Here is a 57,671-nt window from a genome sequence, read left to right on the forward strand (position 1 = left end):
GATCAGATGGATGCCACCGAGATCCAAGCGGTGGCGTAGACGATGGTCGGCATGGCACATGCTCATCGAAACTGAAATCGTAAAAAGAGCTGCAGCGCCTGAAGTTACGAGTTTTCCAACTCTTCCAGCAGCGTCAGCGAAAATCGCAGGCTGCTTGTGGTGCGAGACGCGGTGCCTCATGGCCATTCCTACGGCATTTTACTGCTTGGGAGCAGCCGCGACCGCATAACCGGCGTCCTGCCATTCCGGAAACCCGCCAGCGAAATGGAAGATGTGCGTGTAGCCCCAAGCAACGGCCTTTGCGGATGCATATGCGGAATAGGGACAATGTTTGCCGTGACAATAGAAGGCAACGTCTGACTGCTTGCCCGCCACCTTGGCAAGGCTCTCCTTCGATAGATCAGTGACAAGGGACAGATTGATGGCCCCAGGAACATGGCCGTTGGCGTAGTCTGGCGGGGCCCGTACGTCGACGAAAGGCACCCCGCTGTCACGCAACACCTTGGCTTTCGCAGCGTCAACTTTCGTTGTGCCGTCCACAGTTACTTCGCCGTGGGTCATCCTCATGAACTGGACGTAGTCGTCCAGAGCGAGATCGGTCCCTGCGCCCTCGGGCACTCCTGCTTTCCGTAGGCCCTCCTGCACCCGTGCAATGTACGGTCTATGATAGTTGAACGCGATGCCGTACCAGTCCCACGCGCTTTCTTGGACCGTGAGCGGATCGTATGCGGCGGACAGGGCGATCTCGTTGTATTTGGCGATTGCGGCCTCAACGCCGTCGGTGCGGCCGAGGTGCCCAAGACTAGATACCAGCGTCGCGTAGTCCGCGTGGACGGCCGACTCTTGTTCCATCACCCGCTTCAGCGTGTTGACCGCATCTTCGTATTTTTCTTGACAGAAGAGTGAGATAGCCAGCATGCGAAGCGTTCCGGGTGCAAAACGGGGGTCGAGGCGCATAGCCAGGCGCGCTTGCTGTTCGGCCTCGTCGGCGTGCCCGGTCGCGTTGAGAATCCGCGCCTTGCTGATGTGGTTGTCCGGATCGTTCGGGGCAAGCTCCATCGCACGATCGATGGCGACGAACGCCTCGTCATAGCTTCCCTGCTGCGCAAGCAATTGGGATGAAATCGCGTAGGCAAGCGACGTCGGCTTCTCCATTGCTTTTGCCAGGTTTCTGTTCAGGCTCTCGTAGGCGTGCTCCCAGCCAGCACCTGCGGAAGAAAACCAGAACGAGAGGCTAATTCTCCAGTTGGCTGCGGCGAGCGATGCGTAGGCGCGGCTATAGTCCGGATCGAGCTCTATCGCCTTCTCGAAGAGAGCAATCGCCTTCAGGGTCTCTTCTTCGTTGTCATGGCGAAGATGATCCCATCCTCGGAGCAATGCATCGTAGGCTTGCGGGTTGCTGGTTTCCGCTTCGCGCGCCGTGACCTGTTCCGCACTCGTCAGCTTCACCGCGAGCGCGGCCACGATCTGGCTGATGACCTTGTCCTGCAGCCCGAAGACCCCCTTTATTTCACCATCGTAGCGATCGGCCCAAAGGTGATGTCCGCCGACGGCATCGATCAGTTGGGCATTGACTCGAACCTGATTTCCGTCGCGACGTACGCTGCCCTCCAAGACGTATCTGACGCCCAGATCTTCGGCTACCTGCTGCACGTTCGCGGGTTTGCCTTTATAGGCGAAGGTGGTGTTCCGCGAGATGACGAAGATGCCGGACAGCTTCGATAGGTCTGTGATCAAGTCTTCCGTCATTCCGTCTGCGAAATAGGCCTGCTCGGGATCGGAGCTGAGATTATCGAACGGAAGGACCGCTATCGACGGCTTGTCGGGGAGGGGAAGCGCCATCCGAGCGACTGACGCAGTTCCGACACTGGTCTTCCAGGGGCTTATCCATAAAACAGGGGTCGCCACTAAAAGAACCAGGGCAACCGCGGCGGTAATGCCCCGATTGCGATGGCGCTGGTTCTTGAACCACCAACTGCGCGTATTTCCATCAAATTTGACGCGATAGACACGCACGGGTCGCGCAATGTTTTTCACATGCTGCTCGCCCATAAATTCCAGTGGCAGCTCGAGCTTGCCTTGCAAGTGATCGAAAGCCGTGCCGGATACAAAAAGCCCTCCTGGCTCACATAGTTGCTCCAGGCGAGCAGCGATGTTTACGCCATCGCCCAGCAGATCATCCGCATCCACCACGACGTCGCCGAGATTAACGCCCATGCGGAAGAGCAGGCGGTGGTCGCCCGGGATATCCGCTTGGCGTGCTGCGACTTGCCTCTGGAAATCCACGGCACAAAGGACAGCATCCACGACCGAACCAAATTCCGCGATCGCCCCATCGCCCATGAGCTTCACGATCCGTCCGTGATATTCCGCCAGCAACGGGTCGAATACTTCGGCGCGCAACGCTTTCATCGCGGCCAGCGTACTGGCCTCGCTAGCTTCGATAAGGCGCGAATAACCAACAATATCGACGGCGAGAATTGCGACCAGCCGCCGCTCGGCATGATCTGCTCCCATGGCCACTCTCTCCAGAAAGACGAAGAAAGCCCCGCTGTTGGGTCTGGTCCCAGACGGAAACTTCTCAGCCTCCCAGTCGAGCGAAGTCTACTCCCGATTCATCGTTCGTGCGATAGCCATTGCCTGCCGCGGGGCCGGGGACATGTCTGCGCGTCCGGCCGATTGTGAAGTCGCGATTCATCAAGATCGGTACCCTCGACAGCTGGCCATGGAGTGCGCGACCCGGGTCGTCATTCTTCGGCCGGACGGGAAGCTGGTCGGCGGGCGCAGAGGCGTGGAGCGACGGCGCGAAGGCCTGAGTTCCAGCGACGAATGGAAACGCAAGCGCCTGCATCCGCTCGTGTCCTACGGCGCGATCGGGGCCCGTCGTGCGCTTTCCGCGATATCTGGAAGTTCAGCTGTCAGTGCGATGATCTGACATTTGGATGTTGGCTTGTGCCATCAACCCGAAGAAATCTCCAAGCCCTTCTTTCAATAGAAGAGTCGGCGCAAAACGAGCTTCGCTTCGAGGCATTGCGAGGCACTATCTGCAAACGCACAGTCGATTTCTCGAATGTGCCTAAGGGCTTCTGCCCTTGCTCGTTCATTCACTTGATTGACGGATAACGTCTCAGATGTCCCATCCCTGTTCTCGACCGTGCACTCCGTTCCATAGCAGAACGTCGTTTGCGCCTGGGCGGCACCAAGTATCAAAACGGTGAGCATTATTCCCATGGCGGATCTTGATATGTTGATCACTGTCATCCCCATTTGATCGTTTCAAGACAGTTTTCTTCGGTCTTGAGAATACATCACCACGCCTTCGGCGGCCAAGGGCCGCCAATGGGAGTAAGCACGGACTCGACGCGAAGCTACCCGCCCATCCGCTTTGCTGATCGATGATCGCCAGGAACAAGTATCGGTGCAGGTCGGCAATATCATCGGGCATTCGTCGTTCGCTCGGATCGAGGTAGCCGAACACGATCGGCCATCAAGTGGGCTGGAGAGCGTAAGACGATATCGTATCTGCAAGGGCTCTCAGTTTGGCACTGATTTCGCGAGCCTGATGCTCAGTCAGTGCAAATTGGAGTGCAGATACGTCTGTGTTATCAGGATTGACGCTGAACTCGAGCCTAAGGAAGATGTCGGCTTCGTTGTTGATCAGCGTTGCGGCCTTCCAGCCGACGACCGGTGATACTCTGACGCTGCCNCTTCGTTGTTGATCAGCGTTGCGGCCTTCCAGCCGACGACCGGTGATACTCTGACGCTGCCGCGCCCGTCCTTGTTCCAACCATTCATCGTGTTGCAAACCTCCGGCTGAGGAAGTCAGATTAAAGCAAAACAATGACAGGTTGTCGACTGCCGCCACGAATTCACGATAAGGCAGGCTGATGCTCTGGCAGCCTGGCCGCACCGCTCGTTGCCACTTGGACGTTTTGTCGCTCACCGCGGCGCCTTCGGATTCTACAGCGCGCAATCAAAAGTTGTTTCCCTCGTCGGCTCCGCTTCTCAGCCCTTAAGAAAGAAATTGATGCGTCACCCAGCGAACGTTGAAACTTACACTGCGCAATCTGGAGCGTAACGGCTTCGTCCATTATTTTCCCGAAGTGCCGCCGCGTGTCGAATATGAGCTGACCGAGATTGGCCGCGGGGCTTTGCGCGCCCTTGAAAGGTTCAACTTTTGGGTTCGTGATAATCTGCACACCATCCAGGATTCCGTCGCGCTTACGACGATACCAAGTAGTTAACCCGCTTGCGGGCAGCTTTCTCGCTGTGGGCGTGTATCTCCACGCCATGAACCATCGGGCACGAGTGCTTGTCGACGCCCAGTGCAGCAATCTGGGAGTAGGCTGTCAGACGTAGCGAACCGCTTCGGCCCTCGTGCTGGCCCGTTTGGACAGCCAGAAGTAAACACGGAGATAGATCGTCACGCCGAGGTGGAAAGGACAGCGGTGGCGAGTACCTCCAGACGTATTCCGTCGGAAAGAAGATCGACGACGACGGTGGCACGGATCGGGTAGGGCGCTGAGAAAAACTGCCGATAGACCCGATTCATGCCGGCTGCGTCGGCCTTGTCTGTGAGATAGGCCTGGATCTGCACGACATCGGCAAGCGTGCCCCCGGCCGCCTCGAGCGCCTGCTGCAGATTGAGGAACACCTGGCGCGCCTGCGTTTCGATGTCGCCGGTGATCAGTTCGCCCGTCGTCGGGTTTTTCGCAATATGGGCGGAGCGCACGATAGGGCCCGACTTGACCGTGGCGCTCAAAGGCGCCTTTGACGCAGCGATGCCGGTTTCGACTTTCTCAAACACAATCCGCTCCCTTATGTCTTGTTGCTGAGAACGGCGTGGGCGAGGATTTCGATGCGAAGGCCTTCAGAAAGTAGCTCCTTCACCACCACGGTCGCACGTACCGGATAGGGCTCCCTGAAGAACTCGGCGTAAACTTTGTTCATGCCGGATGCATCCGATCTTTCAATGAGGAAAACCTGAACCTGCACCACATCGGCCAGTGTGCCGCCTGCGGCACGGATCGCGATGTCGAGATTTCCCAGTGTTCGGCGCGTCTGGGTTTCAATGTCGCCGGTGACGAGGTCGCCGTTCACCGGGTCCTCCGATATGTGGACCGACCAGACGAGATTGCCGGCACGCACGACTTCGCTGATTGGCACGTCGCAAGGGTCTGATCCGGTATCGATGGCTTCAAACATTTTGTTCTCCAAGGAAGTAAGGCTCCTCATTCGGGTCGCGCTTCGAAGTGGGTCACGAACTTCGTGTTGAGATAGCCGTCGAAGGTTTCAACTCCGCCTTCGCTACCATAGCCGCTGTCGTTGATGCCACCGAAAGGCGTTTCGGGTAACGCCAGACCGAAGTGATTGATGCTGACCATCCCGGCGGCAAGCGCTTGCGCTGTGTGCCGGGCTCGACTGCTCGAAGCGGTGAACACGTACGAAGCCAGGCCAAAAGAAAGGCTGTTGGCGCGGCGGATCACGTCTTCAAAACCAGAAAACGGTGTGACGATCGCAATTGGACCGAAGGGCTCCTCGTTCATCAGTTGCAGAGCCTCACAGCCGCCGGCGACGACCGTTGGTGCATAGAAGAAGCCGGTATTGCCGATGCGACTGCCGCCGGTCACGATCTCGGCCCCCCGGTCGCGAGCATCCTGTACGAAGCCTTCCATGGCCGTCACCCGGCGGGCGTGGCAGAGCGGTCCCATCTGCACCCCTTCGTCAAAGCCATTGCCAACCTTCGTTGCGGCCACCTTGTCGGCGAAGCGTGCAAGGAAACGGTCATACGCTGTTGCCTGAACGTAGAAGCGGGTCGGCGAGACGCAGACCTGTCCGGCATTGCGGACCTTTTGGACGGCAAGCGCGTCGGCAGAAGCTTCAATGTCGGCGTCGTCGAAGACGATTACGGGAGCGTGGCCGCCAAGCTCCATCGTCGACCGCTTCATGTGCCGGCCGGCGAGCGAAGCGAGCAGCTTGCCGACCTCGACAGAGCCCGTAAACGAAATCTTCTTCACCTCAGGGGCCGCCAGCAGCGTCTCGGAAATATGCGAAGACGATCCCCAGACAATGTTGAGGCAACCGTCCGGCAGTCCCGCCTCCTGCATGAGCCGGCCGATCGCGACCGTGGAGGAGGGCGATTCCGCCGGGCCTTTCAGGATGATCGTGCAGCCGCTAGCCAGGGCCGCCACGACCTTGCGTAGCGCCTGGCTGAAAGGGAAGTTCCAGGGGGTAAAGGCAATGCAGACGCCGACGGGCTCGCGGGTGACCACCTGTTGCACACGCGGATCGCGCGAAGGGACAAGGCGACCGTAAATGCGTCGCGCCTCCTCCGCGTGCCAATCGGCGTGGTCGGCCGCGAATCGAATCTCTCCGATTGCTTCTGCAAGCGGTTTTCCCTGGTCCATCACCATGCTTCGGCCGATGTCTTCGACATGCTTGCGGGCGAGTTCGGCGAAGCGGCGCAGAACCTGTCCGCGGTCAAGCGGCGAGCGGTCTTTCCAGCTATCGAATGCACGCTGCGCGGAGGCGACGGCCGCCGCGAGATCGACGTCAGTAGCATGGGGCAAATGGCCGATGAGCGTACCGCTGGCAGGTTCGATGACCGCGTCCCGCCGCTCGGTCTCATAGATCCAGCGGCCGTCGATCAGCATGCCGAGCCGTTCATAACAATGTGGCGGACGGTTGGAGATGGCGATCTGCGGCATCACGCGATGTAGCCTTGGCTGCGCGCCCACGAAAGCGTGTCGTCGAGGGCCAGCTGCATGCGGGTCATGAGATCGTCGATCTGCATCTTAGAGATGATCATGGCCGGGCATAGGCTCACCATGTCGCCAAGACCGCGAGTAAGGACGCCGCGCTCGGTTGCGAACTTGCCGGCATGGTTGGCGACCTGCCAGGCGGGCGGAAAGTTCTCCTTCGTTCCCTTGTCCTTGACGAATTCGAGGCCGGCCACAAGACCAACACCGCGGGCCTCACCGATCAGCGGGTGTTCGCCAAGCTTGCGAATGCCCTGCTGGAAGCGCGAGCTGACGGCGCGGACGTGGGAGACTATGTCGGTTTCCTGGTAAATCGTCAGTGCCTCCAGCGCGACGGCGGCCGCGACTGGATGACCGCCATAGGTGAAGCCGTGCGAAAAGGTGCCGATCTTGCGGCTCTGGTCGACGAGGACGTCCGCGATCTTCGCGTTGATCATCAGCGCAGAGATCGGCATGTAGGCGGCCGAAAGCTGTTTTGCGCAACTGATCATGTCCGGGTTCAGTCCGTAGGTTTCTGACCCGAACATGTTGCCGGTACGCCCGAAACCGCAAATGACTTCGTCTGCGACCAGAAGGATATCGTACTTCTTCAGGACCGCCTGGAGCTTTTCGAAATAGGTCTTCGGCGGTGTGATCACTCCCCCAGACACCATGACCGGTTCGGCAAAGAACGCCGCCACCGTTTGCGGGCCCTCTTCAAGTATCATTGCCTCAAGGTTGCCGACTAGCCGGGTCGCAAAGTCCTCCTCGCTCTCGCCGGGTTCGGCAAACCGCCAGTAGTGCGGGCAGTCAGTGTGCAGGATATTGGCGATCGGCAGATCGAAATCGCGATGATTGAACGGCAGGCCCGTGAGGCTGGCGGTGGCGACCGTTACGCCATGGTAAGCCTTGCGGCGCGAAATGATCTTCTTCTTCTCAGGTCGTCCGACCGCATTGTTATAGTACCAGACAAGCTTGATCGCCGTGTCGTTTGCCTCGGAGCCGGAGCCGGCGAAGAAGACCTTCGACATCGCAACTGGGGCCATTTCAAGCAGCTTCTCGGCGAGACGGATGCCCGGTTCCGTCGATTTGTGGGCGAAGGAATGGTAAAATGGCATCGTCTTCAATTGCCGCGTCGCCGCTTCCACCAGTCGCTGCTCACTGAAACCGAGACCGGCGCAGAAGAGGCCCGCGAGACCTTCGATGTAGCGCTTGCCTTCATCATCGATCACGTAGATCCCTTCGCCGCCAGTGATTAGATGCGGCCCCACCTCCTGGTGAACCGCAAGGTTGGTGTAGGGATGGACGAGGTTTTGCCGGTCCAGGGCGTGGAGGGAATTGGGGCGGTCGTTCATGGCAAGCTCCAGGGTATGCTTGAATTGCTTGGCGATTGTCAGGCGATGACGTGCACGTCTTCGCTACGCCAGGTGACGTGGCACTCCGAGGCGCCGTCGAGTCTTCGTGCATCGACGCCGGGCACGCGCATGCGGATCGCTTGGGTGCCGAGCTTGCCGACGACCAGAAGGTTGTCGCCGTAGTTGATGGTGCTGTCGATCTTCATCGCCTGGCGCCCAGCCTCCGCCCGGACAGCGAGACGGATCATTTCCGGACGCAGCAGCAGCTCGGCCTTGGTGTTTCGGTCGCCACCTGCAGCCTTCGTGTCGACGACGCCGACTGGCGTCTCGAAACGGCCACCGCCAAGCGAAGTGGCGGCAATGATGTTGCTGTCGCCGATGAAGGAGGCGACGAAGCGGCTCTTCGGCGCGAAATAGATCTCGTTCGGAGTGCCGACCTGCTCGATGCGTCCCCCTTTGAAAACGGCGATCCGGTCCGACATGGTCATGGCCTCGGACTGATCGTGGGTGACATAGACCATGGTGACGCCGAGATCGCGGTGGATGCGCTTCAACTCCACCTGCATGTGCTCGCGCAGCGCCTTGTCGAGTGCGCCGAGCGGTTCGTCGAGCAGAATGACATCTGGCTGGAAGACGAGCGCCCGTGCAAGGGCTACGCGTTGTTGCTGGCCCCCGGATAGCTCGGAGGGGACACGTTTCTCGAAACCCTGCAGGCCGACCTTCGCCAGCGCCTCGCGCGACCGGCGGTCCTTCTCCGCCCTCTCCACGCCCCGCATGCGCAAGGGGAAGGCGACGTTGTCGGCAATCGTCATGTGCGGGAAGAGCGCGTAGTTCTGGAAGACCATACCGATGTTGCGCTTGTGCGGCGGCAGTTTGTCGATGGCACGCTCGCCGAGCCGGATTTCGCCGCTCGTCGGATGCTGGAAACCGGCAATCATCATCAGTGTGGTTGTTTTGCCGGAGCCTGAGGGTCCAAGGAAGGAGACAAATTCGCCGGCCTTGATGTCGAGCGACACGTCGTCGGCCGCCATATGCTTGCCGTCGTAGCTCTTGTTGACACTGCGGAGTGTGAGGGAACGGGCGTTCATGGCTTTGCTCCTTGATCAGGATGCCGCGGGAGCGGTGTTGGTGGCGCCGTTTTCGAGCGGCTGACGCGTGAAACCGGACCGGCGGCGCAGGAATTGCGGTGCAAGCCAGATTGAGATGCCAGCCAGAACAAGCAGGAAAAGGAATGAAGAGGCTGCCGAGATCGTCGGATCCGCCTCCTGGCGGACGGCATTGAACATCTGGCGCGGCAGGGTTGCCTTGTCGCGGCCGGAGATGAAGAGCGCGATAACGGCTTCATCGAAGGATGCGATAAAGGCAAAGAGGCCGGCAACCGTGAAGGCGGGACGCAAGATCGGAAAGGTGACCAGCCGGAACGTCGTGAAAGGCGATGCACCCAGGCTCATGGCGGCCCGTTCGACGGATTGGTCGAATCCTTTGAGCGCTGCGGTCAGGATCAACGTCGCCATGGGCATGGCGATGCAGCTATGGGCCAGGATGACGCCCAGGTAGCTCTGCACGAGGCGCAATTGACCGAAATACATGTAGTACCCGAGCGCCATGACGATGGTTGGCACGATCATTGGCAGCATGATCAAGAGATTGAACAATCCACGTCCGAGGAAAATGTGCCGCACGAGAGCAAAAGACGCGGGGATCGCAAGGCTGAGCGTCACGAAGACCGTACCGATGCCGATGATGACGCTGTTGACCAGCGGCTCTGTCCAGTTCGGGTCGGAGAAGAAATTGATGTAGTTCGCGAGCGTATAACCCGGCGGCGGGAAAGTCAGCGAGGCTGCCGAGCTGAACGACATAGGAATGACGATGAACATCGGCGCGGCAACGAAGACGGCGATGAGGAGCGCAAGGGCGCGGAGGAACGGGTTCATCGGCCGCCTCCTGCCCAAAGCCGGTCGAGACCGAAGAAACGGTTGTAAAGCGCGTAGACGGCAAGCGTGAGGCCGAGCAAGACGATGGAGATCGCCGAGCCGAGACCGAAATCGAGCGTCTGCTCGATCTGGTCGCCGATGATACCGGCGATCATCTGGTCGCGCGGGCTGCCGAGCAGGACAGGCATCACATAGAAGCCGAGGCAGGTGATAAAGACAAGCGTGCAGCCGTTGACGATGCCAGGTGCCGAGAGCGGTAGGTAGACCGCAACGAAGGCCCGAAGTGGGCTCGCACCGAGGCTTTCGGCAGCGCGGACATGGAGAGGATCGATGCGCTTCATGACCGAGAAAAGCGACATGGTCATAAAAGGGATGAGCGCATGGGTCATGGCAAGCGTTGCACTAAAGGTGGTGAAGAGCAGCTTGGGCGCCGGATCCCAACCGAGCCAGGTAAGGAGTGCTGTGACCGGTCCCTGGTTGCCGAGGATGACCATCCAGGCATAGGTGCGCACGAGATAACTCGTCCAGAATGACAGAGCGACCACGGTCAGCAGGAAGGTTGCGAAGCGTTTCGATCCGTTCGCGGCGGCATAAGCCAGAGGATAGGCGAAGAGAAGCGCAATGGCCGTGACAAGGAAGGCGGTCCTGAAGGTCTGGTAAATGACGGACGCAAACAGGCCCGAATGCAGGAGACGGCCGAAGTTCTGCAGGCCAAGAGCGGGCTGCGAGACGCTCATCCAGCCCACATAGGCAAGCGGTACCAGGAACAACCCCGCAAGGAAAACCGCTGCCGGGGCCATCAGCGGTATCGGCCCCTCCGCAATGGGCGAAAACGATCTCTGTTTCATGTCACTGCTCCCTCAGTACCCTAATCGGGAAAACCCGATCCTCATGCCGTACCTGTTTTCAGATCCTCCCGGTTCCGCTTGTTGCTGAACCGGGAGGTTTGGATCAAAGACCGACCCAGCTCTCGAAGCGGCTGCTCAGCTCGTCGATCTGGGCCGTCAGCTTGGCGCCGTCGAGCATGACAGCGCGGGCGAGGTGATCTGGATAGGTCGGCATGGTCTTGGCCACGTCAGCCGGAATGAAATCGAACGACTTCGGGTTCATCGGGCCATTCTGGTCGGCGATGCAGAACTTCGCGAGGCCCTCGGCATTCTGGCCGATATGGCTGATCAGCTTGAAGCCGTTTTCGGACCTCGGACTGTCCTTGGCGACGATCCAGCACGCCTGGTCGACGATCGCCTGATCCCAAACGATCTCGATCGGATCCTTGGAAGCCTTCTTGGCGCCGGCAGCATCGCTGTCCCAGAGGCCCGCCATGTCGACCTCGCCGTCGGTCAGGATCTGGCGGGCCTGCGGGCCTGCCGTCCACCAGACGCGAACGTTGTCCTTGACCTTGTCAAGCGAGGCGAAGGCGCGGTCGAGATCATAGGGGAAGAGTTGGTCGGGGGAGACACCATCGGCGAGGAGCGCGATGGCGAGAATGCGGGCGGCATGGCGCTGCAAACTGCGGTTTCCCGGGAACTTTTCGACATTGAAGAAATCGGTCCAACTCCTCAGGCCGTCCGGGTACTTCGCCTTGTTGTAAGCCAGCTGCGTGGCGAAGCCGTGGGTCGACAGGCCGTTTTCATAGATCGCGCCCTGCCACAGTTTCGAGGTGTCGACGTGGTCACCGAGCGTTTCCAAGAGGCCGGCGGCATTTGCACGAGCGACGTCTGCAACGCCGAGCGTGGTGACGTCGAACTCAAAGACGCCAGTCGTCTTCTGTGCTGCGAGCTTGGCAAACGAGATCGGCGAGACCGTGCGGATCTCGATACCGGTATCGGCTGTAAAGGGATCGAAGAGGAACTTCTTGACGGAGGCTTCCCAGTCGCCGCCCCAGGTGTTGACATAGAGTACATTTTCTTCAGCGCTTGCACGGCGCACGAAAGGTAATGCGAGCATTGCGGCCCCTAATAGGCCTGCACCGAGTACTGCGCGTCGCGAGACCGGCATTGCCGATGCTTTCTTGAACGTGTCCATTCGTTGTTCTCCTTAGTCGAACGGTCGTTGATTGCTGTTCCTCGTGGCCGCTCGCCTGCCGGCGGCGGCCCTTCTTTTGTTGGAGTCCGTTTCCGGATCGATCAGTCGGCGCGGAAGACCTCGCCATAGAGGCGCAGCCAGTTGTCTCTGAGGATCTTGTTTGCCTCTTGCTGGTTGAACCCGACGCGCTTGAGTGCGGGCGCCACGTCCTGAAGGTTTTCCGGCTTCAAGAGCCATTCCGGCTTCGGCACGGCGCCGGGAGTTGAAGCCGAACCCGCGCCGTACTGGACGGAGCGTGTCCAGCGGCCCTTGCGCATCCAGTCGTAGTCGCGCTGGCTGTGGTTGTGGGAAATGTCGGTACCGATGCCGACATGATCGATGCCGGCAATGTCGACCGTTCGCGCCACCATCTCGCACCAACCATCAACGCTCGCGCAGGCACTTTCGGGCGTAATGTTGCGGTAGGCGACGCAGCCGATGACGCCTCTGCGTTCCGCGAGTGCCTTGATCACCTTGTCGGACTTGTTGCGCTTGTGCGCAAAGAGCGAGTCCGCGTTGGCATGGGTGATGGCGACCGGTTTTTCGGACCATTCGATGGCGTCAAGCGTCGTGCGGTCGCCGACATGAGAAAGATCGACGAGCATGCCGACGCGGTTCATCTCGCGTACAACGTCCCTGCCAAATCGGGCGAGACCGCTGTCATTCTCCTCGTAGCAGGAGCCGCCAAGTTCGTTCTGGTTGTTATAGGTGAGCTGTACGACACGCACGCCGAGCTCGGCGAAGAATTCCACATAGGCGATGCGGTCTTCGAAGAGGTTGGAGTTCTGATAACCGAGCACGATCGCAACCTTGTTCTCGCGCCCGGCGCGCTCGATATCGGCGGCTGTGCGGGCAATCAGGATGATGTCGGCGTTTTCACGTTCCATGTCGCGCCAGCGAGCAAGGGAATCGAGCGACTCCATCGTCCCCTCCCAAAAGCCAAGTGTCGGCGTGACGGCGCTGTAGCCGCCACGTTTCAGGGCTTCGAAGGATTCGCGGTTGAAATGGCCGCATTGCAGAGCATCGATAATCATGGTCATTCCGTTCAATGGTTGGCGGAAACGGCGCTATTGGGCGCGTCAGCGAGAAGCAACGAAAAGTCCGTCTCGTCCTCGTCCTGGCGGCCGATGACCTTGCCGTCGGCCTCAACGATGATCGGTCCGGCATGGCGGCGTGAAAGATAGGAGTCGGGTGCGAGCGCCTCTGCGGAGCGATGGTAGAGTTCCCACCAGAGCGCGGCGTCGACATCGACCCCGTCGCGGCGGATCTTGTCGAGCAGGGCGATTTCATCGGCATCAGTTGCGGGCGTGACGGCGATCGTCGCGCGATCGGCGCCAACAGCGACTATTGCCTTCAAGCCGAAGCGCTGCGCCAGCGCCTCGATGACCCGCAATTCGCCGATGTCCGCAGCGTTGCGCACGGTGACGATGCCACGGCCGCCGGTCTTCAGGATCTCGACCGCCAGCTCAAGGGCGGCATCGGCGGCAAGCCAGGCATGTTGGCCGCCGCAGTGAATGACAGGGTCATCCGATCCCTCGAGTGAAAGTGCGCTGGGGGTGGCCTTGCTGATCGTCTCAAGCGTTGCGGGCAAGCGGGCAAAGCCGCCGAGGGCGGCCGAGTAGACTGCGCAATCGCGAAGGGCCGGAACGAGCCCGCTTTCGATGCGCGTGACCTGGAGCAGGCGCTCAAACACCATGCGCATCTCGCGCAGGCTGACAGTCATGGAGGTCGCAAGATTAGACTGGCACGTGCTCACAGGTTTGGCTCCGCAGGATAAAACCACAACTCGTCGGCGCTCCCAGAAGCAATGTCTTCGGGAATGGGCGCGCCATGGAACAGAACGCCACGCAAGTTGCGATCGAGGAAGTCGCGTGTCTTGTCGATGCCGTGGATACCGACATTGAGAAGGCGGGTGATATGAGCTGGCGTGAAGGAGCCGCTCATGATGTCTGCATGGGGCGAATGCAGGCTGGTGCCGGCAAGGGCCTGGACACGGGTGACGATGGCCCTGTGCTGTGGATGGGCGAACAGGAAGCGGGCTGTGCTGAGGTTCGGGTCGGCCGCCGAGAGGTCGCGGTCAAGGGCTACGACGAGACGTGGCAGGTCGAGGCCGAGATTGACGACATTCTGACCGACCTCCGTTGCAAGGCCGCGGCGCGGTTCTTCGGCGGTCACGGACTTGTACCAGACGTAGCGCTCGGAGGCCGGAACCTCCAGATTAAGCTTGAAGGCCCAGGCGTAATCGTTGCGTATCAGGTCGCGCAGTCGGTGAACCGGCATTTCCGGTCGCCCCGTCAACTCCTCGTCGATGACCAGGCCGTCGACCAGGGCATCGGCCTCGTCGGGCACCAATTCGATCAGGAGCGAATGAAGAGTTTCCATGGCTTCCGCATGGACGCGCCCCTCAAGCGAGGCCGCAAGTTCTGCGAAGGGCTCGGCCTCAAAGCGGTTGCCCGCCTGCCAGCGTTGCAGAAGGTCGGCGACAGCGCGCCGGATGATCTGCAATTCTTCCGCAAGCACGTCGGAACGCGTGAAGTTTTCGTAGGCAGCACGATCCTGCGTGCGGAAGGTGATTGCCTTGTCGACGAGGGTCAGCAGCTTGGTGATCTGTGAGCCCGCGTCGTCGGGGAGTACAGCCTTAGCGCGCGCAATGGCCTCTTCGCGAATGAAAAGCCAGCGTTCGATCAGCCGCGGGTGGTTGTTGACGAATAGCATCAGGCCGAGTGCCGAGCCGTTGCCGACGCCGAGGAAGCGGCGAAGGTCCTTGGCCATGTCCGGCGCCTGCGGCGAACCGAGGCGGACAAGATGCTGCAACAGGTCCTGAGCGAAGACACGCATCATGTAGGCGCACAGCATCTGCGCAGCGAGCGACCAGCGCAGTGGGTGGTCCGCTTCATAGGCAAGGAAACTCTTCGTTCCAAACGTGCCGTTGCCGTCGAGACCGGTGTTGCGCATGAGATAGCAGGTCTGTGCAAGTTCAGCGACGTCTGGCTGCCGTCCCGCTGTCAACGCCTGGCGGGCACTCTCGAAGAAGCGACCGCTGCGATTGGAGCGGCACCATATGAGCGTGCCGGGTGTGGCGCGCCCCTCGTAAAGTTTGGGAAGCTCATTGCGCGTGGTCTCGAAATCGACCTGGCTCAGATCGCCCTCGATCAATGCGCCCATCATGTCCCAGGCCCGGCCGATGATCCGACCGGTGCGACCATGGGGCGAGGGCTCAAAAGAAAAGACGGGGAAGCTGAAGCGCCAGCTGCCAATATCGATGCGGTATTCGGCAACCCCGTTACCCTTCTCATCGATCTCGAAGCGCTTGCAAAGGATCTGCCAGCGACCGCGGATTGCGTGGCTGAGCAGCGCGCGCGATGCGCTGACGCGCGACGGCTGGATGGCGGCCAAGCGCTCAGGCGCCATCATTTCGCCGGCTGAACGCATAAGCCGCGCAATGCGGCACGCGTCCTGCGCCGGAGCAGGTCTTCTAAGGGCAGTCATTTATTGGTCTCCTCGCATGCGCCCCGAGCTCGCCGCCGCTGCCGCAACGACGATCCCAGCGCATTTTTCAGTATCAAAACCTTGGAACGGGCCCGAAAGGGCCAGTGCGCCGATGCACTCGCCCTGCGCGTCTAGGATGGGTGCGGCGACCGCCGAGACAGTGCGCGGGCCTTCGACTTCCGAAATGGCGTATCCCTGCTGGCGAACCAGCGTCATCATGTCATCGTCCGGGAGGCTGACGCCTTGCGCACGCAGTCGCTCAATGATTTCTGGGCGCGCGTGCGAGGCGAGCACGCGGCCGAAGGCTGTCCTATCGAGCCTGAGATGCGCACCAACCTTGAGGTCGGCGCGAAGAACGCCACGAGATTCCACCCGCCGAACGATAACGGCATCCCTGCCATCGAGGACTGCGAGCGAGGCCGTTTCACCGCTTTGCGTCACCATTTCCTCGAGAACGCCCGCAAAACGTGCGCCGAGATTGGACTGCTCCAACGCCATGGCCGCGTGGCTGACGACCCGCAGTGTCAGCCGGTAGCGGCCATCCTGTGTCTGTTCGATCCAGCCGGCCTCGACCAGCGTGACGAGGCGCTGATGGGCAGCGCCTCGGGCTTCTCCGAGCTGCTTGGCGATGTCGACCAGGCGCATCGGCTCTGCGGCGGCCGCGACACAGTCGAATGCAGTAAGTGTCTTCAGCACGGATGAAAGGGGGCGAACTGCCATTCGAAATTTCTTTCTTTTTCCTATTGTCCAACAATAGAAGACGGTGTATGTTTATGTTGGACGATAGATTGATATCTGTCAACTTGGGATTCCTGTGGCCGATGAAAAAATCTGCGCCCGGCCGCGCGCACTGAAATGACCAGGCCCTATTGGTTTGAATTCATGCCTGGCTTAGAAACCTGAGCATCAGGATCTCTCAAACGAACCACGATGCCGGTGAAGATCGACAAGAAGGACGCGCGGGGCATCGCGCAGGTGATGCGGCTTGGCTGGTTCAGAACAGTCCACTGCAATTCTCTTCCCAGCGCGATGGCCATGCATAGGGCCGCGTGTGTCCGCCAAAGGTCGGACATTCCAAGCTGCAGCTCGCGGACTGTGATTGCGACGCGAGCGGGGCCGCGTATCCCAGGTGCCCGGCCCAGACGGGTGACCATAAGTTTGTTATGGTTGAAGCATAGGTTCTGACCCATCACGGCCATGGGGACGACTAAGGTGAACGAAACGGAACTCAAGCTTGAGCTGTCGCCCGACGCGCTCGGGCGGATTAAGGCGTCGCCACTTTTGACAGGCAAGCCTAAAACCATGTCCCAGCGCTCGGTCTACTTCGACACCCCGGACCACAAATTGCGCGCGGCGGGATTTTCCTTGCGGATCCGCACGGTAGACGGAGTGCGGACGCAGACCGTCAAGGCAGACAACGCCAAGTTAGCCGGGCTTTTCGTGCGCCCTGAATGGGAGTTCACAATCTCCAGTGACCTGCCTGTTATCGATCACTCGACGCCAATCAGATCGCTTCTGGAAGACGATGTCGACGCTCTGCAAGCCCGGTTCGATGTTCACGTCGAACGTCGAATGTGGTTGCTCTCGCGCGACGACGCCAAGATTGAAGCAGCGTTGGACATCGGGCGTGTTACTGTGGGCGATCGGGAAACCCGATTCTGCGAGCTGGAACTCGAGCTGAAGAACGGTTCCAGTTCCGCTCTGTTTGATCTTGCCCAGGAGCTGGACGGCTTCGCACCGGTTCGGATCGGCGTGCTGAGCAAGGCAGCGCGTGGCTACAAACTCCTTGGACCTGCCGTCAGTGTGTTCAAGGCGGAGCTCGTCCAACTGGATAAGCAGATCACAACGGCCGCCGCTTTTCAGCAGATCGCTCAGGCCTGCATCAAGCAATACAGGTTGAACGAAGCGGTCCTTCTTGCCGCCAGGGATGCCGAGGCACTGCACCAGGCTCGCGTGTCGCTGAGAAGACTGCGATCGGCGTTCTCCATATTCAAGGACGTCATCGCCGATGATCGATCCGAGCACCTTGGGAGTGAAGCGCGCTGGCTTGCCGGGGTTCTCGGACAGGCGCGAGACATCGATGTCCTCTTGGGCAAGACGGAGTTAGCGGTATTGCGCATTCGCCTGACCGAGGCGCGAGATTCCGCATATGACGAGGTGGAAGCAACGCTGGGCTCACAAAGGGTTAGGGCATTTATGCTGGGTCTTGCCGAATGGATTTCCAACGGTCCCTGGCTGGATGCCGCGGAAACGACGGATCTCAGGCAGGTGCCGGCCGTGGATTTTGCTTCCTCCGCGCTCGAGCGCCTGCGAAAGAAGATAAAGCGAGACGGACGGGCAATAGTCGTCATCGACGACGAAGAGCGCCACAAGGTGCGAAAGGATGCAAAGAAGTTGCGCTACGCGTCCGAGTTTTTCATGCTTCTTTTCCCAGGCAAACGGGGGCGACGACGTCATAAGCGGTTCATAACCATCCTCGGAGAGCTGCAGGACCAACTCGGCGCGTTGAACGACATGGCGGCTGGTTCACAACTTCTTGAAAGGATCGGGCTGGCCGGCGAACCGGCAACGGCATCCCTAATCGCGAAAGGCAACAAGAGGGGCCTGCTTGAGGCGGCCGAAGATGCGTACGTCGATCTTGTGGATGCGAAACGTTTCTGGCGATAGCCCCAACAACGCTCCAGGCCGCTTCCTTAAGGGCGACCTCGACCGGGCTGCCGACCGCGAGGTCAAGCTCGCGATCCGCGCGTCCCCGGTTGACCGAGATCTCGGCAAGTTTCCGCCGTCAGCGTCATGCGGACTTTCAGTTTCTTGCCGCCGATCTGCCCTTCGCACACTGTCTCCTCGATCTTGCTCTGCGAGGTCATGCCGACTTCCTTCAGGAAGGTGCGGATCGCCTGTTGAAGGCGTCTTCGCTCATGGCAGAACTCCTCTGTGTCCGGAAATCATTCCCCGTCATCAAATAGTGCCCTCGGTAAAATCACCGCCTTGTGCAGAGCGCGAGGCACAAGCGGGCGGATGGCTGGCGCGGCTGCGCGTCGCACGAAGGAGATCGCCGGGCCCTTGGTTCGATTCCGTTCACCCCAGGATTTTGGGAAGGGTTATCTAGGCGTTTAGTACCCAGTCATCTCCAGATACCCCCTCCCACCGACGTTGCCGCCGAAGCTAATCGGGCCTTCCCAATACGGTGTGGAAGTAGACATCCATGCTTGGTCGTTCAACGGCCTGGTCGTGACGTCAAAGCCGCGACTGGGAATTCGTATGTTCCAGGCCACTGGAATCTGACGCCCCGCGACCTTGGCAGTCCGGACGGGAGCGATCTGGAGAGCCCCCGCGGGTAAGGGGTCCGGTCGCCCGTCGGCGGTGATCCAGGTGGCGGAGGTATATCCCTCTCCTTCATCTCTGAGACGGAAGCCCATGAGCTTCTCTCCCGTATCGAGATGCAGCGAGAACCAGTCCCAACCGGTCTGGTCTTCCGCGAGCGGCTGTGACGACCACTCGCGGTCAAGCCAAGCCTTCCCCGCGACCTCTACACTCCCGGTGGGTAGCGAAAGCGAGCCGGTCACCGCGTAGAACGGTTGCGAATAGTAGTAGCTGGCCTGTCCCTTCGCTGATTTCACCGAATAGCCGTTATCGCCATGCGGCACGAGCGGGCCGGTGGCCGACAGGCGGAGTTCGTAGCCGAAGTCCTTTGCGGCTGCAGTCACGTTGAGATCGGCCAGCTGATCCGATCCCGGGGTTGCAAGTCCCGTCATCTGCCAGTCATCGATCCAGGCCGCGAACGGCTCCGCGACAACACCAGCCTGCCCCACTCCCCCGCGTGAAATACGTTCTGCCACGAAGTGGTCCTCTGAAGTGGTGACGGCTGCGTGACCCATCCAGATCTGTGGGCTCGACCACTCGCCGGCCTCACCCGGAGCAAGCGCTGACCGGAAAAGGGTCCACTGCGCTCCGTATTGAGTTCCGTCGGGTGCTTCAAGATTGGCCGTTAGATACCACCACTCTATCCGAAAGTCCGGATGTGGGCCGTGGTCGGCGGAAAAACGCAACAGCTGGCCGGGTTGCGGCACCGAAAACCCTTCGGCCGCTGAGCCAAGGCCACCAAAACCCTCGGAGACCGCTTGGCTCCCGGATATGCTGGCCATGGTCGTCGCCGCAAAAGCGATCGCAATCGATCTAACGCTCATTGGCGAATACCTTCAGAAGTTCCGATGGCGTGACTCCGGCCAGCCGGCGAAGCGGGATAAATACGGAAACGACAGCAGCGGCGAGCACGACGAGACCGAGGCGAACCCACTCGTAAGGAAAGATATACATAGGCAGACGCCAACCGAAGGCTTCGACGTTTACCACCGCGAGAAGCACCCACGCCAGCGCTAGGCCGAGGGGCAAGGCGGCAATAAATGTCGCCAGCCAGAGCACCAGCGTTCTCAGAAGCTCAAGAAGAGCGAGATCGCGTCTTGTGACCCCCATGGCCCACACAGGCGCAAGCTGCGGGAGGCGCATTTCCGAAAGCGTGAGGAGGCTCGAGAACATAGCGAATGCTGCAACCCCCAGTGTGAACATGTTCAACGCGCCAGTGACCAAAAAAGTGCGATCGAAGATCCGCCGTGACCGTTCCTTCAGTGCCGCTTGATCGACGACGTTATCGGATGGTAGTCCGAATTCGTCCGAGAGCCTCGATCGTAGGTCCGCAATCTGATCAGGCTGGATCCGCAGACCGTAGCGCAGACGCGAGACCTGCGGGTAGCGAGAGGTCAGCGCATTTATTCCGACGATGACCTCGCCCTTTGGGTTTCCGTAATCCGAATAGACCCCGACAACCGCCGCCTTCCAGTCCCCCGCCAGATCCAGCTCATCGCCGATACGGAGCCGGTCCCGCCTCCAGAACTGTTCGTTGACCAGCACCCCTTGACCGGACGCCACCCGATCCCAGACGTCCGGCATGCCAACGATCAGGGGCCAGTGCTTCCTGTAGGTCGGATCGTCAACGACACCGAAAATCTGCATCGGCTGCCCCCGGATCTCGGCATCTACGCTGGAGATCGGCAACACCGATTCCACCTTCGTTGCGAGCCATGTCCTGAGCCTGTCTGCCTCGCCCTCGTTCCGGGCAGCGACGTAAAGTTCGGCGGCGAGACGTTGGTCGAGCCAGCCGACGAACGTGAGACGGAAGCTCGACACCATGGTTCCAACGCCGACGTTTGCCGCCAGCGCAAGAAGCAATGCCATGAGCGCAAGGGAAAGTCCGGGGAGCTGCTGCCGAGCGTCGGCCCAGAACCACGTGACGAGCGCACGTGAAGACGTCCGCTGCATTACGGTGAGGAATCCGGAGAGCACGGTGGGGAGAAGTAGCGACGCCCCGAGCAGAAGACAGCCAAGGATGCCAAAGCCCGCCTCAAGTCCATCAGCCCATAGAAGAAGAGCTCCCGAGAGGGCTAGCAAAGCCGCCGCGGCCAGCACTTGAATCCGCCGCCCCGCTTGCCACGACCGCCCCCACACCTGGGGTTGGGCCGCCGCGAGCAAAGGCACCCGCATCAAGCGCAACAGGCTCTGTGCCGACGAAACCATTGTTCCGGCCACTGCGATGGCAAAGCCCGAAAGCCACCACTCCGGACGCAGGGAAAGCGTGCCGGGCACGCTGGCTCCGTAAAGTCCTTCAAGGGTCGCGGCCACTCCGGGCAGCAGCAGTGACGCGATCAGATAGCCGATCGCGACGCCGACTGCCCCGGCGGCGAGGGCGAAAAGGGCAAGTTCGGCGAGCAGCAGAACCGCAAGCGCACTCAACGAAACTCCAAGGCAGCGAAGCGTTCTGAAGGTCGGCCGCCGTTGCTCGAAAGCGAGACCGATCGTCGAGTACACGATGAACAGCCCCACCGCGAAGGCGAGAAAACCGAAGGCCGTCAGATTGAGATGGAAGCTCTCGGTAAGATGCTCGACATCGGTTTCTGCATTCGGCTGACGAACTGAGAGCGTTGGAACAAGCTTTTCAAGCGGATCCAGACCGGAACGTTGGCTTTTGGCGATCACAATCCGACTGAGTACGCCCTCTCTTCTTAATAACTTCTGGGCCAAGCCGATATCGGTGAAGGCGGTGCCGTTCAGCATCCGATCCGAAACACGCAGTGCGAGGTCCGTCTGTCCTCGCATTTTTTCCGCTGTTTCGGGAGAGACAACCAGCATGCCCGGAGGCGTGATGAAGGAAAGCAAGTCCCCGGCATTTCCAAGATCGACGGTGTTGGTTTCCGCGGGCATCGTCAGTGGCTCGATGCCGATCACCCTTAACCGGGTGGTTCCGAACCGAAAGTCTCCCTCTAAAACTGGTGACACGATCCAGCCCGCCCGTCTGAGCCGCACGAAGGCGGACTGAGGAATCGGGCGGCCGTTTGGAGAAACCAGGCTGGCCAACCCGTTCTGGTCGAGCACAACCGCGGCGCGGGTGTAGCTTGCGCGGGCCTCTGCGTTGATCGCCTGCACTCCGGACCACAAGGCCGTCGCCAGCGCCAGGCCGGACAAGAGAGCGACGAGCTGCAGCGGTCGTCGTCGCCAGTGGGACAGAAGTGCCGTGGCTGCGGTCCACATCTTCATTCCATCTTCCCGGACCGCAAATGCACCTGCCGGTCGAGCCTATCCGCCAGCCTTTGCGAGTGTGTCACCAGAAGCAGTGTCGATCCGGTTGCCTTCGACAGCGAGAGCATCAGTTCCAGAACAGCGTCTCCGTTGGCCTCGTCCAGGTTTCCTGTGGGTTCATCCGCCAGGAGTAAGCCGGGACGCGCGGCAAGGGTCCGTCCGATCGCTACCCGCTGCTGCTGTCCGATGGAAAGCTGCTCGGGATATCTGGTGAGCAATGTCCCGATTCCTAGGCGGGCCACGAGTTCATTTTCCCACAGGGGATCGTGGCGTCCCGCGAGCTTGGCGTGGAAAGCGATGTTCGCTGCCACATCCAGTGACGGGACAAGGTTGAACTGCTGAAATACAAGGCCGACTTCTGTCCGCCTGTAGGCGGCGCGTTCCCGATCGTTCAGCTTGGAGATGTCTCGGTCCCCGATCACGATCTCGCCTGAGTCTGGACGGTCGAGGCCGGCTACGAGATGCAGGAGCGTGCTCTTTCCGCTACCAGACTCCCCTGTCAGGGCAACGCTGTCTCCCTGGCCGAGATCGAGATTGACCCCTCTCAACACTTCAAGGCGCCCTTCGGCAGTCTCATAGGATTTCCTAAGATTGCTAAGAGCGATCACCATGGTGGCCAAGATCAGGACAATTTCACATATGTAACGCTCCATGGCCGCTTGGAAAGGCCACCTCGAGTTTTGCGAATCGGGCAAACCCCAGCCGAGCTTCGCCACTTCGGCTGCATCGCGGATGGCAGATAGCGCATCGAGGTTCGTCACGGGATAGGCCGAGACGAAGCGTTCGACCGAATACTCCGGAAACTCAGCTTTTAAGCGGACTGCGGTCCTGGCCGCCTCGCCGATTTCGCCCAGGGCCGCATGCGCACGCGCCAGGAACATCAGCACGTCTGGTGACTCCGGGACGCTTCTGTGGAGCGCCGCAATGGCCTCCGAATGCCTGCCGGCGGCGAACAGGAGGCGGCCCTGCATGGCGAAATGTCGGGGCCTCTTCCGGATCATCAGGTCCCGGCTCCTCGATGGGTCGCTCTGGGTTGGGCAGGGTATCGGGGGACATCTGGTGGAACCTCCTCGGGCCTTTTCGGGAATAGGTTCAGTAGGTTTTGTGCTCATGATGGACTCCTTTTCAGGAGGGCAACCGTTACCGCGAACAGGGAGGCGAGGCATGAGCATCGAAACGCGCTCGATTGCGTCTTCGCGACTATGGTGTTGAAGGCAAGATCGGCCTGGAGCCGACGCTCGGCGATTATGTCGCTGTCATGGTTGAAGCCGCAGGGCTCGCTCTGGCTCAACTATGGTAACTGCTACGCCACGACTCCGAACGGGCGGTCGGCCGCGGATGTCATGGGCGACGATCGCACTTTTCGCGACAAGCCGTTCGCGACGGTCGGACCGATTCAGCGCCGGGATAATGGCGGCGAGGGCCACCACCACGATCGCAGAGCGGGTATCTGAAACCCATAGACCTCTGATAGACCTTTGCATGATCCCGAACCGCTCGGCGATCGCCTTGCAGGAGGCCGGTTGGTGGGTTCGCTCAGAAATCATCTGGCACAAACCGGATCCAGGGCGGGCCGACGACGGTGCACGCGAAGGTCTTCCGGCTCACCAAGGGACGAGGAACACAAACTTCCCGAGCAGGATGATTCTGTGTAGCTGGTGCTGCTGCTTCCCGATCGGTACGGATCGCATTGGACTTTTGGGAATCTTCCTGTACGGTAAGTCACCACTGGAGATTTCAATGTTCAGGTCCGCACGCGAGTTCGGCGCCGCCGTTCGGGAAAAACGCAAAGGCCTCGGCTGGACCCAGACCGAGCTTGCCGCTCGCTCAGGCACGGGCGAGCGCTTCATCGTCGAACTCGAATCCGGCAAGCCGAGCTGCCAGCTCGAGAAGGCGTTGATCGTGGCGCGTACCGTCGGCATCGAGATCGGCGATCTCAGGGCAGCCCTGATGACCCCAACCGCACCGGACGATGACCTCGGCTTCCTGCCGACCTTTGGTGAGGGTGGATGACAACCATCTTCTATGAAACCCTTCCCGTCGCGCGCATGACCTTCGAAGGGGAATGGCGGCTCGACTACGATCTTTCTTGGAAAGCACGCCGCTCGGCCTTCCCCGTCTCGCTGACCATGCCGCTGCGTTCAGGCTCCGTCGGCGCCGACAGGCTGCTGCCATGGCTTGCCAACCTTCTTCCGGAAGCACATCTCGCCGAGATCGGCCAGCGTCTGAAAGTATCTCCGCAGGACATTGTGGGCCTGCTTGGTCACATCGGGCGGGACACGGCAGGCGCGCTCTCCATCGGGGAGGCGCGAAAGGCGGGCGTCAACCATGAGCCAATTCCGGATGAACAGGCACTGGAACGGGTACTCAACGAACTTCCGGCCAAACCCTTTCTGGTTGGAGAGCGCGGCGTCTCCATGTCCCTTGCGGGCGTGCAGGAAAAATTGCCGGTCTTCGTCGATGAAGAAGGCAAGATCTCCATACCAGTCGACGGAACGCCGTCGACCCACATCATCAAGCCGGACACCAGACGGCTTGCCGGAAGCGTCGAGAACGAAGCCTTCTGTCTCACCCTAGCACGGGCCTGCGGCTTGGACGCCGCAGAAACAACCATAGGCGCAGCCGGGAAACGACGCTATCTGCTGGTGAAGCGCTATGACCGCTTCACGGATCCGCGAGGCGAGATCCGCAGGCTGCATCAGGAGGACCTCTGCCAGTTGACGGGTCATTTTCCGTCACAGAAATATGAGCGATCCTCGACAGGTCGTGGCGTGACTCTGAAGATGATGTTCGGCGCCGTCAGCGATCTCGTTTCGCCTGCTGAACGCCTGAAGCTTCTCGATGCGGTAATCTTCAACGTGCTGATCTGCAACTCGGATTCACACGCCAAAAACTATTCGATCCTGATCGGTGCTGCAGGATCCGCAAAGATGGCGCCGCTCTACGACCTGATGTGTGCGGCGGTTTACCGCCAGGTGGATCAGAGTTTACCGCAGGCTATTGCTGGACGTTTCCACGCAACTGACTTGAGGCGTTCCGATTGGCAGGAACTGGCCAAGGAGCTCGGAATGAGCGGCGCATCGACCATCAGACGGGTGGAGGAACTTGCTGGACTCATCAGTAGCGCTTGTGAGGACGTCGCGCCGCAAATCGCGGCCATGGCTGGCGATCCGACGGCAGTCCTTGTTCGCATCGTTCATCGCGTTCAGGAGAGATGCAGGCGAATTCTGGCTCAGGCGTGCGGATGATCATCGGATCGAGAAAACTCCTTCGAGAACGGCAAAAATCCCGCTTGGGGCGCAGTTAGGTGCGAAAGCTTTGTGCCTCCCAACACGGCCGCTTAATCCCACTACGCTCTTACCGAGGCAGACGCGATGCCCCGCAGCACGAGCAGAACGAACGCACCCGGCTGACACGGCTCGCGCTCGGACGAGCAAATACAGGTGTTTCATCGAAATATGTACTTGGCGAGAGAGGCGGATTGCACGGGAAGCAACTCGCTGGTACCAACGACGCCCCACCTGGGGAGAATGCCTTTGATTGCCATCGCGAATCTTCCAACCTACCGGCCGTGCCGGCGGAGATGAGCCGTCGCAAGTTTGTGAGCGGCTGACCTTTACCCTGCGTTTCGGCCTGATCGCCAACAATGGTGTACTTTCAAAAGGTGAGAAAAACCATGCTTACAATCCTTACCCCCGGCGCCTTCGACGCGCTGGCGAACGGCGTTGCTCCTATAGGTCTCCGCCTCGTGCAGGACAGCTCCATCGCCTCTCAGGAGGTATTGCGGATGCTGTCCGATCTCAATCGCGGCGTCGACGAGGAATTCAGTCCATCGGCCTGGCTGATCGTTGAGGATGGCGAGGTGGTGGGTCTGTGCTCGATCACTAGGCCGCCTGAGAACGGCGACGTGCATATCGGGTACGGCGTTGCGCCCTCGCGCGAGGGCCGCGGCTATACGACGGCAGCTATTTCAGAACTGCTGAGGTGGGCACGCGGCGATGCGCGGGTCAGAAACATTTCGGCGGAAACGGCTGGGGATAACATCGGCTCGCATCGCGTGCTCGAACGAAACGGGTTCGTTCAATCAGGAGAACGCGTCGATCCAGAAGATGGCCCACTGATCTGCTGGACGATCGCCACCACATAGGTCACAGAGAAGCGTCAGCGCCGTTCCCAGGACGATGCCACCCATCATTGCGTAGGCCATGGGTCCCCAGAAGATCTCGTGCGATTTCGGGATCAACGCCAGGGTTGCCGCCTCAGCGGTGAGCATGATCTGCCGCATACGGTGTTCGGTCGCCTCCACTGGCTGTGAGTCCGTTGAAGAACTTCCGTGTGCGCACTTGGCGGCACGGTTGAGGGTGCTGCGGTTTCCATGTAGCGCACCCTCCTTCACCCGGGCCAGCACCTGTTCACGGTCCTCGGCAAATACACCGTGGTCTTTCGCGATTTATCGCTGACTGTCGAGGGATGGATCCCAAGAAAAGCGGACTATCCCAATGGCGCGCCGTCAAAGCAGGCATCCGGACGCTGCTTGAGCGCTGGATACCTCTTTTGCTGAAAGCGTCGCGGCAAGCAGCTTCAGGCGAATAGCGAATCGATGGAGCTGCCGTTCCTCGCGTATTCGATACTGACCGGTATTTTCGCGGACATGGCGGACTTTCTGCGCCACTCCTCAACTCGCAATTTTACTTGATAAAGCCTGGATACTGCACTTCCTCGCGATTCACGCCTTTCGTATCCAACCTAACCGGAGAGGGCTCCGGCACGTCCGTCATGTACCGATGTGCTATAAGCCAGTCGCGCAAGATGGTTTCGACCGCGTCGACCCGGCCGGCAGGTGGCGGTGAAAGGTCCGGGTCGGTCATGTAGGCCGCCAGTCCGGCTTCGATTTCATCTGGAAGAGGTGGGAAGTCTGCTGAATCGGACATGGTAGGCTCCTCAGGGCTTTAGCAAAGATAACGTGTACCAATTTCCGACTGTCGTTTTGAGGACCGTATCATATGGTGCTGCCATCCGGGACAGAGGCGCCGGGAACTGGCCGATAATGTCGATTGGTTTGAGCTCAAAAAATAGGCCCCAGGAGAGGGGCCTTGCAGAGGTGCAACCTTCGACATGAGTACATATAACACCCTTGCAGCAACAATGTTCCATCGCGGCGGTCGACAAATCACCGTCTCTGTTTTCGCACCCGGAGCACGTTACCGTTGCTGTTGCTGCACTTCTTGCAACGCATGCGTCGTCCAAGTGCCAGGATCGACTGCGTCGTGCCAAACCGACGCGCCAGGTCGTTCCGATCCAGGTGATGTTCTCGGCCGCAGCGTTTGCATTGGCAGAAAAGCTCACACCATTCCGGTAGATTGGCGAAGGTGATTTCTTCCGGTCGTCCGGCTGGTTCCGCATTGCCAGCCGGTACGATCGGGAGGGCGGGGCCTCCGAAGGCATTGGGTCGCTGTATTTCAGCTGGCAGCGATTATTGAAGTTGTTCTTGGTTTTAGAGCAGCCGTTTGCTTGTGCCAGTTGGTCCAAAAGGGAGGGCATAGGCATGTCGCCGACGCGCTCCAGCAGCGCCTTGGCGTCATATTGCTTCTTCATGCCGCATGAACATTCGACTCGAACCTTGGCGACAAGCTCCGATAGCCACCAGGCACCGTTCTTAGGCATTGCCCTTCTTCCACTCCGGCCGATGTTCGTAACCGAGCCACTTCGGGGTGGCCCTTCCGATAGCGAAGTCGAAGCCGCCCCACGTCTTCCAGCCGTGGTGTTCGCCCAGGTGCTTGGCCAGGTCGCTTTCCCCTCTCTTGGTAGCGCCAACCTCGTCGCTCATGCTCAATGCCTTCTGAGTAAATCTGTTCTACAAATGTTCTCATTAAGCAGAGAGTCAACGACCAGATTTGGGGAGGCTCTCCGCATAACTCAAAAAGGGGAGCGCCGAATCGCGGAGCTCAATCGACCATTCGAAGCCGGTAGGTGGCTGGCAATTATCCCAACCACCAAACTCATTCATTTGCTGCCATCGACCCTTCTTGCCGTGTCGAAATTCCTCGCTATTCGATTTGTAGATTTTGAATCGATAGGGGCGCACGACGCGGACAAAGATTACGGATCCATCCTCCGGCATGTCGCCTTTTCGCCATGTGGTGCCGGGCATTTTGATAGCCTCCACCCAATCAATGCGGCTTTGGGGCTATCAGCACGACGCCAGCGCCAAGCTCAAACATTTCTGCCTCAGCATTGATCGAGAGATAGTGGTTTTCGGCCAGCTCGATCAACGCTGATGAGGCCTCTTCGGGCGACCATCCTTTCGATCAAAAACTGGAATTCATCAGTGATCGCCTCCTGGCATTGCAGGTCACGATCGGGGTGAGATTTCGGATGTCTAGGCCCGGCGATTTTCGGCATGGCGTTTCCTCCTGCAGAAGATGTTAGGGCGGCGTTTGCTGTTCGCAAGGTCCCTCTAATGCAAGACGTTCACAATGCAGCTGAAGCAATCCGATTTCCTGAATTCTATCTGTGACGCTTGACGCCAAGGTAATGATGGAGGGACATCTTACGTGTAGTACAGGCCTTTGTTAGGGATCCGGAATGTGAGCAAGCCGAACTATCGGGATATCGCCCGCCTGGCCGGAGTCGGAACTGCAACGGTCGAGCGGGTCGTGAACGGGCGAGGCGGCGTACGCGCTGAGTTGGTCGAGAAGGTCGTTATCGCCGCTCGCTCCCTCAATTACCCCCGATTACCTGCGGACACCCATCGCGGACTGCTGCGCATTGAAGTCTTGTTGGTTCGACCTGAAACGACATTTTACCGCCGGCTCGCTAATGCCTTCGAGAGGATTGCCGAGACACTCGATCCGCTCGTAATCGTGCACCGCACCTTCACTGAAGAAATGAAGTCTGCGGAAATCGCAAGGCGCATCATGTCTACCGAAATGACGCGCGCAGGTCTGATCTTGGCCGCTCCCAACAATCCAACGATCAGCGCGGCGGTAGAAGCCGTTGTGGAGCGGGGTCTCCCGGTCGTCCATGTTGTAACGCGTGCCTCTGAGACGAAAGGTGAGTTCGTCGGCATTGACAACTACGCTGCCGGACGGACTGCGGCGCATCTCATTGCTCGAATGACCCGGGCAAAGGGCTCGGTCGTTGCCTTGTGCCATCCCATCTATCAGGTGCACCGCGAACGCATCCGCGGGTTCTCCGATTACTTTCACGAGCATCCTGGTTCGATCGCCTTCGAATGGCTTGGGTTCACACGTGATGACGAACTTTATAGCGCGGAGACTTTGGTCAACGCGCTCAAAATCTATCCCGACCTCGTCGGGCTCTATAACGCCGGGGGTGCAAATTCCGCACTGATTGACGTGCTGCGCCGAGATCCCCGCGGTCGGGACCTGCTGTTCGTCGGTCATGAGCTGACAGACTATACGCGCAAGGCCCTGCGTGATGGGATCATGGACGTGGTTTTGGATCAGGCACCGGAGGCACAGGCCCAGCGGGCGCTCGACCTCATTCTGCGACGCATCGGCCTGACGTCGATCGAGCCGGATCTCGCTCCAATCCGCTTCATCACCATCACCCCTGAGGGGCTTTGATCTAATCAGATCAAACGAACTTTCGGAATCCAACCCGCCTCCTGCTAGATTTTTGTCAAGGAAGATGCCGGCCTCCCAGAGGAAGAGGACCCGGATAGGGGCGCCAAATGCGTCCTTCTTCCATCGTCAATTTGTGCGGTTGTGAGCACATCCGATCCCGCGGAGGAGAGCGCAATGGATGATCTGAAGTTTGGAACGCGCAACAAACGCGGTGATTGGGCTCCGAACGAGCCGATTGAATTAGCGCCATTGTTTGCCTTTCCGCTCAAGCTGCTGGCGCTTGCAAAGTGGCTGCCACACTATTTCTTTCCGTGGAATGCGATCTTCGCCGTATCAGCCGTGGCCTATTGGGCTTGGGTGATACCGTCCACGGAGACGATGCAGGACTTGGGCATGGGCTGGATCGCGTCGCTTTATGCCGTGAATGCAATCTGCGTCTTTCTCTTCTACGGCGCTTTCGAACTTCATCTTTACATCCTGAAGCGCCAGGAGAACCGCTTCAAGTACAACGGCAAGTTTCCGGCCGACCAGAAGAGCAAGGCCTTTTGGTTCGAAAGCCAGAACGTTGACAACATCCTGCGAACGTTTCTGTCTGGAGTGACAATCTGGACCGCGATCGAAGTCCTGATGCTGTGGGCCTATGCCAATGGTTACGCGCCTTGGCTGACGTTTGCGGAAAATCCCTGGACGCTGGCACTCGTCGCACTCGTGGTCCCGATCATCCACGAATTCCACTTCTTCTGTATCCACAGGCTCATCCACACGCCGTTCCTCTACAAGTGGGTCCATTCTGTCCATCACAACTCGGTCAATCCATCGCCCTGGTCGTCGTTGTCGATGCATCCGATCGAGCATCTGCTCTATTTCGGAACTGCGTTCTACCACCTCATCTTGCCGTCCAACCCGATCATCATGCTCTACCAACTTCACTATGCGGGTTTTGGTGCGATCCCTGGTCACGTCGGTTTCGACAAGGTTGAGGTCGGTGAAGACAAGCTGCTCGATAGCCACGCCTATGCTCACTATCTCCACCACAAGTATTTCGAGGTGAACTATGGGGACGCCTTAATTCCGCTCGATCGCTGGTTCGGCACCTGGCACGACGGCTCTCCCGATGGCGAGGCCCGCATGCAGGAACGCTATCGCAAGCGGAAGGAAAAACTCGCAGCCCGCAAGGCACGCAACGCAATCGGGGAGGCCGCCGAATGACCTGGGTTTCAGCATGCAAACTTGACGACATTGAGCAGGAAGGCGCGCTGCGCTTCGATCACGCAGGCCGCACTTACGCGATCTACCGCGGGCCGGACGACAACGTCTACTGCACGGCCGGGCTCTGCACGCACGAGGCGATCCATCTCGCAGACGGGTTGGTCATGGACTTCGAGGTGGAATGTCCCAAGCATTCCGGCGTCTTCGACTATCGTACTGGCGAGGCTCTTCGGCTTCCCGCCTGCGAGAATCTGAGAACCTATCCGGCCGAGGTGATCGACGGAGAAGTACGCGTGGCCCTCGGCTGAAGGCTCCGCTACCGAACAGGCCCGTGGGGCCTCCGGAATGCGATCGGGTGATCCGGCACCTACTGGGAGGATGATATGAAATCCATGTACCTGGCAGCCGTTCTGGCCGCCTTAATGGGAACGGCTGCGTCCGCGGAGACGATCGGCGTCTCGATGCAGAGCTTCGACAACAATTTCCAGACATTGCTACGACAGGGACTCGACGCGAGAGCTTCTCAGATAAGCGGCGTCAACCTTCAGATCGAAGATGCTCAAACCGACATTTCCAAACAGCGCAGTCAGTTGGACAACTTCATCGCCTCGGGCGTGGATGCGATCATCATGACGCTTGCCGATACGTCGGCTGCCCCTGGCATCAGCGAAGCAGCGCAGAAGGCTGGCATTCCATTGGTCTACCTCAATCTTCAGCCCGACAATGTCGATACGCTACCCGAAAAGCAGGCCTATGTTGGCTCGAAAGAGACCGACTCGGGGAAGTTGGGTGCCGAGGCTGCCTGTGAGCTCTTGAAGGCAAAAGGAAAAGCAAGCGATGCCCAGGTCTACATCCTGATGGGAGATTTGGCGCATCAGGCTTCGCGGGATCGCACCTCTTCGGTGAAGGAAACGCTGGCGGCGGGCGATTGCAAGGGCGTGACAATTGCTGACGAGCAATCCGCTGCCTGGACACGCACCAATGCGATGGATCTGACCACGAATTGGATCACCGCCGGCCGACCCATTGACGTGGTGTTTGCCAACAATGACGAGATGGCGATTGGTGCCATTCAGGCGCTGAAAGCGGCGGGCGTATCGACGGACGATGTAATCATCGTTGGTATCGACGCGACGCAGGACGCACTGGCGGCCATGGCGGCAGGCGACCTGGACGTCACGGTATTCCAGAACGCCAAGGGCCAGTCAGCGAGCGCCGTCGATGCGGCGGCGGCATTGGCTCAGGGCAAGAGTATCGAGAAGGCGGTCTGGGTTCCCTTCGAGCTCGTCACGCCCAAGAACATGGCCGAATACGCCCATCAGAACTGATCCTCCCACGACTGGCGCATCGCAATTGCGTTGCGCCAGGCCATTTCAAGCTGGAGATAGAGCATGGGCGGTATCGTCATTATCGGGGCCGGAGAATGCGGTACTCGAGCGGCCTTTGCGCTGCGCGAAGCAGGCTTCTTAGAAGCCGTCACGCTCGTCGGTTCGGAACCTCACCTGCCCTATGAGCGCCCGCCGTTGTCGAAACCGATCGAGGGTGCGGTCCAGTTGAAGCCGATCTGCGGAGCGCAGGCGCTGGAAGCTTCCGGCATCGACTACCTTCAGGGTGTCTCGGCGTCGAGCATTGACGTGGAAAGCCATACTGTTGCGCTTAGCGACGGGCGGGTGTTGACCTATGGAAAGCTGCTTTTGGCCACTGGCGCGCGTCCGCGGCGGCTGACATGCCCCGGCGCAGAACGCGCGCTGGACTTCCGCACCTATGCGGATGCTGAGACGATCTTCTCTGGTGCCGAGATCGGCAAGAGCGTCGCGATCGTCGGTGGCGGCCTGATCGGAATGGAACTCGCAGCCGTGCTGCGCAAAAAGCGCGTTGCTGTCAGCATCATTGAAGCTGCGCCAAAGCCGCTTGGGCGCGCCGTACCCACGCGTTTCGCCGCAAAGCTTCATGCCAGGCATCTGGGCGAGGGCGTGCAGTTCCATCTCGGACAAGGGGTGGCCGAAATCACTGATGATGCCGTTTATCTCGCCGATCGTGTCGTGGTGCCAGCCGACATTGTTGTCGCAGCGATTGGAGTTCAGCCCGATATGGCGTTGGCCGAGGCGGTAGGGCTTGCGACCGGCAATGGCGTCCTGGTGGATATTTCCCTTCGCACCAGCAATCCGGACATATTCGCGGCCGGAGACTGCGCGGCGGTTTCGTTGGCGAGCGGCGGGCATGTCCGGTTCGAGAGTTGGCGCAATGCGCGTAGCCAGGCCGAGACTGCTGCCCGCAACATGGTGGGCGGCAACGATGCATTCCTGGCCATCCCCTGGTTCTGGACCGACCAATATGATCTGGGCTTGCAGGTCGCGGGTTTGCCGCAGCCCGCTCATCAGGCAGTCGTGCGTTGCCTCGCAGAAGGAGAGCTGGAATTTTATCTGGACGGCGGGCGGCTCGTTGCGGCGGCAGGACTGGGCGCTGGCAACACCATTGCCAAGGATATCAAGCTGGCCGAGATGTTGATTGCTGCCGGCGCCGCTGTCGATGCAGCGTCATTGGCTGACCCGGCGGTTAATCTGAAGACGCTTCTGAAAAGCGCGCGGGCCGCGTGATCAAATCGGCGGGGATGGGGCAATGCAATCACTTTTGGTGTTTCAATCACTTTGGGCGATGGAACTGCGCAGCAGCAGACGCTCCGAATTCACCCTCGAGGAGAAGGTCGAGCGGATCGCTCAAGGAGGCTTTGATGGTGTAAGCGCGCACTGGCACGACCGAGCGTATGTGCGGTGGCTTCACGCCCTGCTGCGCCAATTCGGCCTTCAGGTCGAAGGCCAGTGTTTTCCAACGACCATAGATGATCTCAAGCCGGTTCTTGAAAACGCCGCCGAATTCGGTGTTCACCATATCTGCCTGCAACCCGACGTTCGTTTGCGCCGCGTAGAAGATTGCCTGCCACTTCTTGAAGGTTGGCAACAACTGTCGGAGGAAGCGAGAATTCCTGTTTTGATCGAGACTCATCGCGATCGGATGACCACCGACCTTTTCTTCACCTTGGACCTTCTTGATCGTCTTCCGAATCTGAGGCTACTGGGAGATGTGTCCCATTTCCTCGTCGGGCGCGAGTTTTCCTGGCCCATCTCCGACGAAAATCACCGACTGATCGAGAAGATTCTGGACTGCTCCTGGGCATTCCACGGAAGAGTAGCCTCACGAGAACAGGTCCAAATCGAGATCTCCTATCCTCACCATCGCCCTTGGGTGGATCTCTTTCTCGGCTGGTGGGAATTTGGTTTTCGCAGTTGGCAAAAGCGGGCAGGGGCGAACGACAGCCTCGCATTCGTCTGCGAACTCGGCCCCAAACCCTATGCGATAACAGACCGCTTCGGCGAAGATACTACAGACCGTTGGGAGGAATCCCTGGCGCTGAAGCAACATGCTCGTGATTTGTGGGCGAAGGTCTCAACCGGCCCCCTGACCTAATCAAACTATCGGAGATATTATTATGGATGTACGCGCCGCCGTCGCCGTTCAGGCCGGCAAGCCGCTGGAAGTGATGACCGTTCAGCTCGAAGGGCCGCGGGCCGGCGAGGTGCTGATCGAGGTCAAGGCGACCGGCATCTGCCACACCGACGATTTCACGCTTTCCGGCGCCGACCCCGAAGGTCTGTTCCCNGCTGATCGAGGTCAAGGCGACCGGCATCTGCCACACCGACGATTTCACGCTTTCCGGCGCCGACCCCGAAGGTCTGTTCCCGGCGATCCTCGGCCATGAAGGTGCCGGCGTCGTCGTCGATGTCGGCCCGGGCGTGACCTCGGTCAAGAAGGGCGACCATGTCATCCCGCTCTATACGCCGGAATGCCGGACCTGCCCGTCGTGTCTGTCGCGCAAGACCAACCTGTGCACGGCGATCCGCTCGACCCAGGGCCAGGGCCTGATGCCGGATGGCACCTCGCGCTTTTCGATCGGCAAGGACAAGATCCATCACTATATGGGCTGCTCCACCTTNATCCGCTCGACCCAGGGCCAGGGCCTGATGCCGGATGGCACCTCGCGCTTTTCGATCGGCAAGGACAAGATCCATCACTATATGGGCTGCTCCACCTTTGCCAATTACACCGTGCTGCCGGAGATCGCGCTGGCCAAGGTCAACCCCGACGCGCCGTTCGACAAGATCTGCTATATCGGCTGCGGCGTCACCACCGGCATCGGCGCGGTGATCAACACGGCCAARGTCGAGATCGGCGCGACCGCGATCGTCTTCGGCCTCGGCGGCATCGGCCTCAATGTCATCCAGGGCCTSMGGCTTGCCGGCGCCGACATGATCATCGGCGTCGATCTCAACAACGACAAGAAGGCCTGGGGCGAACGCTTTGGCATGACCCACTTCGTCAATCCGAAGGAGGTTGGCGACGACATCGTGCCTTACCTCGTCAACATGACGAAGCGCGGGGCCGACCAGATCGGCGGCGCCGATTATACCTTCGATTGCACCGGCAACACCAAGGTGATGCGCCAGGCGCTCGAAGCCTCGCATCGCGGCTGGGGCAAGTCGGTGGTCATCGGCGTTGCCGGTGCCGGCCAGGAAATCTCCACCCGTCCGTTCCAGCTCGTCACCGGTCGCAGCTGGATGGGCACCGCCTTTGGCGGCGCCCGCGGCCGCACCGACGTGCCGAAGATTGTCGACTGGTACATGGAAGGCAAGATCGAGATCGATCCGATGATCACCCACACNGGCTGGGGCAAGTCGGTGGTCATCGGCGTTGCCGGTGCCGGCCAGGAAATCTCCACCCGTCCGTTCCAGCTCGTCACCGGCCGCAGCTGGATGGGCACCGCCTTTGGCGGCGCCCGCGGCCGCACCGACGTGCCGAAGATTGTCGACTGGTACATGGAAGGCAAGATCGAGATCGATCCGATGATCACCCACACCTTGGCCCTCGAAGACATCAACAAGGGCTTCGAGCTGATGCACTCCGGCGAGAGCATCCGCAGCGTGGTTCTATTTTAGTCCAATGAAGGATCACGGTCGACCGGTCGGAATTCCATAAACCCCTCAGGGAATAGGGCAGCCCTCCACCTGTCCTATGCCGAGTTCCCGCTCGGCAAGCAGCGACCGCATTTGTGGTCGCCGCAACAAAATCGCGTAACAAAATCGCAGAATGTATCGACGGAACGCGGCGGTTGCAGCGATGGTGGCTTCCCCTGAGGGAGCATCAAAGCGGTGCCCTGCTCGGGTTGCACTCAGGATGAGAGCAGGCCGGTGTGGCTCCACCTAAGTTTGAGACACCGGCCTCTTCGCCTGGGACGGAAAAATTCACACGGCTGCAGCGTGGGCGCAATTTCGACCAAGCGCGAAGTTTGCATCGCCGCAGTTTTTCCAGAAGCTAAATTCTAAGCCGTCTTCTCAAGAAAGTCTGCCATCTCGGCGTTGTAGTAGACCTTGGTCCGTGGACCAGCAAGAATTGGGTCAATCATGCGGACGCACTCTTTGTAGTGCTCAGTCTTGCGATGGTCCTCCAGAGCCTCGGCCGATTGAAAGACTTCATAGATCAGGAACGTGTTTTCGTCCTGCGGATCGCGCAAAACATCGAAGCGCAGATTGCCGGGCTCGCGGCGTGTGCCCTCGTAGTTGATGCGAAAGGCTTGGAGAAATTCGGCCGCATGGCCTTCCTGGACCTTGATGCTGACCATCTGAATGAGCATGTCGTTTTCCTTGGTAAAGTTAGAGCGGCACGCTGGTGCGTGCGAAGAAAGGGTTTAGAGACCGGGAGCCTTCCACATGGCGGTGGTGACGCCTTCATCGACCAGTTGACGTTGAAGAGCGTAGGCTCGGGCCCAACGCTCGCCGGCATTGTCGTAGATCGCCTTGTGTTCGAGATTGGGTTCGAAGTGTCGGTCCCAACGAACCCAGCTTTCGGCGGCCTCGACGAAATTGCGGTGGAATCCAACGCCGATTGCCGCCGACGCGGCACAGCCGAGAGCAGTCGCCTCCTTGACGACGGGTGTTACCACCGGCAAGCCGGTTGCATCGGAGAGGATTTGTGACCAATGGGCGGACTTGGAGGCGCCGGCCGCAAAGACGATCTTGTCAGGTATTTTGCCGGAAAGTTTGAAAATGGCGGCAAGGTTGCGGGCCGCAACAATGGCGGCGTTTTCCTGCAGAGCGCGAAAGATTGCCGCCTTGCCGGATTTTTCCGGATCGATGGAGAGGTTCAGCAGTGACGGGGCCGCGTGATACCATTTTCCATAGTGCATCACGTCCGAGAACACCGGGATGATGCCGTACGCACCTGGAGGAACAAGGGCCGCCTTCTGCTCCAGCAAGCGATAGGCGTCGCCGCCGGGGCCGACGGTTATGATTTCCTCAGCGCCGAAGCTGTCGCGGAACCACCGCATCACGATGCCGACGAAGAAGCTGATTGCCTCGGCCTGGTTGAGACCCGTGACGACGTGGGGGTTGATACGCAAATCCATCGACGGATCCGTAACAGACGGCGCCACATTGACCACCTGCTGCCAGAAGGTGCCACCAAGCACCGCGCAGTCACCTTCGTTGACGATCCCGAGACCGGCGGCGCCGATCTGGCAGTCACCGCCACCCATGACGACCGGCGTGCCGGCGGCAAGACCGGTTTCTTGCGATGCCTGCGAAGTAACGCGGCCGATCACAGTGCCCGGCTCGGCACTCGGCGGGAAGATATCGTCACGCATACCGACCTTGGACATGGCATCCGGAAGCCAGTTGCGCGCCGCCAAGCTATAAAGACCGGTCGTGCCAGCGTTCGAGGGATCGCTCGCGATCACGCCTGAAAGCCGGGCGAGCACCCAGTCCGAAAGCATGCTGACGCGATGAACACGATCGTAGACGTCGGGAAGGTTGCGCTTCAGCCAGAGTAGACGGGGCAGGGCGCCCAGCGCAAAGGTTTGGCCGGATTGGGCATAGAGTTCCGCCTCAAGCTGCGGAAAGTCCTGCTTCAGGTCGCGAACCTCGTTGTTGGCGCGGCTGTCGACATTCGCGCAAGCCCAGATTTCGCGACCGTCGCGATCATAGGCGACAATGGCTTCGCGCATGCTGGTGGCACTGACGGCCGCAATATCGGCTGCCCGGATCCCCGCATCAGCAATGACGCGGCGGATCGCCCGCGCCAAAAGTGTCCAGTTGCCCGTAACATCGAAATCCATCGAGCCGGCAAAGCGCGGATCAGCCTTGTGCCACCACTCATGCTGGGCGCTGGCGAGCTGGTTGCCGTCGTGGTCGAAGATGACGGCGCGGCCGCTCCCCGTGCCAGCGTCGACGGCCAGGAGATATCTTGCGTTCATCGTGATGCTCAGTCCTTGATCTCGAGCAGGCCGGCTGCGGTGGTTTCATCGGTGATGAGGATACCGACGAATTTTCCCCGCAATGCAGAATGGATGGCTTGTACCTTTTGCAGGCCGCCTGCCGCGGCCACGACCTTTTCGGCGCGCGACAGGGTCGCGAGCTTCACCCCGATCACGCGATCGTGCAGCGGCAGATCGAGCACCTCGCCCTGTTCATTGTAGAACTGACAAAGGATGTCTCCGACTGCGCCCTTGCGGCGCAGCGGCTCCACTTCATCAGGGGTGACATAACCGGAGCGCACGACCGTCGAGGCAGGCGAAAGCTCGCCGATACCAACGAGCTGAAAGGATGCGTTGAGCGCCATGTCGAGCAGGTTGGCGACTGCCGGTTCAGAGGAGAGGTTGCTTGCAACCTGCGGGTCTCTGACGACAAGAGGGGCGGGGACGAGATGGACGCTGCTTCCCCAATTGGCGGTGCGCATACCGTCTACATAGGTTCCGACGCCGCCGGTGAGGCTGACAAGGCCGATATCGCGTTCATTGGCGAGATGGCCGAGCCGCTGAGTCGTGTTGCTGACGGTGGCGCCCCAGCCAACCGCCAGGAGGTCGCCATGCTGCAGGCGCTGCATGAGGAACTGGGCGGCCGCCTGGCCCAGACGGTCGCTCGGATCCTGATCGGGCAGTTGCGGCACGACATAGGCCTCCAGCAATCCGTAGCGCTCCTTGATCTGACGTTCGAGTGCCAGACATCCCTGATAGCGCGAATTGATGCGCACCTGGATAATGCCCGAACGCCGACCGCTTTCCAGAAGACGCGACACCTTGATGCGCGACATGTTCAGCCGTTCGCCGATCTCGTTCTGAGTCAAGCCGTCATTGTAGTAATACCAGGCAATGCGGGTGAGGGTCTCCTCGTCCGCATCCGCGTAACTCCACTCGCCATTGTCCGAAGCCATGCGGCCCATTCCTTTGGGTTGTTGTGATCATTTGAATATTGCAAAAACATTTGATACGTCAACGGTGTTGAGTGCCGAAATAATTTATTGATCGGCAACCGACTGATATTGCGCGACTATTTGCGCGTCTGGTCCTCATGTAGTCATTTCCTTCTCCGTTCGACACAGATGACCATATTGACGGTGGTAGGGCATTATGATCACATGATGATAACAGAATACATTTGAACAGGTGGGGAATGGTGAAGGAACAAGCGGCCGGGAAGGTCGCCCTTCTAGAGGACATCTGGAAATCCTTTGGTGCGGTGCCGGTCTTAAAGGGCGTCTCGCTGGCGCTCGAAGCCGGAGAAGTGCACGCGCTTCTCGGAGGCAATGGCGCAGGCAAATCCAGTCTGATGAAGATTATGTCCGGAGTTATCCCGGCCAACTCCGGCCGCATCGAAATCAACGGCCGGACGTTGATGCATGCCTCGCCGGCTCTCGCCCAAGACCTCGGTCTCTATCTGGTGCCGCAGGAAGCGCATATCCTGCCAAACCAGACGGTTTTGGAAAATATCTGTCTGGGCTTGACGCTGTCACCACGCTCGCTGCGGCCTCGCGTCGAGGCGCTTGTTGCCGAGCTTGCCGTTGCGGTGGATCTCGATGCGCAGGCAGCATCGCTCGAGATCGCCGAACGGCAGATCGTCGAAATTCTGCGTGGCCTGGTGCGGGACGCGCGCGTCCTCATCCTCGACGAGCCAACCTCGGCTCTGACACCCTTCGAGTCGAGCGCACTTTTCGAACGTGTGCGAAAACTGCAGGGGCAGGGCGTCGGCATTTTCTTCATTTCCCACAAGCTGCGTGAAATCCGAGAAATCTGCAGCGCGATCAGCGTGCTTAGGGACGGTGTCATCGTGCTCTCGGGGCCGCTCGACGACCATACGGACGCCGAGATCGTGGAGGCAATGAGCCGTGTACCGCTTGCAGCCGGCAACGGACCCGCCAAGCTCGGGCGCAAGGTGGCGCAGATCGGTCAGCCGAGGCTCACGGTGCGCGGGCTGTCGGGAGAGGGCTTTCGCGACATCGACCTAGATGCCAGGGCAGGGGAGATCCTCGGTCTTGCCGGTGTCGTCGGTGCCGGGCGCACGGAGTTTGCCGAGACACTTTTCGGCTTGCGCAGACAAACCGCCGGGAGCGTGCATCTTGAAGGCAAGGAGCTGAAGAACCGGCAGCCACGGTCGTGCATCAATCACGGCCTCGTCTATCTGCCGGAAGACCGCCAGCAGAACGGCCTTTTCCTCGAAGCGCCGCTCTACTGGAATGTCTCGTCCTATCTTATCCATCGCCTGCCGTTTTTCCTGCGGCCGGGAATTGAACGCCGGATCTTCGACGGCTTTCGCGACAGCATGGGCATAAAATGCACCGGCGCCGGCCAGGCAGCGCGTGGCCTTTCCGGGGGCAACCAACAGAAGGTTCTCATGGCAAAATGCCTATCGGCGAAGCCGAAGGTGTTGATCCTCGACGAACCGACGCGCGGGGTGGACGTTGCCGCCCGCAACGACATCTACGGACTGATCCGCACGCTTGCCGGCGACGGCGTCGCCATCGTCCTCATATCCTCCGATTTTGACGAGATCGAGCAATTGGCCGATCGCGTTCAGGTCATGGCCTTTGGCCGACACGGCGGCGAACTCTCGGACGCGATCAGCGTGGATGCAATCGCCAGACTGGCCTTCGGCGCCTCGGAGGCTCACCATGCTTGATCTCTTCGCCCGGAACCGCGTTGTCACGCTCATCTTCATCCTGACCCTTGCCTACGCCGCAATCGGCGCAGCGGCGCCGGGCTATCTCTCCGGAGCAACGGTCTCGACCGTGCTGTCGAGCAGCCTGGTTTTGATGCTGATCTCGCTTGGCACCATGGTCGTTATCCTGACGCGCAACATCGATGTGTCGAGCGGCTCGGTGCTCGGTCTGAGTGCCGCAGTGCTTGGCCTCACGTTGAATGCGGGTCTCTGCCTGCCGCTCTCGATCGCCCTTTGTCTGCTCACCGGCGCGCTGGCAGGTGCGTTCAACGGGCTGATGGTCGCCTATCTCGGCATACCGTCGATCGTCGCCACCCTTGGTACGCTTGGTCTTTATCGCGGCGTCATGCTGGTCATGACCGGTGGACGCTGGATCGAGGACCTGCCGCAGGATCTGAAGGCGCTTTCCACCAATCTCGGCTTCGGTTTCTCAGCGCTGACAGTCGTCGTCGTTCTGCTAATCGTCACGCTCTGGATTTTCGTGCGCAAGACGCGTTTCGGCCGCTTCTTCTATTCGGTCGGCGACAACAAGGCGGCAGCGCACCACCTCGGCGTGCCGGTGCGGCGCGTCCAATTTGCCGCCTTCGTCGCGGCCGGATCTTGCGCCGCTCTGGCAGGCGTCGTCTTTGCCGCCCAGATCGGCTTCATTCCCAACCAGGCGGGCAACGGCATCGAACTCAAGGCGATCGCGGTCAACGTTCTCGGCGGTGTCAGCCTTCTCGGTGGCACCGGATCGGTCGCAGGCGTTGTCGCCGCCGTGATCTTCATCACCTCGATCGACAGCGCACTCGTCTTCCTGAAAATTCCCGCCTACTGGAACGACTTCATCGCCGGTGCGCTACTGCTCTCGGTACTCCTTCTCGATGGCCGCATTCGTCAACTTATCGATCGGCGCATTCGTGCCCGCCGCTACGCCATCCACGATCGTGCGCCCGCCCACGATACCAAGTCTACAACATCCAGGATCGCGGAGACGAGCCGATGAAAAAGTTGATCTTCCGCTGGGAGACCGCGTTGCTCGCCATGCTGGTGGCGGAGCTTGCAATCTTCGGCATCATCAATCCGCGCTTTCTCAATCCCGCGAACCTGATCTACGGCACCTCGGATTTCGTCCAGATCGGCATCGTCGCCTTGCCGTTGACTTTGGTGATCATCGCCGGCGGCATCGACGTCTCCTTCGCATCGGCCATCGGCCTTGCAGCAATTGTGTTCGGAGTCGCGACTTTCTACGCCGTACCGCTGCCGCTATCGATCCTGATATCGCTTGCGACCGGCGCGATTTGCGGCCTGTTCAACGCCAGCGTTATTCACCTGTCGAAGATCCAGCCTCTCGTTGTCACCCTCGGCAGCCTCTATCTGTTTCAGGGAACGGCGACCGTCGCTTCGGGCTTTGTCGGGGCTGGCGGTTACGAGGGGATCGGCAACTTCCCGGAAGCCTTCAATGGGTTCGGCTACGCACAACTGTTCGGGCTGCCCGCGACCCTTGCCGTATTTCTCGGGCTTGCATTCGTGCTCGTGGTGCTCCTGCATTTCACGCGCTTCGGCCGTGCCGTCTTTCTTGTTGGCCAATCGGAGAGTGCGGCTCGTTTCGCCGGTATTCCCGTGGCCACCATCCAGACCGTCACCTACGTCGTCACCGGACTTTGCGCCGCGGTGGCGGGGCTGGTGATGTCCGCCTATTTCGGCTCTGCGCGCGTCGATCTCGGAGCCGCGACGCTGCTTCCAGCCGTGACGGCGGCCGTGCTGGGTGGTGCGTCGATCTACGGCGGGCAGGGGTCCATTCTCGGCACGCTGATTGCCACATTCGTCATCGGCTACCTGCAGCAGGGCCTGCAGGCGAGCGGTGTTTCAAGCCAGATTTCCAGCGCACTTTCGGGAGGGTTGCTGGTTATAGCGGTCGCACTGCGCCACGGAAGCGCTTTGCTTTCCGATTTCGTCGCCGTTGCCCGGCAACAGAAGAGCCGGGCGGCTGTCACCTCAGGAGGAGAAAGAAAATGAACAACACAATCGTCAAAACCGCCGCCCTTGCGGCCAGCCTTCTTGCCGGCACCGTGCTTGCATCAGGTACGGCGCAGGCCGAATCCCAGATCGCCTTCATCCCCAAGCTAGTCGGTGTCGGCTTCTTTACCAGCGGTGGGGCCGGAGCGGTAAAGGCCGGCGAAGAGGTTGGCGCAAAGGTCACCTACGACGGTCCGACCGAGCCAAGCGTCTCCGGCCAAGTGCAGTTCATCAACAACTATGTGAACCAGGGCTACAACGCCATCATCGTTTCGTCCGTTTCGCCGGATGGACTTTGCCCGGCCCTGAAGCGTGCGATGGAGCGCGGTGTGCTGGTGATGACCTGGGATAGCGACGTCAATCCGGATTGCCGGAGCTACTACATCAATCAGGGCACGCCAGAACAACTCGGAGGTCTGCTTGTCGACATGGCCGGCGAGGGCGTGAAGAAGGAGAAGGCGAAGGTTGCCTTCTTCTATTCGAGCCCGACCGTCACCGACCAGAACGCCTGGGCGGAAGCTGCCAAGGCGAAGATCGCCAAGGAGCATCCCGGCTGGGAGATCGTCACCACGCAATATGGCTACAACGATGCGCAGAAGTCGCTGCAGACGGCAGAAAGCATCCTGCAGACTTACCCCGATCTCGACGCGATCATCGCGCCCGACGCCAACGCCTTGCCGGCCGCAGCCCAGGCCGCTGAAAACCTGAAGCGGGCAGATGGCGTCACGATCGTCGGGTTTTCGACACCGAACGTCATGCGGCCCTACATCGAGCGGGGCACGATCAAGCGGTTCGGTCTCTGGGATGTGACCCAGCAAGGCAAGATCTCGGTCTTCGTCGCGGACCACGTCTTGAAGAACGGTCCCATGAAGGTCGGTGACAAGCTGGAAGTCCCAGGCGTCGGCACGGTCGAAGTCTCGGCCAACAAGGTTCAAGGCTACGACTACGAGGCCGAAGGCAACGGTATCGTGCTGCTACCCGAGCGTACCGTCTTCACCAAGGATAATATCGGCAATTTCGACTTCTGATCTTGAAAACACCAGGCCGGGTGGCCTGCGAATGGCCGCCCGTTCTCACTTGATGAAAAATGGAAACCCATCATGAAAAGCCGCTGGGACGACATCGACGCCAACCGTTACGTGGAGGCCGCCCGGTCCGCTGGCCATAGCGAAGCGTTGGGGCTACGCATCTATACCTCGCGCATCATCGGTGGCGATCCGGACCTTGTGCTGCACGGCGGCGGCAATACATCGGTCAAAGTGACGGGCGAGGACGGCTGCGCGCTCATGCATATCAAGGGCAGCGGTTGGGATCTCGACACCATCGAGGCGCCTGGCCTGCCAGCGGTGCGATTGCCGGAGCTTCTGGCGGCGCGCGACGGGCTGAGGCTCTCCGATCCCGATATGGTCGCCTTGCTGCGCGCCAATCTGCTGGATGCCAGCGCGCCCAATCCTTCGGTCGAGGCGCTTTTGCATGCCTTCATCCCCCACGAATTCGTCGACCACACGCATGCAACCGCGATCCTGGCGCTAGCGGATCAACCTGGCATGCGCGATACCGTCGAACGTCTCTACAGCGGCCGCGTAGCCTTCGTGCCGTATGTGATGCCAGGTTTTGACCTATCAATTGACGGAGCTCGCATCTTTGATGCCCACCGCGATTGCGAGGGCCTCTGGCTGGAAAATCATGGCCTGTTCACTTTCGCCGGCACGGCGCGGGCGTCGTACGAATTGATGATCGAGTTTGTAACATTGGCCGAGGAGGAACTGGCGAGCAAAGGGATTAAACTGACCGGTCCGCAACAGAGCGACCGGAGTCCCGACGCCGCTCTGCAAACACGTCTCACCTCAGTGCTGACTGGCGAACGGTCCCCCTTTGCCCCCGGCGTTTCGCTGGATTATCGCTCAACGGAGGCAATACGTCAGCACGTGCGCAAGAGCAATGTCGAAGAGATTGCCCTTCGCGGCACCGTAACGCCCGATCACGTCATTCGCATCAAGCCTTGGCCGATGTTCATTGACGCAGGTGCGCGTGATCTCGAAATCGAACAGGCGCTGGAGAGTTACAAGGAGCGCTACCGCGCTTACTTCAATCGCCACGCCGCGCACTCAGCAGAGCCGAAAACCATGCTCGATCCCTATCCGCGTGTCGTGGTCGTGCGTGGAGAGGGCATGTTTAACATCGGCACCAACGTAAAGGCCGCCAAAATCGGCGGAGATCTTTGCGAGCAGGCGACACGTGCGATCAATGCTGCTGAGTCGTATGGCCGATTCACGCCAATTGGAGAGGCCGAGTTGTTCGCCATGGAGTACTGGGTTCTCGAACAGGCGAAACTGAAGGTCACTCAGGCAAACTGAGCCGGAAGACGGCAGCGGCGATTATGGCTGTATCGGCGCATGGCAACACAAGAATTGGCGCCGTTTTCCGCGTGGCTGCTTGACCGGGGATCGTCTCTAACCTGCGGGTATGCCGCATGCCATCGCCGCGCATCAACTGTTTTTTTACTTGAAGAATTCTTCGATATTGGCCGGAGTTTTTTGCCGGTTATGTTGGGTACGTTGCACCCAACTCCTTGGTCATGCTGGCGACGTGTTTTCGCGAGGCGGATTGCCAAACTCTAGTCCAGAAGCGACAAGCCACCCGACATTCGCGTGGTAGTTTTAGAAAAAAAACATGCTCCATAATGGGTCCGGTCTTTAACTTCGTCTTGTTGTCTCACGGACAGTCCCTATTACCTGCGACGACACGCCCTCTACTTCCTCACTGCCGATCTTCGGGGCGTACCTTGCCGATCTCCTGATTACCCCGCCGCAGAACTTGGAAGAGCATCTTTCGGCCTTGCTCCGTCAACAAGTCCGTACCCTCCTGCAGAGCCTCGCGCCATGCAGGTCCGCGCTCTTCGGCTTCTTCATATGCAAGTGCAAAGTCGGATGCCCGCCGCGTCTCGTAGAGAGCTTCAAAGAGGAGTTCGGCCTGTTTAAGGTCTTTGTCGCGCTTCAGAACGAAGTGGCCGTCCGTTCGGCGCTTGGTCGCAATGATAAGCTTGTGAACAGCGTACCGAGACGGCTCCGGAACATTAACCGGGATACCGCTCTTGTGCAGCAGCACCGTTCTCATCGGATCTCGGATGAGGAAGTCCAAGTAGCGCAGCGGGTCTGCGCTGGCACCGCCGAGAGCGGGCATCGTTGACGGCTGATCGCTATAGTCGTCGGAGCCGCGGTTGGAGGTCAGGAACTCCACCCTGTAGCCGCGCTTGGTTTGGAACGCACTCGACGCTGCCGATCCCGATCGATGCGGGACAGGCCGGAAGGTGGGATCGACCGAGCGCAGGAGATCGAGGATCGGGGGGAGGGAGTCTTCGACCTCCCGGCTGACGGCGTAGTCTTGAGCGATGTCTGCATCGCCAGTTACGATCGTCGCCATGGGCAGGCGCACGCCGAGGATGCCGCTGTAGGTCTGGAAGGCCACCGTGCCGATGAGGACGCCGCGGAGCCGAAACAGGCCTCCGGCTGCGAGCGCCTCGACGATATCGCCGGACATGGGGTCGGGCGCGATCATGCCTCCTTGCCGGGTCAGCGAGGCCACGATGCGCCTGCGATCCCGCAGACTGTCCTTGTCACGTTTGAAGTCCTCGACGCGCTGCGCGATCTCTTCATCGTCAGCAGGACCGACGTAGCGGCGCTTCTTGCCGCCCGAGCCATCCGGCATGTCGAAATACCAGTAGCGCTTGCCCTTGACCTCTGATGTGATGAAACGGCCCTCGGGCGGGAAGTCTGCTGTCCATGCCGCGTCCATAGTCCTCTGCGCCAGCTCAGCAAGCATCGTCTGGTACATGAGGTCGATGTTCTTCAACGTCATCTCCTACGAGTTGTGACCATTTATGCAAATATGGTCATAACAGAAAGGAGGCGGGAGGGGAACATGGGTTAGAAACGGTGTCGCGTGGATCGTCCTGCGGGGTTCGAAGACTGTGCATAATGCATGGGGCCGGCCACGTCGGCAATCATTCTTGACCATACGCTCGGGTGATCGCTTCTCCCCAGCGCGGCCGCCGGTATCATGGGCAGACGAGCACTATGCCCGTCTTGTTCTATTTTGGACGGCCTGGGATCGCACATGTGGCGGCTGGATTGCTAACCCTGTACGACGGTATCGAGGGCCAGCGTAAACCGGCTCCGGCGTATCCTCGGCTTGGTTTTTTCTTTCTCTCATGCTATATGTAGGTAATTGCTTACATTGAGGTCTACCGCACAACCCAGGCGTTGCTCAACAAGCGACTGAGATAACCCGTGGCCAAAACGAGATCGAGTGATCGCCGCATAATGTATACTCGCGGTCGCGCTGCGCACCCTGTTGACCGCCCGGAAAAGCCGAAAAGATGCAATAATACCTCGAAGCGTCGTCCGCTCACGCCGCCTGGTGGACGTTCCTTGTGAAGGCGTAGTCTATGCTTCGAGCACCAAAACTTTCGCTAAATCACTGAATTAATAGGGATGTTCTATGGATGTCCGCAGCTCGACCGTGACCCACGGCAACTTCGCCTCATGAAGGAGGCTCGCCGTTGCGAACTAAAGGTTGGAACGTCTCACTTCGAGGGCGTGACCGCCAAATTGCATTGTCGACATCATTTCCTACCAATTGGCCTCCTCACCGATCGACAGCGACCTCAAGGCGCGGAGAGGCCAGACGCGGCCTCGGCGAACATGCGGGCCGCAGATGGGGCCAAAATCTTGTAGAATCTTCATTGCACAACGGTCGGGGCTGTGAACGTATAGCCCACCCCATAGACCACTTTTATCGGCACATGCAGGTTGGTCTGCTCCCCTATCTTACGGCGAAGGCGGCTGACGACTGCATCCAGATGCCGGTTATCAAAATGGGTTCTGGGGCGGGCAAGGGTCTCCGCCAGTTCCTCGCGTCTGCAGATGCCACCGTCATGTTTGCAAAGCGTATTGACGAGCGCGAACTCGGTTGCCGTTAGCTTGAGCGAGCGTTGGTTGGGCGCAGTGAGAGTCCAATTTCTGCTGTCCAACGCCCATTTGCCTGCCCCGCCGTCCGCTAAATCACCTTGATCACCTGTTCGCCGCAGTAGGCTACGGATCGCTGCTTCGATCTCCCGCAAGGTGCTGTGCTTGACGAGATAAATGTCGGCTCCACTTTCAAAGCCGCGAATGCGGTCGTCACCGTCGCCAAGAGCTGTAAGCATGATGATGCCGCAGCGACCGGCCTCACGGATTTCGCTGGCCAGGTCGAAACCATTGCCATCAGGCAACCCGACATCGAGGATGATGACATCGGGCGGCTCATCATTTGCCAGTGTCTGCCGCAAACCTTCTGCTGTCGCAGTTCCTTCGGCCGTGAAACCGCACAATCCCAGAAAATCAACCAGATCCCTGCGCAGTCGCTGTTCGTCCTCGACGATCAAAATGCGGGTCAACCCATTATCTCCTCTTGCAGGGCGGGCTCTGTCGTTCCGCTCAAGATAGGCACACGCGCCACAGCCGCCGTTCCCCCTCCTTCACGGGGTAGCAGCTCCAATGTGCCGCTATGATAGGCCAGAAGCTTACGGGAAGAGTAAAGGCCAAGCCCGGTCCCGCTTCCGGCCTTGGCGTTGGAGGCTCGGAAGAAGCGGCGACCAATTTTGTGTGCCTCAGCTTTCGGTATACCGATACCGCGATCACACACTTGGATAACGACGAAGCCACTTGCCGACAGGGTATCAATATGAATGGACTGGTTCTCGGGCGAATATTTGAAGGCGTTGTCGATGAGATTGATGACGACGGTTGCCAGCATATCGGGATCGACGAAAACCGAAGTTGATTCCCCGTACGTTTTGAAATGCAATCGTTCCCCGCGCCCGGTCATTTCGAAATGGAACTGCACGTCGGTCATCAGAGATCCGATCTGCATCGATTGCGGTCGAAAGCCATTGTCTCGGTCGTTCGTCATGAAGCGATCAATAAGGGAGAACAGCCGGTCTAGCGCCTCGCCGATCCCGGTAAGCCGTTCCTTTGTTGCTTCACGCGATCTGTCACCGACCAGACCGATCATGTCGGCCGCATTACGGATGACCGCCAAGGGAGTGCGAAACTCGTGACTAACAATGCGCATGAAGTCCGCCTGCTCCTCACGAAGCGCGCGTTCGGTTTCAAGGCTGGTATTCAATTGGTTTTCAAGGCTCCTGCGTTCCACCACTTCCCGTAACAAAGCGTCGTTTTTCTCGCGTAGGGCCTCTGATAGTCGCGAACTGACCATGAAGAGGAGGCAGGCAAACAGAGCGATCAGAAACAGAACGCCCTGCAACAGGTACCAGGCGTTGCGATTGTCGAGGACCGTGATGTCTTGGGCGACGGCCGGGTTCCAGTACTCGATCGCGCTGTGAATTATACTGGCTGCGATATATTCGGCCAATACCGCAATGGTAATCCATCGCAAAAGCCAAGGCTGTGTCCGGTCATGCAGGAGCGCCACGGACATCAATGACATCATGATGATCGTGAAGAGGGTCGATGAGTGGATGCGGATGGCAATGTTGCCCGGATCGACGGCGAGGGCGATGCTCCAGGCCACAATCTGAAAAATGAGCAGCGAAATACCGATCCAGGTGTAGCGGGGTTGGCCAAGGAAGCGCGCCAGTCCTTCGGCGAGCAGGACCAGACCGAGTTTTATTACAGTGTTGTGCAACACGATCGACCATGCGGCAGGCTGCTCGCCTCTCAAGATCATCAAGAGAAGCCCTATGGCAATGGCGGTAAACCCCGCAGCAAGGAACTTGAGCTCGTAGAGATGACGCCATGCCAACCAGACGAAGATCCAGACGATCGCCTGCAGGCTGGCAGTCGCCAGATTGACGACCAGGACTGTCTTGAGGTCAAGCATTCTTGAGCATTTGTACGGTGTCCCCTGCTGCTTCAAGTCACGCGATCATGCAACCTATAGCTGGCAGGAGTCCAGCGCAGGCGCAAGAACAATCAAGTGATGCAAGAATTTACAAGAGTTCAGCTGAATTGATCGATTGATGTTTTTGTCTGTCATCGATCGCAAATCCCAAGAGCTCTGCATGAAGCGTCGGCTGTAGGATTTGGTCAGAATTGAATCGTTTTGTTCGGTTGAATCTCCGGCATTTGTCGCTTTATCGTTCGCATGGTTGTGGCCTTGCCGTTTTGGTTGAAGGAAGTCGCGTCGAGGATTTCGCGCAGATTGCGCATGCGACGAAGCTTGTCTCAAGGTCGGCAGGTCTTGTTCGCTTCACTTTTGGGGGCTCATCGCATGAAGCATGTCGCACGCACCGGTAAGACCCGGCAAGGATCGTCGCACCCTTCATCCAGGCGCAGCGACCAGGCTGCAGTCCTGTCCGACCGAAACGCATCGCGTTTAGTAATAATGTTGGCCTTGGGTCTCGGCGGCGCGGCCGTGGCCGACAATGCGTACGCGGGCTGCACCGGCTCCGCGACCCAGTCAATCGGCCAGGTCGACTATGGATATACGTGGTCCGCCTGCTGGGGCGACAGTGGTGTCGATCACAACGATGAGAAGGACGGTGACCCAGGAGCGAATATAACGATCAACACCCAAGCCTCGTACACGGCCGGCGCAAGCCTCCCTTACACAGTGCCGTGGGAATCCGTCGGCGGCGTCATCATGACCTATACAATGGGTGGCGCCGGCGTCGACGAGGGAAGCGCCGGTGCCGGGGGGGCCGTGACGATCACCAGTTACGGCCCCATAACCCTCACGAGCTCGACAGATCCAGGCTCGATCGGCAGCTTGATTTCGGCAACGAGCTTCGGCGGCGACGGGGATGGGGATAACGACAACTACAAATCCAGCGGCGGGGCCGGGGGGGCGGGAGGCGCGATAACGATCACCAACTACGGGGCGCTGACCGTAGAATCGCTCAACTCGAATACGGCCAGAGGTATGACCGGCATCTTTGCCGTGAGCAAGGGCGGCAGCGGCGGCGAACAGAATAGCGGTGCGGCGGGCGACCAAGTGGGTGGCAACGGCGGCAGCGGCGGTACCATCAAAATCTCTAACACCGGACAGGTGAATCTCGGCAGTGGGACAAACCCGCTGAGCGGACTGGACTATGTCTGGGGCCTTGCCGCCGAGTCCACCGGCCAGGCAGGCGGCCACGATAACGGTGCGGGCGGCGCGGGCGGCTTCATCGATATCGAAATCGGTTCCTCCGGCAATACATCCGCCGGCGCGATCGGCATCTACGCGAACGACGCCGACAGCGTGCGCGGCATCTATGCGCTGAGCCAGGGCAGCAACGGCACAGCTTCGCAAGACAGCTCCGATGAAGGCGGCACCGGGGGCGGCGGCTCGGTCATAAATGTCGACACGTATGCCGACATGAAAATCGTCGCGACCGGCAAGGTGAATGACCTGTCAGGTGGCGTCGTTGCCGTTACCCAGGGTGGCGAAGGCGGCGACGGCTGGAGCTCAAACGTCGCGGGCGCCGGTGGCGAGGGCGGCAGGCCAGAAAGTGGAATAGCGGCGACGACCGTGACGGTCCATTCAGGCACCATTTCGACCCAAGGCGACTATCTTGGTGGCGTGATCGCATTGAGCCAGGGTGGCCGCGGTGGCGACGGCCAGGCCGGCGAGAAGGACAGCTCCGGCGGCCGCGGCGGAAGCGGTGGGCAAATCCAGTTGAACCTGTCCGGCGGTAGCGTTGAGACGCAGGGCAGCTACGCCTATGGCTTGCTGGGCCAGAGCATTGGCGGCCAAGGTGGCAATGGCGGCGACGACACCGCCGTTGTCGGCACGAGCGGCGGGGGCGGCTATGGCGGCAATGCCGGCAGCGTAGGCGTCTTTTCGAGCGGGGCTTCGAAGATCACGACGACTGGAGATTACTCGGCCGCCATTACTCTGCATTCCATCGGCGGCGGTGGCGGCACCGGCGGCAACTTCACCGACGTGCTCGGGGGTGGCGCGGGCAATGGCGGCAATGGTGGCAGTGGAAACACGGCTATCGTCAACAACAACGCGGCGATCGCCACCTCGGGCGGGCATTCCTATGGCATCCTGGTGCAGTCGATCGGCGGCAGCGGCGGCACTGGCGGCATCGCCGACGGGCTGACGCTCGAGCTGGGTGGCAATGGGGGCGACGGCGGGCAGGCCGAAACGGCCAGTGTCCAGAATTCCGGCGCGATCACCACCTCCGGCTATTCGGCGCACGGCATCATTGCGCAGTCGATCAGCGGCGGTGGCGGCGCCGCCGGTATGGCGGGCGGCATCCTGTCGATCGGCGGTTCCGGCGGTAGCGGCAACTATGCCAGCACTGCCGAGGTCCAGAGCTCGGGCGCCATCAGTACGGCCGGCGACGCAGCGATCGGCATCATGGCACAGTCGATCGGCGGCGGCGGTGGTTCGGGCGGCGGTGCGAAGGGCATCGCGACCGTCGGAGGTTCGGGCGGGGCTGGCGGCTCCGGCAGCCATGCAAACGTATTGCTGACTGGCGGTTCGGTCACCACGCAGGGTGAGATGTCGCATGCGATCATGGCGCAATCGGTCGGCGGCGGCGGCGGCAATGGCGGCAATGTGATCGACCTGTCAGTCGGTGTTCCGGCACTAGGTGTCGGCGGCACCGCCTCGGGGGGTGGTAGCGGCGGATGGGTCTGCGTCACCAATGAAAATTCCGGCGGCGATTGTTCTACAGGCTCTGGAACGCAGGCAGTTGCCATCGCGACAGAAGGCTCCGGTGCGCTCGGCATACTCGCGCAGTCGATCGGCGGCGGCGGCGGTAATGGAGGCAACGCCACGGGCGGCGATGCCGGGCTCGGCAGCTTCCAGATCGGCGGCGGCGGCGGTGGCGGCGGCTACGCAAACACCGTGACCGTCGGCTTCCAGGGACTGAACCTGACGACCCAGGGCTCGCACGCGGCGGGCATCGTGGCGCAGTCGATCGGCGGCGGCGGCGGTACGGGCGGTTCCGCCAGTTCCTATTCCGCAGGTATCGGCTTCACGGCGTCGGTGGCTGTCGGCGGCACCGGTGGTTCCGGCGGCGCCGGCGGCGAGGTCTCTATTGACCTGACCGACAGCATTATCAAGACCGGGCAGGGCGGCGGCGGTGTGACCGACGCGATCGGCGTGCTCGCTCAGTCGATTGGCGGCGGTGGCGGCAGCGGCGGCTCCTCGGTTGCCGACGCGCTCACCGTGGCGGTGCCGACCGGCGAAGACGTCTCCCTGGCGATGAGCGTCTCCACGGCCGTCGGCGGCAGCGGCGGATCGGGCGGGACTGCTGAGGAAGTGTCGCTGACGCTGGACGGCAGCTCCGCGGTCTCCACGAAAGGTGCTTCGTCGCATGGCCTTGTGGCGCAATCGATCGGCGGCGGCGGCGGCAATGGCGGCAGTGCGTCGTCGATGGCCGCGACCGTCGGCACGGTGGACACCGTCAGCGCCGACATCGGTGTCTCGGTCGGCGGCTCCGGCGGCAGCGGCGGCAATGGCGGTATCGTCAAGGTCGATCTCAACGACAGCGCCTCCGTGACGACAGCCGGCGATTATGCCAATGCGATCGTGGTGCAGTCGATCGGCGGCGGCGGCGGCAATGGGGGCGTCGGCAGCGTCAACAGCAAGCAGATCGGTAGCGGCTTCAACCTGGCGGCAAATGTAGGGGTCGGCGGCTCCGGCAGCGGCGGCGCCAGCGGCGGAAACACGACCGTGGACCTCGAGAGCGGCACCAGCTTGCAGACCAGCGGGTCCGGTGCTCGCGGTGTGCTCATCCAGTCGATCGGTGGCGGCGGCGGTACTTCGCAAGGTGTTAGCGTCGGGCTGTCGGCCAGCGCCGACCTGCCCGGCGGCGAGGAAGCCGAAGATTCCGAAGGGGGTAGCGGTGCTTTCTCCGCATCTGTCGGCGTTTCCGTTGGCCGGACTGGCGGCAGTGGCGGGACGGCGGGCACGGCCACCGTCGCCACCAGGGGTAAAATCAATACCTCTGGCGCAGATGCGGACGGGGTGCTCGCGCAGTCGATCGGCGGTGGCGGCGGGCTAGGAGGCTCGGTGGGGCAGGCTACTTCTGACGATTCCGAGCCGCTCGACGACGCGGGTGACAGCGAATGCGCCAGCGAAGACGGCAATGGATATGGCTACTGCTTCAACGTCAGTGTGGGCGCTACCATTGACGACGGTGGAAGTGGCGGCACGGCCGCCAATGGCAACACAGTCACGCTGACGCATGGCGGCCACATTGCCACCATGGGCGACTGGGCAGACGGCATCGTCGCCCAATCGATCGGCGGCGGTGGCGGTGCCGGTGGCACATCCACCGCATCCGGCAGCCAGGCGACGGCCAACATCACCGTGGGTGTTGGCGGGAGCGGCGGTGCGGGCGGTAATGGCGGCTCGGTCGACATCACCTTCGACAGCGACCACGGCACCGCCGGCATCAGTACCGCTGGATATAGCGCCTACGGTGTGCTGCTGCAGTCGATCGGCGGCGGCGGCGGCCAGGGCGGCGATGGGTCCGACAAGGCGGCAGGCAAGATCACCGTTGGCGGCGGTTTCGGCGGCAGCGGCGGCGCCGGCGGCAGCGGGGGCAAAATTACGGTCGGTGCGGGAAGCTGGCTCGCCCTCCAGACCAACGGCGACGATTCGATAGGCCTCCTGGCCCAATCGATTGGCGGCGGCGGTGGTGTCGGCGGCGCCGGAAGCACCAAGGCGGCCGAAGAGGATAACAGCCATGCGATCGATCTTGTTGTGGGCGGCAGCGGTGGCGTCGGTGGCAGCGGCGGCGAAATCGACCTGAACTATGGCGGCGGCGTAGACACCTATGGCGATCGGGCCCATGGCATTGTCGCGCAGTCGATCGGCGGCGGTGGCGGCATCGGCGGCGCCGGCGAGGCCGACAGCATCGGCTCGCTCGTGGTCGGTGGCTCGGGCGGTGGAACAATAAACGGCGGCGCCGTCACGGTCGATCTGACCAACGGCAGCACGATTCATACGCGAGGTCTGGCCGCCCATGGCCTCGTGGCCCAGTCGATCGGCGGCGGTGGTGGTATTGGAGGCACCGCCTCGGGTGCTCCGCTCTCCTCCAAGGGCAACAGTCCCGGCAGCACCGGTGACGGCGACGATGTCTCCGTGTCTGTTGACGGCAACATTACCACGTCGGGCGACTACGCCTACGGCATCCTGGCCCAGTCGATCGGCGGCGGCGGCGGTTTCGGTGGCAACGCGACTAGTGCTTTCATCGGCTCCAACGGCAATCTCTCGTCGGCCGGCAAAAGCGGCGATGTGACGGTCACCCTCGATGCTGGCAGGGCTATCCAGGCGACCGGCAAAGACTCGATCGGCATATTCGCGCAGAGCGATGCAGGGACGGACAACAACGGCAAGATCAATGTGACCGTCAATGGTTCCGTCACCGGCGGCTCCGACAACGGCGCCGGCGTCTGGGTTTCGGCCGGGAAATACAACATGGTGACCGTCAATTCCGGAGGCAGCGTCTCTGCTGCTTCAGGCCTTGCCGTTAACTATACCGTCGGCAGAAGCTCGCCCGCCGGCAGCACCCTGACCGTGCTTAACTCCGGCACGATCAGCGGCAGCGTGAGAGGGGATCTCGTCGACAGCAAAGTCGTCTCCAACGACGACGACAACGTGCCGATGGCCCGTTTCGGCAGCGGCATGGCCGTCTCCGTGATCAATGAGGCCGGTGGCCTGCTGACGGATGCGGAGATTTATGAGGCTGACGTGATGAATCATGGCAGGCTGATGATCGGTCATTCCGGCGGCATCGACGCCACCAGAATCACTGGCGACCTCACGCAGGACGCGGGTGGCATACTGGAGCTCACCGCCGACTTCGCTGGCTCGCGCATGGATCGGTTGACCATCGACGGTGACGCTACGCTGGACGGCAAGTTCGCGGTGAACGCCATCAGCGTCCTGCCCGACATCAGTCTGCCGTTCCTCACCGTCGGAGGCACCCTCGACCATTCGCTGAGTGCCCAGTCGGCAATCTTCGACTATGCCATCACCCAGGCAGGAAACGAGCTGTCGGTTTCGGCGGAGTCGGCCCACTTCGCCGAGCCCGGCGTCGCGCTAAACGACGGCCAGGACAGCGTCGCAGGTCACCTGCAGGAAATCTGGGATGCCGGCGGTGGCTCCTATGGCACGCTGTTCGGCACGCTCGGCTCTCTCGCCGACGGCGATGCGGGCAGCTATGGAGCAGCTCTGTCGGACATGTCGCCCGGTGTCTCCGGTGCGGCTGCGTCCGGGAGCATCGCCATGACGCAGCAGCACCTCGACCTGTTGCTGAGCTGCCCCATGTTTGCCGCGGGCACCTCGTTCCTGACGGAGACGGAGTGTGGTTGGGCTCAGGCCGGCGCACAGACGCTCGACCAGAAGACCAGTGCCAGCGTGTCGGGCTTCGACACCACGACCTATGCCCTGCAAGCCGGCGCCCAGGTCGAGGTGTCGCCGAACTGGTTCGTCGGCTTGGCTGGCGGCTATGACCGCAGTTCCATCAGCGGCGACGACGGCCGGGTCAACGCCAACGGCGACATCCTCTACGGCGGCGTTTCCCTGAAGCACCAGAGCGGCCCCTGGTTACTGTCGGGTGCCGTTGCCGGCAGCTACGGTTGGTACGACAATACGCGCACGATCCGGATTCCTGATTTCGCCAGCCAGGCCGAAGGCGACCCAGAGGTTTACAATGTCAGCACCCGCGTGCGCGCAGCCTATACCTTCGCGCAGGATCCTTACTATGTGCGGCCTCTGGTGGACTTTGACCTGATTTATTCGCATGCCAATGGCTATCGCGAGTCGGGAGCCGGCGCCCTCGACCTCCTGGTCGATGATGTCGGCCAATGGAGCCTCCACGCCACTCCGGCCATTGAACTCGGTACGCGTGTTGACGTTAACGAGACAACGGTCATGCGGGCATTCGCGGCCGCCGGAGTGAGCTTCAGCAGCGCCGATAGCTGGGATACGTCTGCACGGCTGGCCAACGCGCCCGCCGGGATAGGCACGTTCGGCAGTGAGGTGCCGCTGGCCGCCGTGGTGGGGCGGCTGACCGCTGGCGTTGATCTGGCGAGCGACAACGGCTTCAGTTTGCGCTTGAACTACCAAGGCTCGTTTTCCGACACCTACACGAGCCACGGCGGCGCGTTGCGCCTCAGTTATAAGTTCTGAGAGGAGACAGGGGGCCTTGAGACAGTGCTTATCACCGAGGTTCCGGTCGAACCGGACAATCTTCGCTACCGTCTGCCTGCTGGTCCTGGCCATTGGTCAAACGTTCGCACAAGAGCACGCCACGCTCCCGGGCGGTGCGTCCTCTCTGCAGGAAACCTACGCGGACTGGATGGTTAGCTGCGTCCAGAGGAAGAACAGGCATTGTCTTCTCATGCAGCAACAGACACAGCAGAACGGACAGCGGCTTTTGGCCATCGAGATGGCAGCCGGTGGCGATGGGAAGACTGCGACGGGTACACTTGTTCTGCCCTTCGGGCTCGCACTTGATGCCGGCGTATCGCTTCAGGTCGATGAGAAGTCTTCGGAGGCACCTGTGCGTTTTAGCACCTGCGTCCCCGCCGGATGCGTTGTGCCGCTTAGCTTCGACGGCGCAGCCGTTGCCGAGCTGCGGACTGGAGCGGTGCTCAAGATGATGGCCAAGGCT

45 protein-coding genes and 7 pseudogenes (1 of these 52 cut by a window edge) are annotated in these 57,671 nt (G+C 60.4%); 22 read left to right on the plus strand and 30 right to left on the minus strand.

Annotated elements, in window-relative coordinates; translation table 11 throughout:
- Positions 1-198: 198 nt before the first annotated feature.
- A complete protein-coding gene (locus tag ASD03_RS11305; RefSeq protein ID WP_057208228.1) occupies positions 199-2,517 on the minus strand; it encodes a rhodanese-like domain-containing protein in 2,319 nt (772 codons plus the stop codon).
- A gap of 970 nt (positions 2,518-3,487) precedes the next feature.
- Positions 3,488-3,706 (minus strand): hypothetical protein (locus tag ASD03_RS40130; RefSeq protein WP_210177765.1); only part of this gene is annotated, 219 nt, incomplete at its 5' end.
- A 340-nt stretch (positions 3,707-4,046) separates the two neighbouring features.
- On the opposite strand from ASD03_RS40130, the gene ASD03_RS41090 reads away from it, so the two are divergent.
- A complete protein-coding gene (locus ASD03_RS41090; RefSeq protein ID WP_107028010.1) occupies positions 4,047-4,244 on the plus strand; it encodes a winged helix-turn-helix transcriptional regulator in 198 nt (65 codons plus the stop codon).
- A gap of 179 nt (positions 4,245-4,423) precedes the next feature.
- Here the strand turns inward: ASD03_RS41090 and ASD03_RS11325 are convergent, their stop codons facing one another.
- From ASD03_RS11325 to ASD03_RS11380, 12 genes are all read right to left on the minus strand, one after another.
- Positions 4,424-4,807, minus strand: coding sequence for a RidA family protein (locus tag ASD03_RS11325; RefSeq protein WP_057208236.1), 384 nt, complete (start codon positions 4,805-4,807; stop codon positions 4,424-4,426).
- Positions 4,808-4,818: 11 nt separating this feature from the next.
- On the minus strand, positions 4,819-5,205 hold the full coding sequence (locus ASD03_RS11330; protein ID WP_057208238.1) for a RidA family protein: 387 nt from the start codon (positions 5,203-5,205) through the stop codon (positions 4,819-4,821).
- A 26-nt stretch (positions 5,206-5,231) separates the two neighbouring features.
- On the minus strand, positions 5,232-6,707 hold the full coding sequence (locus ASD03_RS11335; protein ID WP_057213565.1) for an NAD-dependent succinate-semialdehyde dehydrogenase: 1,476 nt from the start codon (positions 6,705-6,707) through the stop codon (positions 5,232-5,234).
- A complete protein-coding gene (locus ASD03_RS11340) occupies positions 6,707-8,092 on the minus strand; it encodes an aspartate aminotransferase family protein (protein WP_057208242.1) in 1,386 nt (461 codons plus the stop codon). Before ASD03_RS11340 ends, ASD03_RS11335 begins: the two co-directional genes overlap by 1 nt.
- A 38-nt stretch (positions 8,093-8,130) precedes the next feature.
- Positions 8,131-9,180, minus strand: a complete 1,050-nt coding sequence (locus ASD03_RS11345) for an ABC transporter ATP-binding protein (protein ID WP_057208244.1) — start codon at positions 9,178-9,180, stop codon at positions 8,131-8,133.
- Between the two features lie 15 nt (positions 9,181-9,195).
- Positions 9,196-10,026, minus strand: coding sequence for an ABC transporter permease (locus ASD03_RS11350; protein WP_057208246.1), 831 nt, complete (start codon positions 10,024-10,026; stop codon positions 9,196-9,198).
- Positions 10,023-10,874 carry an ABC transporter permease gene (locus tag ASD03_RS11355; protein WP_057208248.1) on the minus strand — a complete coding sequence of 284 codons (852 nt, stop codon included), beginning with the start codon at positions 10,872-10,874 and terminating at the stop codon, positions 10,023-10,025. The genes ASD03_RS11350 and ASD03_RS11355 overlap by 4 nt, the downstream gene beginning before the upstream one ends.
- A 103-nt stretch (positions 10,875-10,977) precedes the next feature.
- Positions 10,978-12,051 (minus strand): extracellular solute-binding protein, encoded by a 1,074-nt coding sequence (locus ASD03_RS11360; protein WP_057208250.1) that lies wholly within the window; start codon positions 12,049-12,051, stop codon positions 10,978-10,980.
- 101 nt (positions 12,052-12,152) lie between these two features.
- Positions 12,153-13,124 carry a dipeptidase gene (locus tag ASD03_RS11365; RefSeq protein WP_057208295.1) on the minus strand — a complete coding sequence of 324 codons (972 nt, stop codon included), beginning with the start codon at positions 13,122-13,124 and terminating at the stop codon, positions 12,153-12,155.
- 11 nt (positions 13,125-13,135) lie between these two features.
- The gene (locus ASD03_RS11370) at positions 13,136-13,846 is read right to left on the minus strand and encodes a hypothetical protein (RefSeq protein WP_057208252.1); all 711 of its coding nucleotides are present in this window, start codon (positions 13,844-13,846) and stop codon (positions 13,136-13,138) included.
- Positions 13,843-15,579, minus strand: a complete 1,737-nt coding sequence (locus ASD03_RS11375) for a hypothetical protein (protein WP_057208253.1) — start codon at positions 15,577-15,579, stop codon at positions 13,843-13,845. Before ASD03_RS11375 ends, ASD03_RS11370 begins: the two co-directional genes overlap by 4 nt.
- Positions 15,580-16,299: an IclR family transcriptional regulator gene (locus ASD03_RS11380; RefSeq protein WP_057208256.1), complete on the minus strand. Its 720-nt coding sequence runs from the start codon at positions 16,297-16,299 to the stop codon at positions 15,580-15,582. It lies immediately after the preceding gene.
- A 204-nt stretch (positions 16,300-16,503) separates the two neighbouring features.
- Here ASD03_RS11380 and ASD03_RS40415 point away from each other — a divergent pair.
- Positions 16,504-16,605 (plus strand): annotated as a pseudogene (locus tag ASD03_RS40415) (IS110 family transposase); the annotation flags it as partial.
- Between the two features lie 186 nt (positions 16,606-16,791).
- Complete coding sequence (locus ASD03_RS11390) at positions 16,792-18,246, plus strand: CHAD domain-containing protein (RefSeq protein ID WP_200957319.1); 1,455 nt, start codon at positions 16,792-16,794, stop codon at positions 18,244-18,246.
- Between the two features lie 62 nt (positions 18,247-18,308).
- Here the strand turns inward: ASD03_RS11390 and ASD03_RS38850 are convergent.
- From ASD03_RS38850 to ASD03_RS41255, 5 genes and pseudogenes are all read right to left on the minus strand, one after another.
- Positions 18,309-18,499: pseudogene (locus ASD03_RS38850) on the minus strand (DUF6494 family protein).
- Between the two features lie 193 nt (positions 18,500-18,692).
- Positions 18,693-19,766, minus strand: coding sequence for a lipocalin-like domain-containing protein (locus ASD03_RS11400; protein WP_057208264.1), 1,074 nt, complete (start codon positions 19,764-19,766; stop codon positions 18,693-18,695).
- Positions 19,756-22,167 (minus strand): ABC transporter permease, encoded by a 2,412-nt coding sequence (locus tag ASD03_RS11405; protein ID WP_057213570.1) that lies wholly within the window; start codon positions 22,165-22,167, stop codon positions 19,756-19,758. The genes ASD03_RS11400 and ASD03_RS11405 overlap by 11 nt, the downstream gene beginning before the upstream one ends.
- A complete protein-coding gene (locus ASD03_RS11410; RefSeq protein ID WP_057208297.1) occupies positions 22,164-22,820 on the minus strand; it encodes an ABC transporter ATP-binding protein in 657 nt (218 codons plus the stop codon). Before ASD03_RS11410 ends, ASD03_RS11405 begins: the two co-directional genes overlap by 4 nt.
- Positions 22,821-23,015: 195 nt before the next feature.
- Positions 23,016-23,381 (minus strand): annotated as a pseudogene (locus ASD03_RS41255) (tetratricopeptide repeat protein); the annotation flags it as partial.
- 568 nt (positions 23,382-23,949) lie between these two features.
- Here ASD03_RS41255 and ASD03_RS11420 point away from each other — a divergent pair.
- From ASD03_RS11420 to ASD03_RS11430, 3 genes are all read left to right on the plus strand, one after another.
- Positions 23,950-24,222: a helix-turn-helix domain-containing protein gene (locus ASD03_RS11420; RefSeq protein WP_057213574.1), complete on the plus strand. Its 273-nt coding sequence runs from the start codon at positions 23,950-23,952 to the stop codon at positions 24,220-24,222.
- The gene (locus ASD03_RS11425) at positions 24,219-25,457 is read left to right on the plus strand and encodes a type II toxin-antitoxin system HipA family toxin (RefSeq protein WP_057208272.1); all 1,239 of its coding nucleotides are present in this window, start codon (positions 24,219-24,221) and stop codon (positions 25,455-25,457) included. Before ASD03_RS11420 ends, ASD03_RS11425 begins: the two co-directional genes overlap by 4 nt.
- A 398-nt stretch (positions 25,458-25,855) precedes the next feature.
- Positions 25,856-26,356: a GNAT family N-acetyltransferase gene (locus ASD03_RS11430; protein WP_244494247.1), complete on the plus strand. Its 501-nt coding sequence runs from the start codon at positions 25,856-25,858 to the stop codon at positions 26,354-26,356.
- Here the strand turns inward: ASD03_RS11430 and ASD03_RS40420 are convergent.
- The 5 genes and pseudogenes from ASD03_RS40420 to ASD03_RS11445 all read right to left on the minus strand — a co-directional run.
- Positions 26,294-26,515, minus strand: a pseudogene (locus ASD03_RS40420) (hypothetical protein); the annotation flags it as partial. The gene ASD03_RS11430 and the pseudogene ASD03_RS40420 sit on opposite strands and share 63 nt — an antisense overlap.
- Positions 26,516-26,897: 382 nt before the next feature.
- A complete protein-coding gene (locus ASD03_RS11435; RefSeq protein WP_057208276.1) occupies positions 26,898-27,140 on the minus strand; it encodes a hypothetical protein in 243 nt (80 codons plus the stop codon).
- Positions 27,141-27,150: 10 nt separating this feature from the next.
- Positions 27,151-27,873, minus strand: a complete 723-nt coding sequence (locus ASD03_RS40425; protein ID WP_244494248.1) for a hypothetical protein — start codon at positions 27,871-27,873, stop codon at positions 27,151-27,153.
- Positions 27,866-28,036, minus strand: a complete 171-nt coding sequence (locus tag ASD03_RS39940) for a hypothetical protein (protein WP_164474915.1) — start codon at positions 28,034-28,036, stop codon at positions 27,866-27,868. Before ASD03_RS39940 ends, ASD03_RS40425 begins: the two co-directional genes overlap by 8 nt.
- Positions 28,037-28,090: 54 nt before the next feature.
- A complete protein-coding gene (locus ASD03_RS11445; protein ID WP_146160918.1) occupies positions 28,091-28,360 on the minus strand; it encodes a hypothetical protein in 270 nt (89 codons plus the stop codon).
- Between the two features lie 436 nt (positions 28,361-28,796).
- Between ASD03_RS11445 and ASD03_RS11450 the strand changes: the two genes are divergently transcribed.
- The 9 genes and pseudogenes from ASD03_RS11450 to ASD03_RS41260 all read left to right on the plus strand — a co-directional run.
- Positions 28,797-29,798, plus strand: coding sequence for a LacI family DNA-binding transcriptional regulator (locus ASD03_RS11450; RefSeq protein WP_057208279.1), 1,002 nt, complete (start codon positions 28,797-28,799; stop codon positions 29,796-29,798).
- A 174-nt stretch (positions 29,799-29,972) separates the two neighbouring features.
- Positions 29,973-31,007, plus strand: coding sequence for a sterol desaturase family protein (locus ASD03_RS11455; RefSeq protein WP_057208282.1), 1,035 nt, complete (start codon positions 29,973-29,975; stop codon positions 31,005-31,007).
- Complete coding sequence (locus ASD03_RS11460) at positions 31,004-31,315, plus strand: MocE family 2Fe-2S type ferredoxin (protein ID WP_057208284.1); 312 nt, start codon at positions 31,004-31,006, stop codon at positions 31,313-31,315. Before ASD03_RS11455 ends, ASD03_RS11460 begins: the two co-directional genes overlap by 4 nt.
- A 75-nt stretch (positions 31,316-31,390) precedes the next feature.
- A complete protein-coding gene (locus tag ASD03_RS11465; RefSeq protein ID WP_057213580.1) occupies positions 31,391-32,335 on the plus strand; it encodes a substrate-binding domain-containing protein in 945 nt (314 codons plus the stop codon).
- Positions 32,336-32,398: 63 nt separating this feature from the next.
- On the plus strand, positions 32,399-33,604 hold the full coding sequence (locus ASD03_RS11470) for an FAD-dependent oxidoreductase (RefSeq protein WP_057208288.1): 1,206 nt from the start codon (positions 32,399-32,401) through the stop codon (positions 33,602-33,604).
- Between the two features lie 22 nt (positions 33,605-33,626).
- A complete protein-coding gene (locus tag ASD03_RS11475) occupies positions 33,627-34,472 on the plus strand; it encodes a xylose isomerase (protein ID WP_057208289.1) in 846 nt (281 codons plus the stop codon).
- A gap of 22 nt (positions 34,473-34,494) precedes the next feature.
- Positions 34,495-34,584 (plus strand): annotated as a pseudogene (locus ASD03_RS40430) (GNAT family N-acetyltransferase); the annotation flags it as partial.
- Positions 34,585-34,665: 81 nt separating this feature from the next.
- A pseudogene (locus ASD03_RS40435) lies at positions 34,666-34,998 on the plus strand (alcohol dehydrogenase catalytic domain-containing protein); the annotation flags it as partial.
- 1 nt (position 34,999) lies between these two features.
- Positions 35,000-35,724, plus strand: a pseudogene (locus tag ASD03_RS41260) (zinc-binding dehydrogenase); the annotation flags it as partial.
- A 657-nt stretch (positions 35,725-36,381) separates the two neighbouring features.
- Here ASD03_RS41260 and ASD03_RS11485 read toward each other — a convergent pair.
- Genes ASD03_RS11485 through ASD03_RS11495 form a run of 3 tightly spaced genes read right to left on the minus strand, consistent with a single transcriptional unit; the run spans position 36,382 to position 39,266 of the window.
- Complete coding sequence (locus tag ASD03_RS11485) at positions 36,382-36,693, minus strand: antibiotic biosynthesis monooxygenase (protein ID WP_057209569.1); 312 nt, start codon at positions 36,691-36,693, stop codon at positions 36,382-36,384.
- A 54-nt stretch (positions 36,694-36,747) separates the two neighbouring features.
- Positions 36,748-38,310, minus strand: coding sequence for an autoinducer-2 kinase (lsrK, locus tag ASD03_RS11490; protein ID WP_057209572.1), 1,563 nt, complete (start codon positions 38,308-38,310; stop codon positions 36,748-36,750).
- A gap of 8 nt (positions 38,311-38,318) precedes the next feature.
- Entirely contained in the window at positions 38,319-39,266 is a 948-nt protein-coding gene (locus ASD03_RS11495) for a sugar-binding transcriptional regulator (protein WP_057213583.1), read from the minus strand.
- Between the two features lie 239 nt (positions 39,267-39,505).
- On the opposite strand from ASD03_RS11495, the gene lsrA reads away from it, so the two are divergent.
- The 5 genes from lsrA (at position 39,506) to ASD03_RS11520 (ending at position 45,402) form a co-directional block, all read left to right on the plus strand.
- Complete coding sequence (lsrA, locus tag ASD03_RS11500) at positions 39,506-41,008, plus strand: autoinducer 2 ABC transporter ATP-binding protein LsrA (protein WP_057209579.1); 1,503 nt, start codon at positions 39,506-39,508, stop codon at positions 41,006-41,008.
- A complete protein-coding gene (lsrC, locus tag ASD03_RS11505) occupies positions 41,001-42,032 on the plus strand; it encodes an autoinducer 2 ABC transporter permease LsrC (protein WP_057213586.1) in 1,032 nt (343 codons plus the stop codon). The genes lsrA and lsrC overlap by 8 nt, the downstream gene beginning before the upstream one ends.
- Complete coding sequence (locus tag ASD03_RS11510) at positions 42,029-43,045, plus strand: autoinducer 2 import system permease LsrD (protein WP_057209588.1); 1,017 nt, start codon at positions 42,029-42,031, stop codon at positions 43,043-43,045. The genes lsrC and ASD03_RS11510 overlap by 4 nt, the downstream gene beginning before the upstream one ends.
- A complete protein-coding gene (gene lsrB / locus ASD03_RS11515) occupies positions 43,042-44,073 on the plus strand; it encodes an autoinducer 2 ABC transporter substrate-binding protein LsrB (protein ID WP_057209592.1) in 1,032 nt (343 codons plus the stop codon). Before ASD03_RS11510 ends, lsrB begins: the two co-directional genes overlap by 4 nt.
- A 72-nt stretch (positions 44,074-44,145) precedes the next feature.
- A complete protein-coding gene (locus ASD03_RS11520) occupies positions 44,146-45,402 on the plus strand; it encodes a class II aldolase (protein WP_057209596.1) in 1,257 nt (418 codons plus the stop codon).
- A 403-nt stretch (positions 45,403-45,805) separates the two neighbouring features.
- Here the strand turns inward: ASD03_RS11520 and ASD03_RS11525 are convergent, their stop codons facing one another.
- The 3 genes from ASD03_RS11525 to ASD03_RS11535 form a co-directional block, all read right to left on the minus strand.
- Entirely contained in the window at positions 45,806-46,897 is a 1,092-nt protein-coding gene (locus ASD03_RS11525; RefSeq protein ID WP_057209599.1) for a GSU2403 family nucleotidyltransferase fold protein, read from the minus strand.
- Between the two features lie 889 nt (positions 46,898-47,786).
- Complete coding sequence (locus tag ASD03_RS11530) at positions 47,787-48,482, minus strand: response regulator transcription factor (RefSeq protein WP_057209602.1); 696 nt, start codon at positions 48,480-48,482, stop codon at positions 47,787-47,789.
- Positions 48,479-49,927: a HAMP domain-containing sensor histidine kinase gene (locus ASD03_RS11535; RefSeq protein WP_057209603.1), complete on the minus strand. Its 1,449-nt coding sequence runs from the start codon at positions 49,925-49,927 to the stop codon at positions 48,479-48,481. Before ASD03_RS11535 ends, ASD03_RS11530 begins: the two co-directional genes overlap by 4 nt.
- 390 nt (positions 49,928-50,317) lie before the next feature.
- Between ASD03_RS11535 and ASD03_RS11540 the strand changes: the two genes are divergently transcribed.
- On the plus strand, positions 50,318-57,187 hold the full coding sequence (locus ASD03_RS11540) for an autotransporter outer membrane beta-barrel domain-containing protein (protein WP_057213589.1): 6,870 nt from the start codon (positions 50,318-50,320) through the stop codon (positions 57,185-57,187).
- A gap of 169 nt (positions 57,188-57,356) precedes the next feature.
- Positions 57,357-57,671 carry the 5' portion of an invasion associated locus B family protein gene (locus ASD03_RS11545; protein ID WP_082523715.1) on the plus strand. Its footprint extends 90 nt past the window's final position, so 315 of the gene's 405 nt are visible here — the first part of the coding sequence; its start codon is at positions 57,357-57,359; its stop codon lies off the right edge, out of view.

The sequence above is a fragment of the Ensifer sp. Root127 genome (assembly GCF_001425225.1).
Lineage (GTDB): Bacteria > Pseudomonadota > Alphaproteobacteria > Rhizobiales > Rhizobiaceae > Ensifer > Ensifer canadensis.

Excerpts from the sequence above, each read along its gene's own strand:
- ASD03_RS11495 (WP_057213583.1), bottom strand. The coding sequence starts at position 39,266 with ATGGCTTCGGACAATGGCGAGTGGAGTTACGCGGATGCGGACGAGGAG.
- lsrA (WP_057209579.1), top strand. The coding sequence starts at position 39,506 with ATGGTGAAGGAACAAGCGGCCGGGAAGGTCGCCCTTCTAGAGGACATC.
- ASD03_RS11485 (WP_057209569.1), bottom strand. The coding sequence starts at position 36,693 with ATGCTCATTCAGATGGTCAGCATCAAGGTCCAGGAAGGCCATGCGGCC.
- lsrB (WP_057209592.1), top strand. The coding sequence starts at position 43,042 with ATGAACAACACAATCGTCAAAACCGCCGCCCTTGCGGCCAGCCTTCTT.
- ASD03_RS11455 (WP_057208282.1), top strand. The coding sequence starts at position 29,973 with ATGGATGATCTGAAGTTTGGAACGCGCAACAAACGCGGTGATTGGGCT.
- ASD03_RS11420 (WP_057213574.1), top strand. The coding sequence starts at position 23,950 with ATGTTCAGGTCCGCACGCGAGTTCGGCGCCGCCGTTCGGGAAAAACGC.
- ASD03_RS11520 (WP_057209596.1), top strand. The coding sequence starts at position 44,146 with ATGAAAAGCCGCTGGGACGACATCGACGCCAACCGTTACGTGGAGGCC.
- ASD03_RS11340 (WP_057208242.1), bottom strand. The coding sequence starts at position 8,092 with ATGAACGACCGCCCCAATTCCCTCCACGCCCTGGACCGGCAAAACCTC.
- lsrC (WP_057213586.1), top strand. The coding sequence starts at position 41,001 with ATGCTTGATCTCTTCGCCCGGAACCGCGTTGTCACGCTCATCTTCATC.
- ASD03_RS11400 (WP_057208264.1), bottom strand. The coding sequence starts at position 19,766 with ATGAGCGTTAGATCGATTGCGATCGCTTTTGCGGCGACGACCATGGCC.
- ASD03_RS39940 (WP_164474915.1), bottom strand. The coding sequence starts at position 28,036 with ATGAGCGACGAGGTTGGCGCTACCAAGAGAGGGGAAAGCGACCTGGCC.
- ASD03_RS11425 (WP_057208272.1), top strand. The coding sequence starts at position 24,219 with ATGACAACCATCTTCTATGAAACCCTTCCCGTCGCGCGCATGACCTTC.
- ASD03_RS11355 (WP_057208248.1), bottom strand. The coding sequence starts at position 10,874 with ATGAAACAGAGATCGTTTTCGCCCATTGCGGAGGGGCCGATACCGCTG.
- ASD03_RS11305 (WP_057208228.1), bottom strand. The coding sequence starts at position 2,517 with ATGGGAGCAGATCATGCCGAGCGGCGGCTGGTCGCAATTCTCGCCGTC.
- ASD03_RS11350 (WP_057208246.1), bottom strand. The coding sequence starts at position 10,026 with ATGAACCCGTTCCTCCGCGCCCTTGCGCTCCTCATCGCCGTCTTCGTT.
- ASD03_RS11330 (WP_057208238.1), bottom strand. The coding sequence starts at position 5,205 with ATGTTTGAAGCCATCGATACCGGATCAGACCCTTGCGACGTGCCAATC.
- ASD03_RS11430 (WP_244494247.1), top strand. The coding sequence starts at position 25,856 with ATGGTGTACTTTCAAAAGGTGAGAAAAACCATGCTTACAATCCTTACC.
- ASD03_RS11405 (WP_057213570.1), bottom strand. The coding sequence starts at position 22,167 with ATGAAGATGTGGACCGCAGCCACGGCACTTCTGTCCCACTGGCGACGA.
- ASD03_RS11375 (WP_057208253.1), bottom strand. The coding sequence starts at position 15,579 with ATGACTGCCCTTAGAAGACCTGCTCCGGCGCAGGACGCGTGCCGCATT.
- lsrK (WP_057209572.1), bottom strand. The coding sequence starts at position 38,310 with ATGAACGCAAGATATCTCCTGGCCGTCGACGCTGGCACGGGGAGCGGC.
- ASD03_RS11380 (WP_057208256.1), bottom strand. The coding sequence starts at position 16,299 with ATGGCAGTTCGCCCCCTTTCATCCGTGCTGAAGACACTTACTGCATTC.
- ASD03_RS40425 (WP_244494248.1), bottom strand. The coding sequence starts at position 27,873 with ATGCCTAAGAACGGTGCCTGGTGGCTATCGGAGCTTGTCGCCAAGGTT.
- ASD03_RS11365 (WP_057208295.1), bottom strand. The coding sequence starts at position 13,124 with ATGATTATCGATGCTCTGCAATGCGGCCATTTCAACCGCGAATCCTTC.
- ASD03_RS11510 (WP_057209588.1), top strand. The coding sequence starts at position 42,029 with ATGAAAAAGTTGATCTTCCGCTGGGAGACCGCGTTGCTCGCCATGCTG.
- ASD03_RS11535 (WP_057209603.1), bottom strand. The coding sequence starts at position 49,927 with ATGCTTGACCTCAAGACAGTCCTGGTCGTCAATCTGGCGACTGCCAGC.
- ASD03_RS11465 (WP_057213580.1), top strand. The coding sequence starts at position 31,391 with ATGAAATCCATGTACCTGGCAGCCGTTCTGGCCGCCTTAATGGGAACG.
- ASD03_RS11335 (WP_057213565.1), bottom strand. The coding sequence starts at position 6,707 with ATGCCGCAGATCGCCATCTCCAACCGTCCGCCACATTGTTATGAACGG.
- ASD03_RS11445 (WP_146160918.1), bottom strand. The coding sequence starts at position 28,360 with ATGCCCGGCACCACATGGCGAAAAGGCGACATGCCGGAGGATGGATCC.
- ASD03_RS11475 (WP_057208289.1), top strand. The coding sequence starts at position 33,627 with ATGCAATCACTTTTGGTGTTTCAATCACTTTGGGCGATGGAACTGCGC.
- ASD03_RS11410 (WP_057208297.1), bottom strand. The coding sequence starts at position 22,820 with ATGGTGATCGCTCTTAGCAATCTTAGGAAATCCTATGAGACTGCCGAA.
- ASD03_RS11345 (WP_057208244.1), bottom strand. The coding sequence starts at position 9,180 with ATGAACGCCCGTTCCCTCACACTCCGCAGTGTCAACAAGAGCTACGAC.
- ASD03_RS11360 (WP_057208250.1), bottom strand. The coding sequence starts at position 12,051 with ATGGACACGTTCAAGAAAGCATCGGCAATGCCGGTCTCGCGACGCGCA.
- ASD03_RS11435 (WP_057208276.1), bottom strand. The coding sequence starts at position 27,140 with ATGTCCGATTCAGCAGACTTCCCACCTCTTCCAGATGAAATCGAAGCC.
- ASD03_RS11540 (WP_057213589.1), top strand. The coding sequence starts at position 50,318 with ATGAAGCATGTCGCACGCACCGGTAAGACCCGGCAAGGATCGTCGCAC.
- ASD03_RS11470 (WP_057208288.1), top strand. The coding sequence starts at position 32,399 with ATGGGCGGTATCGTCATTATCGGGGCCGGAGAATGCGGTACTCGAGCG.
- ASD03_RS11460 (WP_057208284.1), top strand. The coding sequence starts at position 31,004 with ATGACCTGGGTTTCAGCATGCAAACTTGACGACATTGAGCAGGAAGGC.